Genomic DNA, 57,671 nt, shown 5'->3' on the forward strand with positions numbered 1-57,671 from the left:
GCTTCTAACTAACCCCGCTCGACTTGCATGTATTAGGCACGCCGCCAGCGTTCGTCCTGAGCCAGGATCAAACTCTCCATTAAAGACCAACCGAAGTTGGTTATAGAAAGAGCGATTAGCTCATTTTTAATGCTAGCGATTCTTCTTTATAAAAGAAGTAATCTTTATTTCATCATCCATTTGTTCAGTTTTCAAAGAACTTGTCTGACCTCGTTTGTTTAACAAGTCAGGAATTAGATCATATCATGTCAGTTGCTTTCTTGTCAAATCTTTTTTTTGATTATCTTTTCAGCAACTTTGCTTCAAGAAATGTTATTCTCAAAGCAACGTCTAGTAATATATCATGCCTGAAGTTATTTAGCAAGCACTTTTTTATACTCTTGTTCTTTACTATATAACAGATAATAAGGCAGCCACTCCGCTTTGGAACGGAATGACTGCCCTCATTGCAAAAACTATTATTCTTGTTCTAACAGTCTGATAAATTCATCCTCATCTTCTATGGTGTCAATTCCGAGCTGTTGTGCCTTAGCCAACTTGCTCCCAGCCTTTTCACCAGCTATGACTAGATCCGTTTTTTTCGATACAGATCCGGCAACTTTGGCTCCCAGCGCCTCCAGCCTCGATGCAGCTTCATCACGCGTAAGCTGATGCAAGGTACCTGTAAGCACAACCGTTTTGCCACTGAAAAAGCTGTCTGTCTTTTTCGCCTGTGGAGCTTCGGGGGCCTGAGCTTTTACCCCTAGAGACAGCATCTTTTCAATCCCTGCTTGAGTAAATGGATCGGCAAAGAATGCAACAATGCTTTCAGCTACAATCCCACCTACATCTGGGAGTTCTATCAGTTCATCCACCGTAGCGGACATCGTCTTGTGCAAGTCACGATAGTGTTCAGCCAACATGCGTGTCGTCGCTTTACCTGTATTCGGTATGCCCAAAGCATAAAGGAAAGAAGCCAAGTCTCTCTCCTTACTCTTTTCGAGTGCCGCCAAGAGGTTATTGGCCTTTTTCTCACCAAACCGCTCCAGCTTCACAAGATCATCATATTGCAGTGTATACAGATCCGCTGGTTCACGAACTCCCAATTCATCATGCAGTTGAATAGCTGTTTTATCACTGAACGTCTCAATGTCCATAGCATCACGTGAAGCAAAATGAGAAATGCGGGCCACAATTTGGGGTTTACAACCTAGCTTATTGTCACAAAATAAATGAGCGCCTCGCTGCTGCAGCGGAAACCCACAAGCTGGACAATGATCTGGAACCACAATTTCCCCTCCATCGTTCTCAGATGTTACTTTTCCCAAAATCTCAGGAATAACATCGTTTGAGCGACGAATAAACACACGTGCCCCCAAAGCAAACTTCAGTTTTTTACGCTCGATGTCACCAGCATTGTTCAGCGTACAATTTTGTACAGTGACTCCCGCCAGCTCTACCGGTTCTACCCTAGCCAGTGGAGTGATCTTCCCGGTTCTTCCTACATTCCACTCGACTGAGTTAAGGACCGTAGTCGTTTCCTCTGCTTCGAACTTATAGGCCACCGCCCAGCGTGGGAATTTATCAGTATATCCAAGAACCTCACGTGTGCGCATATCTGTAATTTTCAATACTGCCCCATCAATAAGATAGTCCAATCCTGCACGGGATTCCTCAATCTCAATCAGCTGCTCCATTACATCATCAAAATTATCAAAGTAAGTCAAGTATGGGTTTACCTTGAAATGATTTTCGCGCAGGAAGGTCATCATCTCCTGGTGGCTGTTAAACTGGATACCGTCTGCATATCCCACGTTGTAGAAAAATGCATTCAGTCGGCGTTCTGCTGTCACTTTGGGATTCAAGTTGCGCAAAGCACCAGCTGCAGCGTTGCGTGCATTTTTAAGAGGGTCCGCGGCAGTCTCATTATATTTGGACAGTACAGAAAGATTCATGATTCCTTCTCCCTGCACTTCAATTGTTCCATTTCGAAAAGGAATTGTAAGTGGCACGGATTTAATCGTCTTGACCTGTGCCAGTATCCCCTCACCTACCACACCATTACCACGTGTGGAAGCCTGCACCAGTTGTCCATCCGTGTATGTCAGGTTCAGCGTCAGTCCATCAAATTTTAGTTCTATCGCATAGCCGGGGGATGGCAAAGGTTGCTCCGGGTTCTTGGTATTGTAATCATTGATCAGCTTCACGACACGCGCATTCCATGCACGCAGCTGCTCCATATTCTGAGCTTTATCAAGGCTCCATAATGGAGCGAGATGGCGATGCGGTGTGAAGCCCTTGAGGATCTCCCCGCCCACACGCTGTGTTGGCGAATCCGGCAGTACAAGACCGCTTGTCTGTTCAAGCGCTACCAGTTCGTCATAAAGCACATCATATTCTTTGTCGCTGATCTGGGGATCATCCAATGTATAGTAGTGATAGTTATATGTGTTCAGTTCAGCAACAAGCTGCTCCATCCTGTGCATTAGGTTCATGCAGGCGTATCCCTCCGGGAACTTCATTAGGGCAAAGGCCTTAGCCAAGCTGCCCTATGAGGTTCGAGATTTAATAATATTTAGGATTATTCTACTTTTGTAATCGGTGCAAAGCCAGCTAACAGTCGTTTAACCCCTACTGGAGCCGGGAAAGCAATCTGAAGCTCCATATCATTGCCCGTTCCTTTTACAGCTACAATGGTTCCAATTCCCCACTTGCCATGCTGTACCTTGTCTCCGGCAGCAAAAATGGATGCCCCCCCTGTCGAAACAGACGGAGTTGGTTTTGCAGGTGAGGAAGTGGTCACTGTTACGCGGGGCGACGCGGAAGCAGACGAGCCACTACGGCTCATCGTATCAAACGAGCGCTCTCCACCAAAGTTGCTGCCACTGCTTTTGCCCAGTCCGCGACCACCATAAGATCCGCCTACATTGCCTGAACGACGGTAACGATCACGCTTGATGACCGTATCCTCTTTTAACTCATCCGGAATCTCTTCGAGAAAGCGGGAAGGCGGGTTAGCTGTGGTACGTCCAAACAGAGTGCGCATCTGAGCGCATGTGAGGAACAACTGCTCCTCAGCACGGGTAATCCCGACATACGCCAATCTACGCTCTTCCTCCAGCTCTTCATTATCCAAAAAGGCCCTGCTGTGAGGGAATACCCCTTCCTCCATACCAACGATAAATACGATAGGAAACTCCAGTCCTTTGGCGCTATGCATGGTCATTAATACAACCGCATCACTCTGCTCCTCTTCATCGTCATTCATGGAATCAATATCGGCAATGAGAGCAAGATCGGTCAGGAAGGAGACAAGCGACTTGTCTTCCGTCCCTTTTTCAAATTCCATAGTTACCGACAGAAACTCATCAATATTCTCCAAACGCGAGCGTGACTCGAGAGTATTCTCATTTTGTAGTTCCAATCGATATTGGGTGGTTTCCAGCATTTTTTCGGTCAACTCAGTAACTGACAGGTAATTCACCATCCGACTTAAACCTTCAATCATATCGTAAAACTCTACAAGCGCATTGCGCGTGCGTCCAGCAAAGCCCAAATCATCAACCACTTGAAGCACACGGAAAATCGAAACCCCACGTTCCGCCGCAGCTGCCTGTAATTTGCCAACCGTTGTGTCGCCGATGCTTCGTTTGGGTACATTAATGATTCGGATCAGGCTGATATCGTCGTCAGGATTGGACAGTAGGCGAAGATACGCCAGCAAATCCTTAATCTCTTTACGATCATAGAACTTGATTCCGCCCACGATTTGGTAAGGGATATCCGATTTGATCAAAATTTCCTCGACCACCCGAGACTGGGCATTCGTACGGTACAAAATGGCATGATGGCTATAGGTTTTGCCCGCCTTAATATTCTTATGAATTTCTGAGGCGATAAAATAGCCTTCGTCATGCTCGGAGTCAGCACGATAAACCTTAATCTTGGCGCCGCCTTCTTTGTCGGTCCATAGTTTTTTTGGCTTGCGGCCTGTGTTTTGGCCAATGACTTCGTTAGCTGCATTAAGAATATTTGAAGTTGAGCGATAATTCTGCTCCAGCAAAATCGTGCGTGCTTCCGGGTAATCCTCTTCAAAGTTCAAAATGTTGCTAATATCCGCACCCCGCCACCGATAGATGGATTGGTCGCTGTCACCTACAACACATAGCCGATGATGCTTGTCAGCCAGCATTTTGCACAGCATATACTGCGCACGGTTCGTATCCTGATATTCATCAACATGAATGTATTGAAATTTCTTCTGGTAGAAATCAAGTACCTCGGGCACTTCTTTAAAGAGCTGAATCGTTGCCATAATCAAATCATCAAAATCAAGAGAGTTGTTGTTTCTGAGCCGTTGTTGGTACTTGGTATATACCTTCGCCACAATTCCTTCAAAATAATCGCCAATCTTGCGCTCATACATTTCAGGAGTGACCAGTTCATTTTTAGCCGTACTCATCATAGACTGAACCGCTTTGGGTTCAAACTTTTTGGTATCTATATCCAGGTCCTTCATACAACTTCGGATGACAGACAATTGATCCGTAGAATCCAAGATGCTGAAATTGGAGGTAAATCCGATCCGCTCGATATCCCGGCGTAAAATACGCACACACATGGAGTGAAAGGTGGATACCCACACATCTTTCCCCTGCGGACCAATCAGCTTGGATACGCGATCCTGCATTTCACGCGCGGCCTTGTTCGTAAAGGTAATCGCCAAAATCCCCCATGGAGCCGTCTTGCGGGTCGCAATGAGGTAAGCTATTCGGTGCGTGAGCACCCGTGTCTTACCACTGCCTGCGCCAGCCATAATTAGCAGAGGACCATCTACCGCCTCGACGGCCTGACGCTGAGGCTGATTAAGGCGAGCTACCGCCTCGTGTATATCTATTGATTGCATGCGTGCATGCTCCTTTCCCTAAGCTTTCATATATTCACGCTCTATACTTCCAATTTCACAGCTACCGTCTCCAACGCTTTCGCCAAATCACGATAAATAATGTTTCCTACTACAATGGTGTCACAAACAGCTGCTGCTTGTAACGCGGTAGATTTATCCACGATCCCTCCTCCGTATAAGACACGAGATCGCTCCGTACCGCGATGTATTTGTTGTACCAGTTCCATATCTCCAAAGACACCGCTATATTCCACATATACAATCGGTAGATGCATAAGCTTGTCAGCAATCTGTGCATATGAAGCGGCAGCAGAAGCACTCAGCGAAGTTTCCGCACCAGTAAGCTTAGCGACGGTGGAATCACCGTTCAAAACAATATATCCTTCCGTCACAAGCAAATCCCAAGGGATCATATAACCAAATTGCTCAATCGCACGTTGGTGCTGCCCCATAATCCAATTACTGTCAGCGGTATTCAGCACCATGGGAATCATATATAGATCAAACCCCGGCACCACAGCTTCCAGATCGGATACCTCAAGCACACACGGCACCTCATAACGCCGAACCCGCGACAGCAAATCCACCGTATTTTCATAGGTTACGCCCGATGAACCTCCCACCATAATGGCGTCCGTACCAGACATACACACGGCATCAAGCGCCTCATCATTCAGTTCCTTGTCAGGATCAAGCTTAAATACATGCCTCCATGATTGAATTGAATCTGCCAACACACATTCCTCCAGCATCCATTGCTTTTGTCATCATCCAGACGAGCCGAATTCCAATATCCAAAAGCGTTCTATGCTAAGTCTATGACAGTGCTTAAAAGGTGTCAATGTTCGTATCAAATGGGAACACCGAGTTCAGACAGCTCATGGTCTCAGCGCATACAACCAACTGCGTCTACGAAGTTCTTTTTCCGTTAAAACGTCAGTATAAAAACCTCTTACACCCATCTGTTCGTACTCAGTGGCGTCCTGCAACTCGTTAATCGTATTTACGTAGCACACTGCCCCTGCCTGACGCAAACTTTCCACTAAGGCACCACTCACGCGATTTTCTGGTAAAGTTACTGCTGTTATATCATGCTGTTGGACAAATTGAATGATCTGGTCATTCGTGTCTTCTGTAGCATATAGCGTATAAATGATGGATGTATAAGGATAGATACTCCGCAACGTTTGCAACATTTCTTCATTATAAATTTGAGGGACAATACGAGACAGAAGTTCGGGATTTTTCTCCTGGGCCTGATGGGTCAGTTGTGCAAATAACTGTTTGATTTGGGCAGGGTCCTGCTCTTTCGTATCGGTCACAATATAGGCATCCGGGTAGTTTTCCAATAAATCCAATACATCCTTCCAATCAAGTGGAGTATAAGAACCGTGTATGGGGGTGTTTTTAAACTGATGATAGCTCCAAGGCTTTCCGCCCTGCTCTGTAGCAACTGCGTATTCCTGTTGCATTTGTTTGGTAAAGGATTCTGTCCATTCATGGCGCGCCACCAAATGTCCATCCGAAGTAAACATCAGGTCGACCTCGAATACACGGCTACCTTTTTTGTAATTTTCCACAAACGCTTCACGCGCATTGGTATAGGCCAAACCATCAACGGCTCCCATGGCATGCGAAATCACACGGTGTGTGGTAAAGCCAGTATGTTCTTCAGTAGATTGTCCTTTGTAAGCCAGTAAAAATGTACCGATTATCATTAAAAGAATAACTGCAGCAATCACTCGTTTCATAGGGTGTCACATCCTTTTCGTACAGGTCAATACCCTACATACACCTACTCAAAACAGCCCTATATCAGTTGAACTAAAAAATCAGCTATATAGACACAAAAACACCCTCCGGCTAAGCCGAAGGGTGACTCTGGATTAATATGCGTTTTTGAAACCATTGCGAATCGTGCGAAAAATAATTTTAATATCGAATAAGAGCGACCAGTTCTCAATATAGAAGATGTCATGCTTAATCCGTTCCTCAATAGATGTATCTCCGCGCAAACCGTTACTCTGTGCCCAGCCTGTAATTCCAGGACGAACATGATGCTTCACCATGTATTTTGGAATTTCCTCACGGAACTGATCCACATAATAGGGCCGTTCCGGACGTGGGCCAACGACGCTCATATCACCCAACAGTACGTTGAAAAACTGTGGCAGCTCGTCGAGGCTTGTTTTACGAATAAACGTACCAAAACGTGTGCGTCTTGGGTCATTAGCAGTCGTCCAGCCCGTATCTTCAGTTCCAGGCGGCAGTACCTTCATGGAGCGAAATTTGTACATTCGGAAGGTGCGACGGTTCAAGCCTACCCGCTCCTGCTTAAAAATAATGGGGCCTCTCGACGTGACCTTCACACCAATCGCCACGGCCAGCATAATCGGAGAGGTCAGAATAATCGCAAATAAAGAAAATAAAATATCGAACAGACGCTTAAACAATCGATTCCCTGCTACATCCAGTGGAATATCTCGTACATTAATCATCGGCATACCTGCAAAGTTGTCAAAGTAAGGTCGTGCCGGCAAATAATCAAAGAAATCGGGAATAATAAGCGTGCGCACTCCAGCCTTTTCACACATGTTGATAATCTTGGGATACTTATCATGAGCATCCAGCGGCAGCGCCAGAATGACCTCATCAATCATCAGGCGCGACAGCGTTGCCTCCAACTGATCTAATCCTCCAAGAATCGGGCGAAAATGGGCCTCTTCCTCTTCACTCCAATGCCGTTTATCATCCAGAAATCCCACTACTTCGTAGCCTAAATCAGGATACTGTCCAAGATTATGATAAAATCGTTGGCCCAAAGAACCCGCTCCAAGTATGAGCATGAATTGCTTATTGTATCCTTTTTGACGGAGGACTTTAAGAACTTGCTTCAAAAAATATCGATAAAACAAAATAATCAGTACATTACCAATCATATAGATCGCCAGGTAGGACCGCGAGATGTCGATTTGCTTTACGAAAAACATCACACTCAACAGCACAAACAGGCCAACAATGTGAATCTGGGTAACGCGAAATACATCATCTGCAAACCTCTTTTTGCGCTTTGGCGAATAGAGTGAGAATAACATCCCCAGCACAACGGCAATCAGACCGTATATTAAGCTCCACCCTCCATATACTTGAATAGGAAGTGGCTCTTTATAAGTGATCCATTCACTTTCAAATTTGAAAAACCAAGCGATCAGAAAGGATAACTGAATGACCGCGAAATCCGCCACAATATATAATTGGGTTAAAAAACGCTGATTTCTGCGTATCATGCTTTCACCTCAGTACGAGATTGTTCTCCGCCGTCCGGCTTAACCGGTGCAGACAACTTATTTTTAAGAAAAGCCATTCCAAACTTCACCGTAATTCCCGCATATACAGCCATGTTGGTGAACCAGCTGTACTGCTGCTTATAATGCTTACGATGAAATACCCACATAGCTCTATGAAACTCATAAATAATTTTCAAAGGGCGACGGCGAGCACTGCCTCCTTTGATATGAATAATATATGTGTGTGGGTAGTAGTAAATGCCCCAACCAGCTTGTTTAATCCGGTAACACCAGTCTATATCCTCACCATACATAAAAAAGGTTTCGTCCAATCCGCCAACCTGGTCAATCGTCTCCCGACGCACCAGCATAAAAGCCCCAACCAGTACATCCACAGGATACTCATCATCCGGGCTTAGATGCCCAAGCTGATATTGGTTGTACTTTGGGTTATCCGGGTAACGCTTCGACCAGCCGAAAGCATAGTAAAAAGACGCAGACGGCGTTGGAAACCCTCGCTTACAAGCCTTATCTAGCGAGCCATCCGGCAGGATGACCTTACAGCCCGATGCCCCCATCTCCGGATGCGTATCCATAAATCGAATCATTGTATCCAGCGTATCCGGCTGCACCAACGTATCGGAGTTCAACAGCAATACATAACGCCCGCTAGCTACTTCCATGCCCTGGTTATTCGCCTTGGCAAACCCTGTATTATCCTTATTGGCTATCAACATAATTTCCGGGTATGCAGCACGAATAGCCTCAACAGACCCGTCACTGGAGTGATTATCGATAACAATCACTTCATATCGATACTGCGTCTTTGACGCATACACCGACTGCAAACAATCCAGCGTCAATCGACATGTATTATAGTTGACGACCAGTATGCTTACATCCATATTTAAAACGCTCCTGACAAATTCAGTAATCTATTCTACTATCGCCTATTATAGCATACCGTGCAGACCACGGGGCGCAAAAAAGCACATAACTTGTAACCTTGCATAGTTAGTAGAAATTCGCAAAATTCGATTCCAACTGCTCCAAAGTGCAAATATAGACAAACGAAACCATTTGGAACTATATATTGTTCATTGGAAGTCGATTATTAGATTTTTGTAAAATCCTCGGTTGAGGTCTAAATTTCATCGTGGTAAGATATACATGGAAAAAGGGCTGGTGCCAGCCAGCCCCGCGCAACCAACGCTCCAAGAGCGGACGGTTTTGGAACAATCAGGCCGAAAATAGACCCTTCCTTGCGGGGGCGGTCTATTTTCGTTTGTTAAACTCTAACAGTGTGACGATTAACGCCCCGAACGTCAGCATTAAACTGAGCGCCTCAAACACTGTCACAGGCTTCACCCCCCTCCTCGGGAGAGTTAGCCGACCGCCCTTGTCAGCTCTATCGGTTGCACGTTTCAATTATACTATATATTTCCAAAAAGGAACACGCATTCGATGGGTTTTTTATCTAGCATTCATTTGCACCTTTGATTATTTGACGCTCCTATATGGAAAAAAGTTTCAATATTTTTCTTTCCATCTTCTATAATTTTCCCAATATAAAAACTAACTTATAAATCCAGTTGTCCAACCGGGACTGCCTATAAAACGGAGACTGCCCTATATATTTCATACGAGAAAACACACCCTTTTGGTAGCTGTCCAGGAATTGATCCACATCTCTGTACAATTGAGAAGGCATGTCTTGTCCATATAGTTGAACAAATTGCCGGGCTTGTTTACTTAAAATATAGCGATTTTTTCCTTTCACAAATCTACTTAGTCTCTTTCTCCACTTGCTAACCAAGCCATCCGTTGAACCTCCCAGCACATTGTTTTGATGTTGGCGATACCAAATGGACGGCTCGGGATCAAAAACAACCTCACCAAAAGAAGCGGTACATAAGTAAATCCACCAGTCATGCATAATAACATTGTTTAAGGTAGCCGGAATTTTCTTCCTCACGAGTTGGAGTGTTTGTTTATTGAACACCATGGTACAGCCTACACACACATTCTCGATGAGAGCATTATATAAGGATAAAGGTCTGGGAATATCAGCTGGCCATACCTTGAGGTGCTCCAAGTTTTGAGAGACCATTTGGGTAGCAGAACAATACATCAGCGGCTGGCTCTCATCCTTTTCCCTGAGCTGAGCTACAGCCCGAGCAAGCTTGTTCGGCATCCATACATCATCCTGATCGCAAAAGGCGTAATAGTCGAATGTCTCGGACGATCTTTGAATCAGATCAAAAAAACTCGCAATAACACCTACATTACTCTCTGGGCATAACCTAATCTGTTTGGGATAACGTTGCTCCAATGTAATCAACTTGGCTACCGTATCATCTGTTGAGCCATCATCACGGATTAGAATCTGTACTTCTACGTCTTTTTGATTGATGAGACTTTCTACCTGCTCATCTAAGTAAGCTGCTCCATTATATGTAGACAATAAAACTTGTACGTTAGGTCTGTTCAGAATAATGCCCTCCTTCTTTGAAAATATGGGCTACGGGGACATGTACATTCCACCTGCCTATACATTATAATGCTCATCACCCTTAATCAACATAGTCTTAAATATAACAAAATCTCCCAATCCTGAAATAATGGGAGATTTTTGATAGCTATGATAAAGTTTCAATTATTCAGATTTATCAAAATACTCCTGCAAAAAGTCACGCAATCCTTTGCGCCAATCCTGTAAATCGTGGAATCCGTTGGTCCGGATTGCAATATGCTCCATCACGGAATTACGTGGACGCGCTGCGGGTCTGGGAAACTGCTCTGTGCTGCATGGCTCTAATTTTGCAGTGATTTTCACAGCATATAGCTCTGCGGCATCCTGCAAAATAGCTTGTGTGAACTCGTACCAGGTGCAAGAACCGCTATTGGATGCATGATATACGCCATACTTCTCCGTTTGAATCAATTCCGCCAAAAAATGTGCCAAATCCACCGTATAGGTAGGTGAACCCTTCTGATCATTTACCACCTGAAGCTGCGGCTTCTCTTGTCCAAGCTTCAACATGGTTTTAACGAAATTGTTCCCGTACAGCCCATACACCCATGACGTACGAACAATAAAGTACCTAGAGCAAAGTGTCTCGGTTAGCACCTCTCCCGCCCGTTTGGACTTCCCATAGATACTCTGTGGATTCGTATTATCATATTCGTGATAGGGCTGCTCAGCGGTTCCATCAAATACATAATCTGTACTGATATACACCAGTTTAGCTCCTACTTTTTCCGCAGCCAATACCATATTACGTGTTCCAGCAGCATTTACTTGATAAGCTCTATCCATATCAGTCTCCGCCGCATCAACCGCTGTATACGCTGCACAGTGGATTACAGCTTCAGGCTGATATTGTCCCACTATTTTCATCGCCTGGTCCAAATCCGTAATATCCAGCTGTTCCCGATCATAGCCAACAACATCATGTCCTTGCTCTTGGAAGACCTTTACCACATCCTTGCCGAGTTGACCGGATGCTCCAGTAACCAATATTTTCATTTTACACATCCCCTAAGCGGGAACCATACTGCTTGGCATAATATTGCTGATATTCACCGGATTGAATGCGGGTCCACCATTCCTCGTTGTCCAAGTACCAGCGAATCGTTTCTTTAATGCCAGTCTCAAAAGAGTGCTTGGGCTTCCAGCCCAGCTCGTTCATGGTTTTGGTCGGATCAATACCGTAACGGCGGTCATGACCCGGACGATCCTGCACATACGAGATTAGAGATTCTGGCTTGCCCAGCTCCTCCAATACCGTTTTGACGATATGCACATTCGTCCGCTCGTTATTTCCCCCGATATTATACACTTCACCCAGCTTGCCCTGATGAATGACCAGGTCAATAGCGCTGCAGTGATCCTCTACATACAACCAATCGCGAATGTTCAAGCCATCCCCGTACACAGGTAACTGTTGATCGCTCAATGCACGTGAGATCATTAACGGAATCAGTTTTTCTGGGAATTGATATGGACCGTAATTATTAGAACAACGTGTGATATTCACTGGCAAACCGAAGGTTTCATGATATGCACGAACTAACAGATCACCGCCTGCCTTGGAAGCAGAATAGGGACTATTAGGCTGCAACGGAGTGTCCTCTGTGAACAATCCGGTTTCACCCAGTGAACCGTATACTTCATCTGTCGATACCTGCACAAATTTGGTCACATTATATTTCTTGGCGGCATCCAGTAACACCTGTGTACCCAATACGTTTGTTTTCACAAACACTTCCGGCTCCAAAATACTCCGATCCACATGCGACTCTGCTGCAAAATTCACCACCACATCAATTCCCTGCTGCATCAGCTGATCCATCACTTGTGCATCAGTAATATCTGCTTTCACAAAGGAATGTTTGGGATGATCTTCAATGGATTTCAAATTTTCTAAGTTGCCTGCATAGGTGAGTGCGTCCACATTCACGATTTCATAATCTGGATGCTGCTTTAACATATACAATAAAAAGTTACTGCCAATAAATCCGGCACCGCCGGTGACAAGAAGTTTCATAAATACCTCCTCAAACGTGCTTTAATACAATTAACATGTTATTTTAAAACAGAACGACAAAACAGCCGCCTATTATCACTCTAATCAAAGTTAATGTCTGCATCCCTAAATGTCGGATGCTTCTGATCCTTCTCTGAAAGAATAGCATGAGAAGTTGGCCAATCAATCCCCAGCGCAGGGTCATTCCACAGAATTCCCCGATCATTTTCGGGTGAATAATACTCGTCTACCTTGTACAGCACTTGAGTATTTGGAACAAGCGTACAGAACCCATGAGCAAATCCTTTAGGCACCAGTAACTGACGTCTATTATGCTCGCTTAAGATCACCCCGACCCATTGACCGAATGTTGGGGAACTTTTACGAATATCCACAATAACATCATAGATGGCTCCAGAAAGCACTCGGATAAGTTTGGTCTGGGCTTTAGGATGAAGCTGGTAATGCAGCCCTCGGATCACGCCAGCTTCTGCAGATAAGGACTGATTATCCTGAATAAAAGCATAGTTGATTCCATGCTGCTTCATGATTTGTTCATTGTAGCTTTCCATAAAAAAACCACGGTGATCACCATGGACCACGGGTTCAATAATTTTTGCACCTGCAAGTACTTCCTTTATTATCATTCACGAAACCTCCAACATCTTCTGTATATACTTTCATTTATGATTACTATAAAATTAATAAGCACACTATTTTGGGAGGGAATATGCTTTTGAATTTATCGAGAGTTAATAAAAATTTTGTTTGGTCCTATTTGATTTTGATGTGGCTACTTATCCCGATTCTCATATTGTTTAAAATTGATTCTTACTATATTTCCATATTATTCAGTCTAAATATTGCTCAGTCGTTTGTCATAGGTGCTACATACATTTTACACATCAGTGGTATCTTAACATATGCAAAGAAAGAAATAATGGTGCAATACCTAGCTTTTGGCGGCTATCTCGTTGGGATTATATTCATTTACGCTTTCCTCCAAAGGGAACATTTCATTTATTATTGGGACTTTTCGGCCTATTGGAATACTTCCATACAATTTAATAACCTCTTAAGTACAGATTTTATAGCAGCATCTAAACAAATCTATGCAAGTATTTTAAGAGACGATTATTCCGTGTTCCCAACAGTCTTTCTCGCCTTACCCTTAAAGTTCTTAGGTACAAGCTACATGAGCTATGTGTTAGCAATCTATACCTGCTTCTTGTATCCTTCTTGTTTGATACTATTCTTATTATGTATCAAGATTGCTGATCAAATCCAGCTAAACACAAAATTGAACGTTCTTATCATCTTTGTACTTACATTTACTTTCCCAATTATGATAGCTCCTATGTTGGGTGGATACCTGGATTCTATAGGACTTATTTTTATCGGCTTGTCCCTAGTTATCTTATTTAATAATGATTTTGAACGCTTAAATGTAAAAGCGATTTTACTTTTAGCTGCTTGCCTGGTATTACTAACATTCACAAGACGATGGTATGGATTCTGGATCGTATCTTTTTTTGGGTCGATCGGTATCGCCTTTATATTCAAATGGATTCTAGAAAAAGAGTTTCGCTTTAAGCAGCTCTTACAGGTTATCTTAAATTTTTTCATTATAGGAGCTTCAAGCGCATTGTTTCTTGTCATATTCTTCAATGAATTTATTCAAAGAGCTCTGACCAATAACTTTAAGAACGCCTACTCAGCTTATTATTTTGGTGACGTCTTAAGTAACTTGCAGAATTTATTTTATCATTACGGAGCCTTCATTTTCATCATAGCTCTTGTTGGTTGCATAGGCTTGTTATTCATTAGTAAAACAAGGTATATATCAATCTTTTTAGTTACGAACTTATTCATTACGTACTTTCTTTTTACAAGAATCCAAAGCTTAGCTTCTCAGCATTATTATCTGCTTACAGTGAATGTGTTAATTCTATTTATTAGTGGCGTTATTCTCATTCTAAACTATTTGTCCAAGATAAAATATGCAAAAAGTGTTGGCTTAGTTATTCTGGCTTATTTAGTGCTTTGTAATTTCTTAGTAACCTTTACGAATACAAATGCACGGCCTGTTACCTACTTCTCTTCTTTATTCAGTGACTTTAAACAAACACCTAGAGTAAGAACAGATATACCTGTTTTGAAGCAAATGACGGCTGATCTTAAGGAAATTTCATCAGAGCAGCATAAAGTATATGTCCTATCGAGCTCTGGAATTCTTAATGATGACATACTTAGACAGATCGAAATGCCTGACAATAGCAATGCTCTTCCGTTTATGAATCTGACTCACCATGTGGATTTAAGAGATGGCTTTCCAGTGTCGTTTTTTGAGTCTGATTATGTTGTGATCGCATTACCTACACAATACCATTTAGGTGAAAGTGGTCAAAAGGTTGTAGGTATACTCGCAGAAGAGGTCATGAACGGATCTCTTAAAAATAATTTTAAACCTTTAAAAAGCTATACTCTTGATAATAACGTAGAAGCCATCGTCTTGAAAAAGACGTCATCCATCACAAAAGAAAAAGTTGAGCTTATACGTTCACAATTCAGAAAAATATACCCTGATAATCCCGATCTTTTCTAATTCAATCCAGATGTCCGACGCATAAAAAAAGCCCTCGAATAAAAATCGGGGGCTTTTTTTTGTTAATCATTAAACATTTTTATTGGGAATTGTAGTTATTTTAGAATTGCCAAAACTAAATTTTTTGCCAATCAGGAATGGTAAGAATCTATTAAATATTTCAATGAAAAGGACACAACTTAAGAAGACAAGCAAGGTAGAGATAACAACAAATGAAATTCCATCTAAATACATATTTGTTTTAACAGAAAACATCTCGTAAAAATTCACATTCTCCCAGAAGCTAAGTATTAATCCATGCAGACCAAATATAATTAGAGAATTTTTACCAAAATAGGACAACAAGTTAGATGACTCAATTTTTTTAGATAAGTAAATATAGAATACTAGACTGCTCAGTACTGATAGGTAAAATAATATATAATTATGCCCATAGTAATTTCCTGACATGCCTGGCTTGTCATTTATTAAAAATAACACAAGACCCAGGAAGCCACCAGCATAAGCAATGTATGGTTTATTTAATTTGATTTTTTCAATAAAAAATTGTTCATTCATTTTAAATAAATAACCACAAATAATTAAGGAAGCTGCATTAATTGAAGTTCCCAATGACCAGGGAAGTGCATGTGTATCAAGCTTACTTAAAAATGCCCCTAGAATGGTGAGCAATATCCAAAATACATACATATAACTTTTCTTTGAGGAAATCTTCAAAACTAAGTACGAAATAATTTGGGCCAAGAAAAGACAAGGTAGGAACCATAGAGACATATTAAGAATACCCAAGTGATTCCCATCTGCATATAAAAAAGTTTCAATAACAACCATTGGATCAAGTGTTCCGACAATCCCCATCCAATGCATCCAACCAAAATACAATAAGGAACATATATAAAGAGTCGTATATGGTAAAAGGATTGTTTTGATTTTAGACCACAAAAAACTACTAAATTTATACTTCTGAAAATTAGAGGTAAACCCAGAAGCAAAAAAGAAAAGAGGCATATGGAAGGAATAAAAATACCCTATTATAAAGCTTTTATCCATCAACTCATTCCCTTTAAAACCATGAGGCACCAAATGTGAGAAGACTAAAAAAATAATTGCCAGTCCCTTTAAAACATCTACCCACTTTATTCTAGCTGGAGCATGCACAATTTGCATTTATAAAGTCTCACTTTCTTTATGTCATTGTTATCTGCGGATTCTTTAGTCCTGCGATCATCCTAGGAAAATAGTTCATAATCCATTTCACTCACTAATTTGTTAGCAAGCATCAATGAAGCATGTGTTCCCGCATCAGTCCACCAATTTTCTAAAATATCAAATGTAAGTTGGTTTCGTTGAATATAAGCGTTATTCACATCTGTGATTTCATATTCTCCTCTTGCTGAAGGGGTCAAAGTCTTGATAATATCAAACACTGAATGGTTAAACATATAAATGCCCGTAACTGCATAATCACTCTTAGGGTTCTTAGGCTTTTCTTCAATATTTACAATGTTATCGCCTTGTAATTCTGGTACTCCATAGCGATTAGCATCAGGAACTTTATGAAGTAGCAATTTCGCTCCCGATTCTTGAAGCTTGAATTTTTCAACGAATGAGGTTATATCATCTTTAAATACATTGTCCCCCAAAATTACAACCATCTTGTCATTACCAACAAAGTGCTCAGCTAAAAGCAAAGCCTGTGCAATTCCACCGGCTTCATCTTGTACTTTGTAAGTCAGTGTAACTCCAAGGTCGACTCCACTTCCTAAGAGATTAACTACATCTCCCATATGTTCCTTTCCAGTAACGATCAAAATATCGTTTATATTCGCCTTTTTTAGCTTGTCAATAGAGTAATAAATCATTGGATATTTACCAATCGGCAGCAAATGTTTGTTTGTAACTTTAGTAAGCGGGTATAATCTAGAGCCAGTCCCTCCAGCTAATATAATCCCTTTCATATCTAACTTCCTCCTATTAAAGCTCTTTTATAGTAGCTCCATAATGGTTTTTGCACGAGCTTCCCAATTGTTGTGGACTATGAAGTTTTCCAGTTGCTCCTGATTATTAAAAGGCCGTTGCAGGGTGTCTACACTCGCCAGATACTCCCTTATTTCTTCTAAACTACGATATAGATAGACCCCTTTCTGATCTAATAATTTAGTTTCTTCACTCTGCACAGCTAGAGTCACTTTATTCAGACTAAGATACTCATAAACTTTGACTGGATTAATCGTATCAATTCTATCTGAATTCCTTGAAAAGGGATATAAACAAACATCAAAAACATCAATAATCGCACCAATTTCTGATTTGGGAACTGGGTTATAGTATCTAATCCCACTATGCTGCTCAAAATTATAGTTCAGGTTATTTCTCCCAACCAAACATACAACAAACTTCTCATCAAATTCTGTAATTGCCTTAACCGCTTCCACGTCAAACCAGTGGTCAAGCGCTCCTACATAGCCAAAAATATGGTAGCCCTCATGCTTTAATCGTCTCAAGTCACTGGCAACCAAGCTATTTACATTTATGTTTAGTATAGCTGTATCCACAGCATTTTTCACTAAATAAGATTGTTTATTCAATGATAGAGAATGCTTATGCAAATCATTGCTCGTAGATATAACAAGATCCGCCTTGGCAAGTAATTCAAGTTCCCACTTTTTGAGTAACTTCTTCATCAATGCATTGTTAGTTAGAAATACATAGTCGTCCATACGATCAAATATAATCTTCTTCTTATTTTGTTTAATAAGAGGATAAAAAACCGGGCTCCCCAACCAAATGATATCTGAACTGGAAACAAAATCCTTTAATTGTTTCTTTTCAAACCATTGATTCATATGAAATATGTCTAAGCCTTCAAAGCTTCTAGGTAATCTCAGACTGCCTGACGGCCTGAATATTTGAAGACTATCATTAATGGTTTGTTTTCTTTGTTTATAATCTGAGTTCTGCCTTGCAATACTATTAAGTATGCTAATGGATGGTTCTACAAAGGTAATGTGAACCCCCGGGAGCTTAGCAAATTCTTCAGCCAAATGTTGCGGACGTTGTTTTAAATCATCCCAATAGATTGGAGAGAAATATAAAATTTTCAATTTAACAGCTCCATACTAATAAAGGCGCCCCTTATTTTTATAAAAGAGGCGCCTTTAAAGTTTTATTAATTATCTATACGCTCCTGCCAGCTGTCTTCGCGTATTTATATCATTTTCCTTCATTTGTATCAGCTCTTCATATGCTTCGATTGTGTACTGTTTATACAAGATATCAATTTCAACATCCTGATTTTTAGCCGGCATCTTCTGCAAATGGTCTAATTCAGCTTTAACAATTTCAAGGTGATTCTTATCTGCTTCAATATCCGATTCCATTGGCGCATACAGATCCTTTTGCAATTGGTAATTGGTTAAAATGCTATTTCGCATTGTCTTTCTAACATGCTCAACCGTATATCGGGAGGTGTCCACATCATGAATGACTTTCATCTTCGGATTAAGACCAACCTTATACCCGATTTCTCTCATAGCAAAAGATACAACAATTTCTTCTCCTCCAGCGTAATTGTTTCCTTTACGCCCATAAGCGCTTCTAAAGCCCCCAATTCGCATTAGTGCAGCATGTCTAACCGCAAAGTTGGCTCCATAAGGAAACTCCCACTGAAAATTAGAATCAATAATTTCTTCGCCTTCCACAATAAGCTGACTCCAGTAGGCTTCAGTACCTGGTTTAACCACCTCAGGCCGTTCCTCGTGTAAATTGAGTATAATATTCCCACCCATAACTCCGATATCCGGACGATCTGAGAAGCCTCTGACGGTCTCTTCAAGCAAGTTGGAGTTCGCGATAGCATCATCATCAATATAGAGTATGACTTCACCCTCTGCTCCAAATAAACCAACATTACGTGCAAAGGAAAGGCCTTTTAACGGTGCCTCCATATATCGCATGAAGGAATCATCAATATTATAGGTTGCTCTGAACTCACGAACCAGATGATGAATCTCATCATTCTGATAATCATTATTGACAACAATGATTTCATAGCTCGCTTTATCCAACGACTGTTCTATCACTGATTTAATTGCATTGGAAAGTTTCTCACTCCGCTGGTAAGTGCAAATAATAACAGATAGATCCTTTTTATAGACGGGTTCACTTTCAATTACCGCCTCAATGCGATATAAGTGATCGTTTTTAACCTTGGTATTTATAAGAGAGAACAGAACTTCGGTCTCCTGTGCAAAAAAGTCATAGTTGCTATCCGTCTCACCATTCATTTTATCCTTTATTTTCAGATCCCAAGGATAGTCAGCTATAAATGTATCTGTGGTATGCTCTGATTTATCTATAAGCAGTGCATACATAGACGATGAAGCATTAGAATCCATAAATTCAAAATTATGGACTTCGCCTGTTTTAATATATAAATAGCAAATAGGCGTTGCCAAATTAAGGCCAATAATCGTATTTAGTTCATCTCTTCCAACCACGGTATGGCCCTTAGCCAGAACATATTTCTTAAAATCACTAACTTCAGCTGCGTCTCCCTCAATGATCCAAACTAATGGGGTCAGATAAAAATCCCTTCTAAAATCATCAAGTACCATGAGTTTATATCTGTTAGATGTGATGCCGAGTTCTTGATCTGAAGCGGTCAATGATTTATCATGCCAGCGATAATCATATATAGGCTCATCGAACGTCACATGTTTGAGCTCAAATAAGGAGTTCACTCTCATCCAATAATCATAATCTTCAAGGGTATGCTTATAACTAGAGTAGTCACCTAATAAGTGAGTCACCTTGGCCCTATACATAAAGGCCGCACCAATCGTATTGTTAGGATATACATTTAGCTCCAATGCGGACTTAGGTAGCATAACATTGCCACTGAACTGTGGTTCTTCATACCAGCCATGGTTGGAAATTACTTGGCCGTCCGAGTCAATTAACCTCATGTTCGCATATACCATACCAATATTTTCATCACGTTTAAGATCAGCGACCATCTTCTCCAAGAAATGTTCAGGAAGAATGTTATCTGCACTGGTCCAAGTATGGTACTCACCCTTAGCTAGTTTAAAACCTCTGGATAATGTTCTTGGTATTTTACGATTTTCCTGATGGACTACCCTAATACGATGATCTGCTTTGGCATACGCATCAATAATTTCTGCCGTTTTATCTTTTGAACCATCGTTAATAATAATGAGTTCAAAATACTTATAAGATTGCTGCAGAATACTATCAATAGCTTTCGATACATAATCCTCACCGTTATATACAGGAAGAACGATCGATATAAGATCTTTCTCAAATGCAGTCTCGAACTTATCAAGTTCCAGGGAAAATGAATTGTCTTTGGCTACTTTATAATTATAAAATTTATACTCGTACCAAGTTAATAACTGATTGTAGTTTCCTTCATCTTTGCGCAGATCAACAGGATGATCCCCTGCGTTAGTCCGTTTAAGCTTATGCGACACTTTAGATTTAATCTTTTTTAGTAAGATCGTGGTGCCATAGTTTTTCCATACTCTATATCCCTTAAGAACATATATCATTTTGGACTTGTGTAAAATATGTTTAAGTTTATTCGCCATTTTCCACCTTTTAGAGTTATAAATATTATGAAGCTCCGTGGACAGTCTTCCATTATATTCTTGCAACTCACTGAACTGGGTGTTCAGTTCATTATATTGACCAAATAGCTGTCTATATTGATGGTTTAAAATATCCAAGTTGTTTTTTTCATCATTATAATCCTGTGTGAGTTGAGCGTACTGTTGTTCTAATTCATCTTTCTTTTCAGACAGAGATCTAATATCTGCTGACATGCTGTTTATTACATTTTCCTGATGATCACGCGTTTGAATCAATGTGTTAATCTGATCCGTATGCTCAGCTATGCGTTGTTTTTGCTGTTCTATTTCTTGGCTTTGATTTTGATTATGAGTTTGTAATTCATTAAATTCATTTTTTAGACGTGTATGCCCTGCTCTATAAGCCTGGTCTACGTCATCTTGTAAAAATCTATTAATTACATCCATACACTTATCTATCGTCTCTCTTCCTTTGACCGGAAACATCTCTAAAGTAAATTTCCTTCTTTGTTGTATTAGTTGTTCATCTAAGATTGCATTAAGTAAAGTTTGCTTAATATTGTCGTTATCGCTCACAAAAGGAACAATGTTTTGCTGAACTATTTGTTCTTCCAAAGGTAGAATCCCCTCGAACGATTCTGTTTGGGGATGCTGGAATATTACAATTGGAGTATCCGTAAACAGCGCATCAAATATAGCCCCAGAGCCGTCAGACAATATTACATCCGCTTCTTCTATTAAATGAACAAGAGAAGCCTTGTGATCAAGCACTTCAGGAACATGAGACTTAACTAGACTAACCCGATCATGCTCCAAAAAAGAAGTGCCATGGTGCAATTTTACCTTCATATTAAAGGTATCTGAAATTTCTTCAATATGGTTCATTACAAGCTCAATAGACGATTCATTCCCATACGTAGGCAAATAAAGCAAATTATATTTATCCGTTTCGCGCTTCATTCTTTGAAATTTAGCATATTTAATCATGCCTACGATTTCAGTCTGAGTGTAGGCTGCCAGAACCGAGGAATCATATAGCCCATTACAAAAAATGAAATCGAAATTCCGACTCCATGTATCTAAATTCCAGTTTGGTTTAGCCATTCCATACTGATATCTGAACTTATAATCGGACTTAACTTCCAAATAATAGGGGAGGTAAGGATAGAAGGCTATTTTATATGCTTTGTCGGGTACAGCGCTTGTTAGAGTCACGTTTATACCGTTATTCTTCAAATAATGATAGGTATCTAAGGACATGTCTCCCCAATCATCTTCTTCAATGTGAGGGACATAAATATCACAAACGATCTGCTTTTTTTCACATTCCTCAATTAAAGGCTTAATCGTTTCATATAAAACAAGATTGTGAATGACAAAAGCTATAGATCTGTTCATATTCACTGTAAAACCTCTTCCTTTCAGGCAAAAATCCACTTATTTTCTTAATTTCAGTAATGTCTCATTCAGTAAAGTTGATGATGTACTCTTCGTATAGGGAAAATATATAATTTTCACTCCAACTTCCTTAAACTGCAACTCGTACTGGTCCCAACGTTCATTTTGAAACCAATCATCACCAACGAACATTACGTCATACTTTAATTTTTGCCAAACCTCAAATTTATCCATGGAGTCCTGAGGAATTACAGTATCAACAAATTTGATATTTCTAACAATCTCAATTCTTTCCTCAAAAGGAATGACCGCTTTTTTGTACTTATATGAAACCAACTCATCTGTGGTCACACCCACAATGAGTTTGTCACAGAGTGACTTAGCATTTCTCAACAAATTCAAATGTCCAATATGAAATAAATCGAAGACTCCGGAAGTATAGCCGATAATCATAAGATTTCTCCTAACGTATTTAAATTGAAGTTAAACCATTTGTCGAATGTCGTCTTCCCTTCAATTTTTTCAGAAGATAGGACTCTTTCAAGTTGAACAGGAAAACCTACCTTTTTTCTGTTTACAATCTCTGCTGGGATAATGTCTTTAAAAATTCTCTTGAGCGGAGCCTTAACAACTCCATCCTTCATCTTATACTGAGCGTCTACCCCTGCAAGCCTTTCAATTAATCTGTAATCCAAGAAAGGAGATCTTGCTTCTACCGAATTTAACATCGAGGCACTATCCAGCCTTTTGAGTAACCCTCGCAAATGGGCTTGTTGAAAGAATGCCGCTACGATTTTTTGAGGGGACTTTAACTTCATAAAAGGTGCCAATGCATCTTCTACAATCTCTAAATCATCTTCCGATCCATAGGTGTAGAGATCACTAAAGGCTCGGATATCAAAGTCTGTGGTGCTACTAGCCCATCTGAAGATACGATCATATCCAAAGAAAAGCTCATCAGCGCCTTCTCCACTTAATATGACTGTGTTCTTAGCAGATGCTTGTTGTGTCATATGATACAGCAACACTTCGTTGGGCACAGACAGAGGCTCTTTTTTTACAATCACCAGTTCACGAGCTAATGATAAAAAGCGATCAGGATCAAATAATATCGGGTGATGAATAGTGTTATATCTTGTTGCTGCGATTTCAGACCACTCGAACTCATTATAATCTTCAAAGCCAACAGTCCAAGTATGCTCTACTCCAGCGAGTGCAGTAATAATCGTGCTATCCAAGCCTCCGCTAAGGTAACTTCCAATTTCAACATCTGCGATTTTGCGGTACTCTACTGCAGAACGAATTAAAAACTCAAGTTCCTCATCAGAAGGCGGCTCTTTCTCTGAATAATCAAGTTCCCAATATTTAATAAATTCGCCATTCTCATAGTAATATCCTGGGGGAAACTCTTTTATTTCATTATAGACAGTACGATTATTAAAAAAACATCTCATTTTTTTATATTGTCTTACAGCTGCTTGATCTAAAGAAACGTTGTGAACTAATGGGAGCAATGGAGCAATTTCAGAACTAAAAATGAACTCTTCACCATTTTTGTTGTAATAAAGCGGCTTTACTCCCATACGATCTCGTGCTGCAAAAAATGATTTGTGCTGGACGTCTAAAACAATAAAACTGAACATTCCATTAAGCCAATTCAACATTTGGGGACCATATTGAATGTAAAGCTTCAATAAAAGTTCAGTATCTGAGTTTGTTCTCATTTGAATTGAATAAGTAGAAGCTAATTCTTTATAATTATAGATTTCTCCATTAAATATAATCACATATCTTCCATCATCAGAAAAAAAAGGCTGATCACTTCTCTGATCCAGATCTAAAATGCTTAATCTGTTGTGACCAAGCATAAAATTTTCATGCTGGTATACACAAAGCGGGGCCGTAGGCCCCCGATGCTTCATTATATTTAATGAATTAAGAAATGCTTCTTTATTTATAGCTACATTAGAAAACAAAATCCCACACATTTTATCACCAGCCTTAATTAATAACTTGCAAATCTATTGTATTATCTACAAATATTAAACCTGGTACGTAATTATTCTCTGGCTTAGGAACCTCAAAAACAGCTGCTATACTTACGCTATCCAAATAAAGAGGCTCAAACGGCTTAGGCTTTAAGCCAATAGAAATGGTGTATTTACCACTTTCAGACAAAAGATTGCGGAAATTAAAGTTAACCTCAAGAATGCCCCCTGCTTGCATTTTCGGGACTAATTTGGCCTTATTGTAGATATTCATGCCAAACACATCTACACCAGTATGGTTTCTAACCATGTAGCCAATGGTTCCCTCGGAATCAATATCTTTATAATATTGTGCCAGCAAACGCAAAGTAACCATTTCGCCAAAAGGGACCTGGTTTACCACTTCTCCATTGACTAACAAGTCTGCCCTTATAAAACGTGCATCTCCCGTTCCTGAACGAAACTCATTGGCACGTTTTGCAAAAGCAGGATCCTCTTCTAACAACAACAGCGTACTCTTTTTATCCGTTTCGGAATTCACAAATGTATCCAAAGATTGGACACGCTTCATATCTGCAATTTCCTGGTTAATAATATTTTCATAAATTTGTGCTACGCGCTTCACTGGACCAATTTCGACCATGTGTCCCTTATCAATAAGCAATGCTGTATCACAAAAACTCTTAATGGTATCCATGGAATGAGAGACAAATAAAACTGTGCTCTTTTTAGAGAGCTCCTTCATTTTGGTGATACATTTGGCCTGAAAATAAATATCTCCAACAGACAAGGCCTCATCCACAATCAAAATGTCTGGATCAACATTGATGGCTACTGCAAAGGCTAATCGGGCAAACATACCGCTGGAGTACATTTTGACTGGTTGATTAATGAAGTCCCCAATATCCGCAAAGGATGTAATATCTTCTACCTTCTCATCCATTTCTGCTTTGCTATAGCCCATAAGCGTACCATTTAAATAAATATTTTCCATTCCAGTTAAATCCGGATTAAACCCAGCACCGAGTTCCAACAGAGCCGCAACTTTCCCATTCACCTTTATGCTTCCATGGGTAGGCGTAATTACGCCTGTAATCATTTTTAAAAGAGTCGATTTGCCCGAACCATTTTTACCGATAATGCCAATCGCTTGCCCTTTTTTAATAGAAAAGGAAAGGTCACTTATGGCTTTGAAATCAGAATGATATTTCTTTTTAAAAGGATGAATAGCCTCTTTTAAACGTTCATTGGGATTATCATATATTTTATATATTTTAGTGACATTATTAACTTCTACAGCAACTGATTCTGTTTGAGTCATACTCTTCTCCTCACAATACATCAGCAAAATGAGATTTCATTTTTTTGAAAATTTTGATTCCTATCGTACCTGCGATGATCACAATAGCCCAAAAGTAGATCGTCATGGATGGATGCTCCCAGAACCATTTGTGATTAATAAAGGTATCACGATATCCTTCAACAATATAGAAAACAGGATTAAGTTTAAAGAAAAACTGATACTTATCCTCGACAATATTCAAATTCCAAAAGATTGGCGTAAGCCAGAAAAACAATTGAATAAACACTCCTACAATTTGACCAACATCTTTTACAAAAACAACCAATGTCGCTGTTATGTAAGAAATGGACAAAGAAAGAAGAATGGTGGCCAATAAATAATAAAGGATTTGAATGTTATACATCGTAAATTCAACATTGTATATTTTGAACATAATGAAAAGAACGATGATAAAAAACACATGGACAAAAAGAGCAGCCAAAATTTTTACCATTGGTAGCAAGCCTACTCGGAAAACAATTTTCTTTACCAGATAATTGTTTTCAATAATACTATTGGTTGCAGTTGACAAGCTTTCCGAAAAGAATAACCACGGCACCATGCCTGTTAGTAACCAAAGTATAAAGGGTGTATCACCAATAGGTACATTTTTAAAACCAACCTGAAATACGACCCAATAAACAAGTATAGACACCATAGGATGTATAAAAGCCCAGAGTACCCCCATAAATGAACCAAGGTACCTAGATTGTATATCCTTTTTAGACAATTCCCAAAGTAACTTTAAATTTTTCGAAAAGTTTTGAGTTAAATTCATACGAGTGTGTCACGACCTTAAACATGGTTTGGTAAGTCTCTTACAATACAACAATGTAAATATGTGGGAAGTTTATTCTTGCGATATGGCTCTGACAGCTACTATATGCTAAAATGTTGACGTATCTACAAGAAAAGGAGATTGTAAACCTTGTCGAATCCAGTATACGGGAAACAGGCCAAAACGTCGACCCGTGACGATAAAAGGCCGGCTATGTTTTGGGTGTTAATTGTTGGCATGATTTTGTTTTTAGCTTGGGCCCCCTTCCAGGCGGCGCTTTTTAATGGTCAAATGCTCGACTTTGAGAAGCCTCTGTATTGGGCTTTGATCATCAGCACGATTCTGCTGATATTGGGAATCGTAACCTATTATAAGAATTTCAAATTGGAAGATCAAAGAGACTGGTTGGCTGTGCTTGTTATCTTACTTCCGCTGACGTTCGTGCTTTCATTGATTTCTGCTGCTTCTCATTATCTCGCGATGAACATGGTAGTGGTGCAGTGCATCTATGCCTCGTTCTTCATCATTACATTGTACGCCTTGCGAGATCGGTTGAGCAACCAGATCATCCAAACCGCGATTATGACCGTAGCTTATATTATTATAGGCTTCGGCCTCATCAACTGGTTTGGACAGTGGGTATTGGCCGGACGACTCGTGGATTGGTTCTCAACAATGGTAAGCGGTAATCGCTACGTTGATGCCATAAAGATAGATACTAATGGTCCGCGTCTCACTTCCGTCTTCCAGTACGCGAATACATATGCGGCATTTTTGATGGCATTTTTGTTCGCAGCTATCTTTTGTCTGATGAAGTCGAAGACGTGGTATGGAAAAGCGACTCATGCCTTTATGCTGGTGCCTATATTGGTATCACTGTTCCTGACACTTTCACGTGGTGGTCTCATAATGCTGCCAGTCGTATTTGTTCTTTTACTTCTGTTCTTTAAGCCAGCACGGCAAATCTTATGGCTTTTACATTGCGCAATTGCGGGTGTCGTTTCACTTGCTATTTTGAGTCCTATTACAAATTGGGGATTACAGCTGAATCAGACCTACAACGGTGCTGTGGCTGCTAAAGGCTGGGGACTGCTTCTTGGGACTTCCTTGGTGACTGCAGTTGTTCTATGGCTTATACAAACCTCTCTGGGATCTCGTTTGGAAAAAAGGATGCACGGTCTAGCCTCACGTAAACTCTCTAATCTGTGGCTGCCTGTTGGCTCTGTGGTCGTGATTGGTGTAGTTGCGTTCCTGCTCATTGGTACAGGACTACGAACTTTTCTACCAGCCAATGTAGAGACACGTCTGGAAAATATCAACTTCCAACAGCATAGTGTGCTGGAACGTATAACCTTTTATCGCGATGCTTCCAAGCTAATTGCTGATTATCCGTTGATTGGCGCAGGTGGCGGCGGTTGGGCTACGCTGTATGGAAAATATCAAGACTATGGCTACACAAGCGCACAGGCACATAACTTTTTCATGCAGTATCTGGTAGAGGCCGGTATTCTTGGATTCATTATTTTTATGGCGTTTATCCTTTATATCTTCTATAAATACATTAAAGGTTACATCAAGAGCGATGAGGAAAAGCGGGATAGCCACTTCCTTTACCTGATCTTGGCAATGTCCATTTTGCTCCATAGTCTATTGGACTTTAATATGAGTTATGTGTTCATGGGTATACTGGTGTTTATTGGACTCGGGGGTATGGCTGCAGCAATGGATGCACAACCTGTAAAACGCTTGGCGATGAAGCCTGAAGGTTTCCGTCCGATTTATAGTATCGTCATTTGTGTTCTCAGTATTGTGCTTCTGTTTGTAGGGCTGCGCTTTGCACAAGCCAGCAATGCTGCCTGGGAAGCAAAAGCGCTGGAAAGCAGCAATTCGTTCGAACAACGACAAGCTGCTTATAATAAGGATTTGAATCTGCGCCCAACTCATATTGATTCAATTGTTGGTTTGTCTAGTATGTATTATCAGGTCTACAAGCAAACCAAACGCGAAGAGTTCTATACAGGCGGTATGACCATTGTTGATTTGGGGCTGCAGGCAGAACCGTATAATAGAAATATGCTGTTTATCAAAATGCGACTTGAGCAAGCTAAAGGAAACAATGACAAGGCATTTGCCATTTTGGAAAATAACCGTGCTAACTTCACCTGGGATCTGGATTGGTACAATTTGCTGATTACCCAAGCGTTTGAATTTGGCAATAAAGCTCGATTGGCTAAGGACTCAGCCAAGGAACAGAAGTATTTCCAAGCAGGTCTTGCTGCTTATCAGCAGGTTCTAGATGGGGTAGCTCATCTTAAGACGATTCCACCTGAAATTCAATTGATACGTACTTTTGAAGTAACTCCAAGCATTGCGCTCAGTGCTGGAAAAATTGAGTTCATGTCAGGTAAACCCGCCGAGGCTGCCGTCATCCTGAAAAACGGCTTGAAGGACGATCTGAGTGACGCTACGAATCGTGAGGTAACCCGATACTATATTGCCGCTTTGCAAAAGCAGGGACAAGATGACAAAGCATTGTACGATAAGCTGATTCAAGCTGATCCCAAGGAAAAAGAACTGATAAACGAACTGAAAAGAGAATAGTCCCTGGAGTTTAGTTGTTCTCTGTTTTGTTTATTTGAGGCTGTCCCATAAATCGATGGGATGTCCTAAAAAACAGAAAAGCCTATCCTTGCTAAAATGGATGTGGGACTACCCCACAACGTGAGACAATTAAAACACCTTCAAGAGAATGTAATCCTGTCGTAAGATAGGGGGATAACCTTGAAGGTGTTTTTGCGTTGGCAACTAGAGTGAGTTACCCGTTAGAAATAAAAAGTGAGAGCCCCCGAAATGAGATTGGCAGGAGTACCTGTAAAAGAGGTTATAGAGCAGTTGGAGATACGGAATATGACACAGAGCTCAAAACGTGGATGAAAAAACGGAGTATACCGTCTGGAGCAGCCTGTGGGCAAGCAATACAGCTACGGACAAGGTCCGTGAACACTCTTTGGAGCTTGAAGAAGTAAGAGTAGAAAAAATGCACAAGGAGCTGGAAAGAAGGTGGAACCTAAAGTCGTCATTGCTTGGGTCGAGTCCATTCGAGAAGTCCTCAGGATCAACTCGCTCACGTTGTAAGTGAGGCTCTGAATTGGCTCGATGACACCACCTTAGACGCAACCTACCCTGAAAGGGACGAAACAACAATCATCGCAATAAGCTCATCAAATTCATTTTCTACGCCTATATACAGCGCATCTACTCATCCCGTCAAATCGTCAAAGCCGTTTAAGAGCTATTCCATTCATTTGGCTGGCCGCTCGTCACGTCGAGGTACAGCAAGCTTCTGCTCGTCATACTCGCTAACGACGTTCTTTCTTGCTATTGCTGTTACGGCTGTTTGGCGTCATTTTACCCTTGATCTCTTGCTTCTCCTAGCCCAGGAGCGCGTCCATTTCTACTTCCAACACCTCCTGTGCAGTCACCTGGTTTTTCTCCTTAATGAAAGCTCGCAGTTGCTCTTTTGACCAAAGCCCCATGTATTCTTCCCCCTTTCTATGACTTCCATTTTACTAAACAAACTATCTTACAGACTCTAGTGAATCAAAAAGCGCAGATTTCGGACTAATTCAGCCTTGTAACCTACGCTTTTTCTCATGAAGTTAATTATAATTCGTCTCATAGGCTGTTTCACTATAAAAAACTGCCTTTGAGATACCCCTTTTTATTGTTCATCTTTTGAGTGGAATTGTAACCCTGTTATCGATTAAGAACGCTAACCAGTTCCTCTCTGTGGTTTGAGTAATTCATCCGTTACTTTACTTATTACCTTAGCAAATCAATAAGCTCGCCCCCCAATCCTTTTCATCAGGATAAAGAGAATCTAGTAATGTCATGGCTATTCCCGAAACACCGTCAAGTAAACCTACATAATTTAAATTCTTAGTAGAATTAGAATCCCTATATAAATCATAAAAACCAAATGCCGATTCTTCATCAAACATTTTAACGACCGTTCGGAGCAAGCTTTGATAGTTTTCTTGCAATTCAGGATCGTGCGTGTCCCGATACATATGATAGGTAATTTTCAATAATCCTGAATATCCGTGGCATACCGTTGGTGAATAAATATTCCACTCTTCGATAGATTTTTTGTATATCGATTTAAATGCGTTTACAGCTAAAACCTCCAAGCTTCTATCCCCGATGGATCTACCTGCTAAAAATAGACTCCTCGCAACACCTGCCGAACCATAACACCAAGCATCCCGATGTTTTTTAGCGTATAATTGATCGTTTGTAAATTCTTCGTAGCTTATAATTAAGGGCCATTGTATTCTATCTGTTTGTTCCAATTTCCATTTTGTTATCCAGTCACAGTATCGTTGAATTGCCTCTATTTGACCAGGTACCTTTATATTTTGAAGTAACGCTATAGATAATAATGCCAAGGGGCCAGGAACTCCATGAGCTAAACCCATATTAAAATATCCAAATGGATATTCATCCTTTTCATGTGAAAGTAAATATTCATTTGAAATATACCAATTCGGAACCTCTTGTTTATCGTTGATAATCCTATCTTTACTTAGAAGAACAAGATACTCAAGAACACCAATAAGGAGCTCCCTAATTTCAGGTATATCAGAGAACAGTAACAGATACCTTCCTATGCCACTCCATCCGGAAATTACATCATAATCATTAATTGACGTACCTGATTCCAGCCCACTTTTTGCATTCAGTAGATCAGCACTACCATGACGCAATATTAAAGTGTTAATTTGGTTGATAAATCTCCTGTATTTTATACCATTGTCAGATAATAGATATGCGGCAAATCCAACACCAGATAATCCTTCCCATAGTGATAATGACGCTCCTGATTTCTTTAATGATTCACGAGTACTTAAAAGGTAGGAGTGTGCATACTCTTTTAATCTCTCATCCTTTAATACAGTACTTAGTCTCCCATACAAAATACTGATTGCTGGAAATCCAGTTGCCAGGCTTATATCATTCCAATTAAACTCCTCTTGTTTATCTACATGATTCTGCTCAGAAGAACATATAGTCTGTACATACTGGGGGTCAGTCAACCTGGCACTTATAACACTTACAATTTTTATAATATCGTTATGCAGGCTCTTATTGTTTTGTACTACTGTCATCAACGTTCAACTCCTTTGAAATACATTTTTTCTTGTGCTTTATTGATTCATTAAAATGATATAAAGAATGACTTAACAACGACATTATCTTTCTTTCCATTTTTCTATTCGTACCTATAAGACGGTTTAAATGCATATGAATGAGGCTACCTAGAATATTGGAAAATGTATTCGTTAAATCCTTTTCATGTTCAAGTGCCTCTTTATATTCATTTATTATTTTTTTTCGCTCTTGAAACTTAGATAATAAGTAGTCCCCGTATTCCAAATTTCTAAGTGAGGACCAATTGTCCGAAACATCGCACAAAATTATATAAAAAGTGCGATCCTTCATAAAATCTTTTACATGCTCCTTATGCCATTCTTCTTCATGAAACCAAGTAACTTGCCGTTCTACCGCTGGTATAAACTGATTTAAAATATCAATTACACTAATGAAACCAATAATCTCTATAGGAACATTCAGCTTATTGTTATATTTTAAAGAGACCAGTTCTACTGTAATCTTCGAATCAACAGCAAAAAAACGCTCCGCTATACTAATTAAACGTTTACCACCGTATCGCTCAATTTCCGGCTCATATGAATCAAATATTATTTTACTTAGTAGACCTCCAACCTTTAGGCGTCTAGCCCACATATGAATAGCAGGGATTAGTTGTTTACAAACAACGGATTCCTCACCATGAAGTCGTAACCGTATATGATGATCCGGATCTTTATACCTAACAATAAAATAACGATTTATTATTCCTTGATTCTCTACCTGCTCACAAAATGTTCTAATGTAATTGCCAATAAACTCTTCCTCTCGTTCAGACATACCATAAAGCTTTATATAAAGCCATTCACTTCCCGGTAAATATATAATGTTTGAATGCTCTCTGATTGGTCTTTGAATAAGATTCATATCTTCACACTGCTTCGGGGTCAAAGGTTCCTCTACATTTGTCCTTACTAAGGGAATAACGTACTCTGCGATAAAGCGCCCTTCTTTCCCTCTAGCCCATACGTCACTTGGTTCAAATCCACTCTCGGTTAACCATAATGATTGTGAATCACTTAATTTATGATATTTCTCAAATAACTCTAATATAAAAAACTCATTTTTAAGATCAATTAGTACTCTGTTATCTGAAACAGAAGTGGTAATATAAACATATCTTGGAACGCGCCACTCCCCTCTCCACTTTTCAAAACCCTCAATCCAATCCTCCTCGTTTTTACATTTTTTTAATTCATCGTTATTTTTATTAAGCGACCATTTCGCTAAAGATAAAATTATGTTTTTATATTTCACACGAGGCAGCATAGGGAATTCCGATAGGCCTCCCCACTGAAAAGGCAAAATGCTTCTGTGTCTTTCTTGTGAAATTTCCATTAAAAAACGGTATACATTGGGAGCATTATTGTAATTTAGCATGTTGGTGGAAACTGGGATTATCTCTTTATTCAACGACTGTGACTTTAAATAAAAGTAATTGTGGGTACATCCTACATATAAATCAGAAATTGAAATTTGTTTTGAAGTATCTACATTGGAATAATTAGTTCCCAACACAATTTGGTGACTACATGATTTGTTGGTAATCACTACGTTAGAATGTCTACTATTGACCGTTAAATATACAAGTTCAGCAAATATAGCATCTTTTCTGTATTCCTCTTGAATTTTATACGTGTTCGTGATCTTCTCTCTTGCAGTCTTATCTAGGATTGGTCCAAACCTTCCAAATGTTTTACCTGCACCTGCACTTCCCGAATTGGGGTTGATAATGATCTTATATTCGTTATTTTTCAAAGCTTCTTCGCTATTTGCTGCTATGGTAACATACATTTCTATAGAGGTAGGGGGCAAAAGCTCATCAGATAAAGTCTCGATCCTCTTTAATTTTTCATCCGTCAGTTCTATTTCTATTTTTCCTTCTTTAATAACATTTGTAATCCAGTTTGCCAGAACCTTCTCTCTCTCTGCATTTAGTATTGGGTGTTCTAAACTATATCTACTCTCAGGATATTTATAATCAGGCGGAGCCCCTAACCCTAAATCTTCGTCCAAAAGCTCTAAGATCGGAACTTGACAATCAATACCATATTTCTCTATAAAATCATTTCGGTACTGTGTCCAATGAGGATTACTCAAATCCGGCGACAGCCTCCATAAGATTTCTGCTGATCTAGCAATATCTTTAGAGACATTTTGGCTTAAAAAGGCTTCTTCTACTTTTGTCTCCATATCAATCTGCAAAGTTTCCTTCGTTGGAACTAATTTTCTCATTCTTATACATAGCTGATTGTACAAGGATTCCCCCTTACCTATTGGAGAATCATCGTATTGTTTTATTTCTTCACTAATTTCATCGAGACCTTTTTTGATATATTCAATATTGTTTATAGGTGCTATCTGTTTTCGTAGATATTCAAAAGGCAAATCCATATTATCTATGCATAATGGTGGTCTCAAATTGCTAATTAAAAACTCCTGATTCAATAGCTTCATCAGAAATTCAGTTATTAAAGTTTCATTGTTTTCGGGATACTCTTCTTGTATTTTCTTAACTAGATTAGCAAAAGGAATCGGAGTTTGTGCATAATCCATCACAAGCTGAACCGGCTTGGACGCTTTTATCGAACTACTTTTCATTCGTTTTACATCAGGATCGTGGTGTTGTTCAATATAGTTTAAAAATGGCAATTTTATTCTTGTACCAGATAAATACAAGGTTGGATTAGTCCGCACCGCCAACTGTTTTACCACATTTCCCTCTTTCTCTAAATATTTAACCAATCCCATGATCCATTCCATATCTGGACGGGATATTTTCCTGTTCTGCCTAGTATCACCCACTTCCAAGCAGCTAAGTTCCGAAAAGAGACCTATAGAAACCCCAGAAAAAATCCCATAAGGTGTAGCTCTTGAAGAAAGCCTGATTAGATAATTCACAACTGCCCGTAGCACCGTGTTCATTTTTTTAGTATTTTTATTGGTTAGGACATTATTGATAGAATTCATAAGTGAAGGGCTGGCTATGGTGATCGCTTCCCGTATAACAGGGTCTGTTAACAAAGATAAAGCCTTGTTCCTTGTCACATCATATGTAGTACTTTCACTGAATAAGTTATAGTAAAAATCAATAGGCAGTAGTGGTACTCTCACCATAAAAAAATCTAATGACTGAAACATATTTATATTTGTAACTTTATCCACTATAGGATAACCTCCTCCTGAAGTAAAAGACCCTGGATGTATGAAATAATATCCAGGGTCAGATTTCTTTTAAAGTTAGCACCAACACTCACAAGTCACATGTGTACCAAGGCATCTAGAAACACTACAAGTTACAGTGCTTGTGCAAGGATTTTTCGCTTGCTTTAATGTTAGATCATTAATTTGTAAGTCCAAATCAAGGGTGTCCTCTTGTTCGAAAAAGACTAATTCTGGAGAATTCATCTTAATCCCTCCCTTCGATAAAGTTGAGAGAACCTCAATGGGCAACCTCTCAATATATAAGACGCATCAAGAGAAAAAAAGTTTCTTTTTATTACATCTATTTAAAATTTTTACCTTTTTTACACAATGAAAGCATCTCCTGATACTGGCTAGTATCTCGGCCTGACAAGTCATGGAGCAATTGGGCATATGAAATAAGAACAAGTAAAAATCATGTTAAGGTCGTATCTTAACGGCGAATTGAAACGGATAAAGCTGCCTCTCGGTAAACAATACAGCTATAAAAAAGAACCTGAGCATACATTCAGAGTTTGAGCAACCAAAAAACGGAAAATTGGTTTTTAAAGCAACAATTAGACGCTCTAAAAAGTACAAGGGAGTTGAAGGGGGATGTCACCAGAGACTACTTAGTACAATGGGGAAATCTATTTCGGGAAAAGTGAATTTGAAGTCAAGCTTGTGATGGATAGGTCTTCCTCAAGCCATATACTTCCACTAGAAAGCAGCTACGAGGCCGTGGAGAAGAACTTCTCGTAGGAATGTTCGCGAACTCTACATACAGCATAAAACTCGGTATGGATACAGGAAAGCCACGGACTTGTTTCTTATGAGCATAAGGTCAATCATAAACTTGTACAATAAATCATGTAGGGTGAGCAGTTACAATGTCATCTCAAACTCAAGAAACGAAAACGCACAGAATCAGCCAACTTATATAGTAGTGCATCTCTATTAAAGCACCAATTCGGGATCGAAGCCCTATGCAAAAAATCGTTATGGAAATTACGTATTTACCGTTTGGCGAGAAAATGTTGTATCTGTCGAGTATCTTTGAATTTAAATGGAGAAATTGTGGCATAAAGTGTAGCTGACAAGCAAAATACCGCGTTTGTCTTGGATACGCTTCACCAATTACCGTTTCTACCAGGTACAATACTCCATAGCAATCAAGGCAGCGTTTATAATCCAAAGCGTATCAGAAAGTTGGAAAGGTAAAAAGCATTACCATAAGCTCCCCCGCAAGGGGGGGGACTGCTGATAATGCTCCATCAAGTCGTTCCATTCCACGTTAAAGTCTGAAACGTGCTATCTCAAGGTTTGAGCTATACAACAACGGACATCGTCGAACGGACGGTTCAGGACTACTTTACCTACTAACCTTAATTTGCATTCAACAGAACTAAATAACCAATCGCCAGTTCGTTTCTAGCAACTGGTCCTTAAACTGAAAAGTATTTGCTCTCTGTCTTACAAATAGGGATCAGTCCTACTTCTTACAGTAAGGTTTATTTTTGTTGGTCAATCTCTTTAATAACCTGTCTCATATAAGCCAGCACTTCATCCTTAATCTCGTTATGCTGTAGAGCATAATGAATGGTTGTTTCAATGAATCCCAGCTTCTCGCCAACGTCATGGCGGTTGCCATCAAATTCATAAGCTAGGATCGGACTCTTTTCTCCCAGTTTGGACAATGCATCCGTTAACTGAATCTCCCCACCTACTCCTGCGGATTGCTGACCTAGGATATCAAAAATATCAGGTGTCAAGATATAACGTCCCATGATCGCTAAGTTGGAGTTGGCTTCTTCCTTCTTAGGCTTTTCCACCAATCGTTCCGCCTCAGAGATTTTGGAAGTAAGTGCATGGCCTTCAACAATCCCGTAACGATGTACCTCGTTCCAATCGACTTGTTTTACACCTACAATAGAACGCTGATACTCATCGAACACGTCAATCATCTGCTTGAGACATGGATTCTCAGACTCTACGATGTCATCACCCAAAAGGACGGCAAAAGGTTCATCACCAATAAACTTACGTGCACACCAGATGGCATGCCCCAAGCCTTTAGGTTCCTTTTGACGAATATAGTGGATATCTGCCATCTCTGATGGCTTGCGTACTTCATTGAGCAGGTTCCATTTTTCCTTCGAAGTCAAGTTATGCTCCAGCTCGAAGGAGTAGTCAAAATGATCCTCAATTGCCCTTTTGCCTTTACCAGTAACGATAATGATATCTTCTATACCAGATGCAACAGCTTCTTCAATAATATATTGAATGGTTGGTTTGTCTACAATGGGAAGCATCTCTTTAGGCATCGCTTTGGTCGCAGGAAGGAACCGGGTTCCTAATCCCGCAGCAGGAATAATTGCTTTACGGATTTTCATAGGTAAAACTCCTTTTCGACAAATCTTACTAAATTATTCAATAGTTTGAGTAACGTTTGGAAATTGCTAATAGTTTATTATAGCACTTAGTCATTGCATTGTTATATAATTTAAGTAAACCATATTATAGACTAAAAAAGATAGAAATTTGAGTACCAGATAAGCCAAAATTTGAGGAGAGAGTTCTTTGGATTCAATAATCAGTAACCCTGTTTTAACGTTAGTTATTCCCTGTTATAACGAAGAAGAAGTACTGCCTGAAACCATAAGCAGACTTACGGTGATTCTGGAAGAGTTGGCTGAGAGCGAACTCATTTCTAAACATAGTAAAATGTTGTTTGTTGATGATGGTAGCCGTGATCAAACATGGGACATCATCGCATCATATAATCTAAAAAATCCTTTTGTCAGTGGTCTCAAATTGGCGAAAAATGCGGGCCATCAAAACGCTCTATTATCTGGGTTAATGGAAGCTAAAGAAACCTCAGATTGTGTGATATCCGTTGACGCTGACCTACAGGATGATCTCAATGCCATCAGAGAATTCATAATAAAATTCAAAGAAGGTAATGACATCGTGTATGGGGTGCGAAAAAGTAGAACTACCGATACATTTTTCAAACGTTCAACAGCCCAAGGCTTCTACCGTCTGATGAGTAAAATGGGCGTCAATATCGTATACAATCATGCAGATTACCGTTTAATGAGCAAAAGGGTTCTCCAGGAATTAGCCAATTTTAAAGAGGTAAATCTCTTTTTACGTGGTCTAGTTCCGTTAATAGGTTATAAGTCTACTGAAGTGTATTACGATCGACACGAACGCTTTGCAGGTGAATCCAAATATCCTTTAAAGAAAATGCTCGCTTTTGCTTTCGATGGAATCACCTCGTTTAGCGTAACCCCGATACGGCTTATTTCGGCTGTGGGTTTTGGAATGTTTGGCATAAGCTTATTAATAGCTGCCTATACCCTTATTAGCAAGTTCCTTGGTACCACCGTTTGGGGCTGGTCTTCTCTAATGTTGTCCATCTGGTTTATAGGTGGTCTACAACTCGTCGCACTCGGACTCATTGGCGAGTATATCGGTAAAATATATAAAGAAGTAAAACAAAGACCTAAATATATTATTGAGACTATTTTAGATTCCCAGAGCACCTTTGATACTGAAAACACAAAGAAAGTGAATAATAGTGAAAGGGAAGCTGTAGCGGTCCAATAACAGATGCGAACAGGTGACTAATTTGACTTTATTTCAGAATAGTTTTTTCCGTTTTCTTGTCGTAGGTGTTCTAAATACAATATGCGGCATGTCCGTCATGTTCTTGCTATTTAATATTTTAGAGACTAACTACTGGTTATCGACCTTTATCGGTAATTCTGTAGGCGCCACTGTAAGCTATTTCTTAAACAAAAGATTTACCTTCAAAAATGATGCAAACCATGGACAGACCATTTGGAAGTTCATCTCTATTATATTGATATGCTATATACTGTCGTATTGTCTCAGCTATCTAATCAGTCACTACCTGATCTCAAGTTTGAGCATTAAAAATAATGAGATTCTAGGCAACGTGTCTATTCTAATCGGGAATGTTTTCTATACTTTAATTAATTATGTTGGACAAAAATTTATTGTTTTTTCTAAGAAAACAAGCGCCCAAAAAGTATAGCAATAAGAGGCTCAATGGTAATTTTTTATATAAACTAGCAAATAGAAAAGGGTATGTGCTGTCAAAGCACATACCCTTTTCGCTTTTTCTATAGCAGCCTTGTTACTTCACCAGTTGCCCACGTGTAACCCCTAGCTGATTCGTCGCTTTCAGCGTCTTCCATACTTGTGTTCCGCTAATTTCTCCGCGCAAGGCACGGTTATAGAGATCAATAACCTCATGAACTTGCTCTGGTGTCTCCTCCAAAAATTCCACGCGGTAACGGGACACGCCTAGTTCTAGGAAGTTAGTCAGGTATTCCGCGCCTGATTGCTCAATCGCGTTGTACACCGTATTACGGCATCCTTCGTCCACACGAACCGGGTGAGACATTCCAATACGATCACGCAGGGATGCACGATGGTCCTCACATGGACGACCGCAGTTGGTGTAGTCTGTGCCTTCACTCATAAAAGTACAATACACGCAGTGTTCGGTATGGAACATCGGCAAATGCTGCTGGATGACGATCTCCAGCTTGTCGGTACGTGTACGTCCCAGCATATCGACCATCTGTTGGATGTTCAAATCATATGACGGTGTCACCAGGTCGCAGCCGGAATCCAGGAACAGGTCAGCCGCTTTATGGTTGGCGATATTCAGCGAGAAGTCGCCAATCAATTGCGGATGATGTGCATCCGGGTTCTCCAAGCGGTGACGCATGTAAAAATACAATGCTCCCGGATTGCGTACCAGCACAGCATCCGGTTGCAGGCGCAGGATATTGTTGTGATATCCGTTTTCGCCTGGCATGTGAATACGCGGAGTCACCAGCGCAATTCGGCGCCCAGCGCCGTGCACAGCCTCTACGGCTGCCGGGAATTGCTTGATGAACTCGAAGTCGGCGTAGATGAACTCCACGCCGGCCTCAAGCGCAGCCTCCACCTGAGGGAGGCTGCGGCACAGCGCGGTCAGCTCTGCCTGACCACGTGCCACAGACGATGCCGGAGTCGCTGCATCGCCATACACCTCTACCGCCCGCTTCGTGTATACGGGTGGTTTGGGGCGCTCGCCCGCGAGCAGTTCCACCGCCTGACGGCGGATGCTGTTCAGCTCGCGCATGGGTACGATGACGTCCCCATGCAGATGGACGTCCAACTCCTCCAGCTGGAACACGGTTCCGCCCAGTCGGCCGAACTGCTCTTCGAGCAGTTCGTGCGTCATCGGACGCTTCTGGGCGATTTCAAGTTCCAGCTCAGAGTCCACGCGGACCGTTGTGCCTTTCTGCACGTCGGTCCACCATGTCGACAGCGGCTGTCCTGGGGAGCCGCTGACCCGCACATGTACCGGGAAGACACGGTACGGTTTTTCGGTTTCGTACGACTGGCGCAGACGCTTGTCCAGCGCCGGGTCGTTGGTCTTCCAAATACGGTCGCCCACGTGCACTCGGCGCAGATCCACATCATTGCGTCCCGCTACGATGTCAACGATCCAGCCTTCTCCAGCTTCGCCTTCAATCTTCACGCCCTTGCGGCGGATATCATATACGCGTCCGCCTTCTTCTTTTTGCGTAGGATCTCCTGCATCAAATACAATACCATCGCCACGCTTGAGCGGGGCGTCGATACGGCATACTACACCATCACGTAGGATTTGCTCCACTCGGCCGAGATACACGCCCCGGCTTTTCGGGAACGTACCGTCCACCAGCTTTTTGTTATTCGTTCCTTCCAGAAACCCGTGTGTAAAGCCGCGTGAAAAACTCTGCTGCAGCTCGCGGATATCTTCTTTGCTCGTCTTGGACGTATCGCCGTCAAAATACTTGTCAATGGCCTTGCGATATTTGCTAACCACATTCGCTACATATTCAGGCGTTTTCAGTCGCCCTTCAATTTTAAAGGAAACCACACCTGCATCGATCAGTTCTGGCATCAAATCAATGGCTGCCAGATCCTTGGGGGATAGCAGATATGTCACATCGGCCATCGGCTTTTGCTCTCCATCCACCATCAAATCGTAAGGCAAACGGCATGCCTGTGCACATTCACCACGGTTTGCAGAGCGTCCGCCCCACATTTCTGAAGTCAGGCATTGGCCTGAATAAGATACGCACAACGCTCCATGCACGAATACTTCCATCGGAAGTCTCGCTTGATCGCCAATTTTTTGAATCTGTTTTAGATTATTTTCACGCCCCAGCACAACCCGTTCCATGTTGTACGGCTTCGTGAATTCTACAGCCTCCGGCGAGGTAATCGTCATTTGAGTAGAACCATGGATCGGGAAATCCGGCGAAATGTCGCGAATCATTTTCACCAAGCCCATGTCCTGAACAATTAGGGCATCGACACCGGCATCAATACAGGCATCAACCAGCTCTTTAGCGTCCTCCAGCTCATTTTCAAATACCAGTATATTGAATGTCAAAAAGCCCTTAACCCCGTAGCTATGCAAAAAGGCCATAATTTCGGGCAATTCATCCATGCGAAAATTATTCGCCCGTGCCCGTGCATTGAACTTTTCCACCCCAAAAAAGATTGCATCGGCTCCGTTCGCTACCGCCGCACGCATACAATCCCAGTCACCTGCTGGTGCCAGAAGCTCGACATCTTCTCTTCGTACTGCTGATTTCATTATTGCCCTCCCTATATGCTGAAAACGAATGGTCCCTCATTGGAGCATCGTTGTTTTCAGGGCAGCTATGCTGCTTACTTGGTAATCTCATTAATGTTCCATCCACTCATTCCAAAGCTGGTTATGTTCAGTCAGGGATATGGAAACCTACTAAGAATCTTATTTCTTAAGCCTATCTGTCTCTATCATCTTGTCCGATCATTCACACGCTGAACCATCGGTCACTTACCTGAAACGCATCCAACTCAAAAAATCCGCATCACAAACATCTGCGGCAGAAATTATTCTTATCTTGTAACTAATCTAGTGTACCAGACTGCGCCCCAAGCTTCTACACTTTCCAAGCGATTCCTTTAAAAATATAATACTGAAATACAAAAACACCTCCAATCCCGGTCAGCGGTGCATTGGAGGTGCGTCATCATACCATTAACTAGGCAAAGCTATACTTCGCAAGCATTTCTCCCCAAGGTGATATTCCTTCCTCCCTGAAACCAGATTTTCTGTATAGCTTTCTAGCAAGTTCATTGTCTGGTTTATATCCAATCATGATCATATCAGTCCGATTACTGGCTTTCCTTATTTCGTCAATAACCAGCAACATTGCATGGTAACCATGGCCTTGGCCTTGAAATCTTTCGTCAATCATAAATCGGTAAATCCAGTAATTCCCGTCATCCGGGTCTAAACCAAACATCGTAAAACCAATCAATACGTCATTATTATAAATCGCTCTAGATAAAAACCCATCCAAAAACTGACATTCCGCAATTGAGTAAAGGTTAGATACCATAAACCTTTGTTGCTCAGGGCTCGGTTGAAGTTCAGCACATTCTTCCCAATTACTTTTGTCGACTGCCTTTAGCGTAATTATTTTCGGATTCCTCCTATATATCGCCTTCCATTTTTTATATTACCAAAGCTTACTGACCTTGCCGTAAGAAAAAGCTCAATGTTGAAGCTTGGTGGTCGTGTTATAGCAAAAAGGCGAAATAAGGCCTCGTAAAAGTATGCAGCCTTCGCACTTCCCTGCTTACTTCACTCTCTAAAAGATTAGGAATATTTGGCGGTGGCCAGCGAAGCGGGCCATTTGAATCCGAAGAAGCGCCAGCGATCGTAGGATCAAATGGCATGCGTAGCCTCTACCCACTACAGCTCACTAATCTTTTATCCTCACCCTTTACTTCACAAAACTAAACGAATTCAGCGTCGAATCCAGTGCGTTGGACTGTACACCCGTGTTGTTCGCATCGTTTAATGTCGTTGTTACGGTATATGTTTTACCGTTATGCTCCAGAACGATTTGGCGACCTGTATAACCGATGCCTTCCTCCACACGGTGGAATGTAAAGGACACTGCCGACACACCAGCAAATGTTACATCCTTAACTTCCTCCACTTTAATGTTTTTATAGTTCTTGGCTTGCTTATCATAGAAGTCCTTAAGCTGGGATACCGTTAATTCAAAGGATTGGTCGTTGTCGATTTTGATAGAAAAACGCCCTCCGGTAAATTGATACTCTATATCGCCCAATTCAAATTGATCGCTAACCGCAGTCCAATACCGCGGGATATTCACTGTATATTCATATGCTTTAGACGTTTTTTTGATCGTTTTCGTTTTGTCCGCCAGATAGTCATCCTCTTCCAATTGTCCAAAGTTATTCGCTACTGTTTGGAAATCGATTTGAAGCGAAGAAATGAGCGCGTTGAACTGGTCATTTCCCTTGCTTACCTTTTCAGGCACTGCGTATTCAGCCAGGTAGCGATATCCATTTTGCTGAATCAGCACATTGTACTCCTTGACCCATCCATCCCCAAAATTATAGCGGTACTCCTGTACTAATCCCTGAACACCTGCAACCTCCAACGGGTACGTCTTTTGTGCCTCGTATGCTGTGGACACAAATGAATCGCTCAGCCATTTTTGCAGTTGCTGACCCCAGTTTTCCAATTTTCCATCTGCTGGAGCAGAGGTGATTTTCATGTGGAAGCTTGATCCGTCATTGCTTTCATACTGCATTCGTTGGTCGTCCATTTTCCAGCCTGCGGGTATTTTGAGTGACACACCGTAATCTGGATTCCCGGCCTCACGTGTGCCTCCTACTACAGTGGACAAGTCTTTAATACTTTTATCCTGTGCATTAAAAGAGGTTTTAAATGAGTTCAACAGTCCAGCATACTGGGCCAGATCTTTATAGTTCGTTGCTTTAGCATCGGAAAAATAAACGACATACAGTCGTCCGTTGTCATAGTACTGACGATTTTCCCACAGTACGCCGTCCCCATCCTTCGTAATAACACGAGCATAAGGCACTTTCGCTTTCGGGAAGGATTTTCGGTCCACTACAGTTTCTCCCGTTTCCTTGGCTGCCTGCACCAATTGTTGCAACAAATCGTCTGCATTCAGTGGAACCGGCTGTAATGCTGTGTGTACTTCCATATAGTATGCACTGTTCTCGTCCATAAATGTGGAAATACTCTCATCTCCACCTCCCTGACCGATAACGAGTCCTGTTGGATAGTTCATGGACCAATCGTAGTAACTATTCCCGATCTGCGTCTTGCCCTCATCATTATCAATGTTCGGTGATTCTTCTGCTACCGTGCCCGCCTCTTCTTGGGCTTCCATCCGAATGATGATTCCTGCGCCGTTCTTCTCCATCTTACCGCCCAGTCCTTCTGCTACTTGACGCAAAGGCACCATGAGGATTCCTGACGACATTTCCGGTGGAGCCGGAAGTGTCACCTTGTGTCCTCTCACCCAGGCTGTACGACTACCAATTGTCAGCGATACAACGTGAGTGCCGCTGGTGATCTTAACCACATTATCTTCAGCTAGGCGAATTTTGCTGTTAAATGCCTTTTTAAACACACCAGCCGGAACCATCAGTGCTCCACTTTTGGAATAGGGTTTCGTAATATTCGCATTTTGGCCGTTCACGATGGCTGTATTGCTGCCGCTTTGTAGACGCAATTCCAATATGTTTTTATCTTGATCTGCTGCAACTGCTGGTAAAGCGGTAAGCAGAAGGGACAATGCGACAGCGCCGACCCCCAGCTTACGCATCATTTTTCTTTGCATATGCTTCACAGTAAATCTCCCTTTAGCTTTATTTTATAAATTGATGAGCCGTTATCTTCACTTTCCCGTAGCTGAATCTGACGCTTCCTTCGAAGGCGCTATACCGTCATCTACAGCAGCTCCTGATTCATTCGAGTCTTCAAGATCTTCTCCAGACTGAATGGAATCATAAATTTCACCAGTATCCTGTGTCAGTACCAGCTTGCGCTTCACAATATCACCGTCCGACTGCATAAGTACACTCACCGTTTGGCCCGGTTGATAGTTTTTAAGCAGCTCATTGACATCAATGGCGGAAGCTACACGCTTGCCGTTAATACTATACAACTCATCGCCTTCCTTGATTTTAACCTGTACGGCACTGGCTGAGGTGACTTTAGTGACTTTCAAAGGGTCCTCGGTAGGTAATCCAACGATAGCTGACCAGCTCTCTTCAAGCCCTAGGCCAAGACTAGCACGCCGAACCTCACCATATTTGAAAAATTGATTGATGACATATTTCACTGTATCCGCCGGAATCGAAAAGCCCATATTTTCAATTCCGACCGCTGAGAACTTCATTGTATTGATCCCGATAACCTCGCCCTTGAGATTGACCAGCGGACCACCGCTGTTACCAGGGTTGATCGCGGTATCACTTTGAATGAGACGATACGCAGCGTTGACACCACGGTTCAGCCCGCTAACAACACCTGAGGTTGCCGAGTTACGAAGTGAAAAGGAGATCGGCGTACCGATAGCTACTACCTGCTCGCCTACCTGTAAACTATTCGTAGAAGCTGCAAAGGTAGCAGGTTTAAGACCGCTTGCCTTAATTTTAATCAACGCCAAGTCACTGATCGGATCGCTGTAGCTGTCGATGATTCCGTAAGATTTTCCGTCCGAGGTTACAACTACGGCATCACCTAATCCTTCGATTACATGCGCGTTCGTAACAATCCATCCATCTGCCCGAATGATGACACCCGTGCCGTGAGCCAGGTTGTATCGGTCTCCCCCTGCTACGGTCTCTCCTGTCGCAGAACGGCCAATGATGCCGACTACCGAAGGAGATACATTTTTAACGACCTGCGGCACACGATCGGCCGATAACGTATATGTACCATTTGCGCTGTTATACGCGCCGCTGGTTCCTAATGCTTTATTCATATCACTTACGTTAACATAGACCCCGCCATTAATGACCTTGGCCTTCAACGCAGCTCCACTGCTGGCTGCACCTGCCGTTCCAGAAACACATAGAGCGCTGCCCAAAGCCAGCACAGCTACCCTTTTCCCCATCTTACGCATATACTCACCATTTCCTCTCTAACATGACCCTGTTCTATCAGTTAGTCCAAATCTACCATAGAGGGGACACGCATACAATCGCTTTAAGCCCTATCTTTTTCTAAAAAAGCGCCGTTTGCCACATCCCTATCCTCTCATACTATTTATATTATAAATTTTCCAAATCCTTATATCAAAAAAATAAGCAAAAACAATAAAAAATCGTTATACCCTTTGGACCATTCCTTCGTTTACGGGCATAACCAACTATGATACCATCACATTATATCTTAGTTATATTGTCGGAAATAAAAAATCGTGAGTTCTATATCTAAAATCTCAAGTATAAATAAGACACATGAAGGAGGTTAAAAAGATGGCCTATGAACCCATCTGGAATGCTCATCCCGATAAGCTTAACAAGTTTGAGTTAGTCAAGCTGGAAAAGGATGGTCTCGACGTTATACGTACCATCATCGAAAGCTATGCACACAAAGGGTATGACTCGATCTCTGCGGACGATATGGACCGATTCAAATGGGCTGGGGTTTACCAGCAAAAACCCAAGGATGGTCATTTCATGATGCGCGTCCGCATCAATACAGGGATCATGACTTCAGCCCAGGCACGTGCCTTAGCGGACATCTCCGCACTGTACGGGCGCGATCTTGTGGATGTCACCACCCGTCAGGCGATTCAATTTCACTGGCTGACCGTTGAAAGCTTGCCGGATATTTTCGAACGTCTGGAAAAGGTTGGTTTGTATTCCTTTGAAGCCTGTGGGGACTGCCCTCGTACCATTGTCGGCAATCCTCTGGCTGGCATTGATCCTAATGAGCTGGTGGATACTCAGGAGATTGTAGATGAAGTAAACCGCTTTTTCTTATTGAATCGCGACTTTTCCAATCTTCCGCGCAAATATAAAATGTCCATCTCCAGTAATACTTACAATAATGCACAGGCTGAAATTAACGACCTGTCCTTCACACCGGCAACCAAGATCCTTAACGGAAAAGAAGTGGTTGGCTTCCATGTGATGGTTGGCGGTGGACTATCCGCCAAGCCGCATTTGGCACATCCGCTGGATTTGTTTGTCCGTCCTGAGGAAGTACTGAAGGTTGCTATTGCTGTCACCACCATCTTCCGTGATTACGGCTATCGGGAAAAACGGCACCATGCCCGTCTGAAATTCCTTGTTGCCGATTGGGGCCCAGACAAATTCCTGGCCAAGCTGACTGAGTACACTGGCGAAATGCCGGGACGAGGTGAAGATAAAACCATTGGCTGGCAAGCCGCCTATTTTGACGGTATACATCCCCAAGCCCAAGAAGGTCTGAACTATGTCGGTCTGAACGTACCTGTTGGTCGCCTCAGTGCTGACGAGTTGCATGAACTGGCCGACCTGGCTGACCGCTACGGTGATGGGCAGATTCGTACCACGATGTCGCAAAATATTTTGCTGAGCGGTGTGCCGGATGATCAAGTAGATGAGCTACTAAAAGCTCCCGTGCTGCAACGCCTGACACCACAGCCCAAGCATTTTATGAGCCGTACAGTATCTTGCACAGGAAATGAGTTTTGCAATCTGGCGATTGTGGAAACGAAAAAGCGAGCGATTGACGTTGCCGAGTATTTGGATCAGCACGTACAATTGGATGAAAAGGTGCGCATCCATTTTATTGGTTGCCCGAATTCCTGCGGTCAAAAGCATATTGCCGACATTGGACTGCAAGGCTCGCTCCTTAAGACACCTGAAGGCATGGTTGACGCGTTCGACATCGCTGTCGGCGGGGCACTTGGAGCAGATGCCCAGTTCAACAAGGCACTCAAAGGCCGCGTGCGTGGCGATCAGGTTGGTCCTGTATTGGCAGAGCTTATTCTGTTTTACAAAGAAAATAGGATTGCTGGCGAAAGCTTTTATGCGTATGTACAGCGTGTAGGCATTCCGTCTTTCCAAGAGAAGTTGTCTGCCATTTTACAGTCCAGCCACGTTGCATCCTAGACATAAAGCCCATTAACAGCCTGCTTGTATTTTATATACAAGCAGGCTGTTTCTTATGCCACACCACAGTGCCATACCTACTTGCTACTTCTTCGATTTCATAAAAAAGACACCGGATTACTCCGGTATCAATATTTTCGCAAAATCGAGTACTATTGGCTTTTGGACGCCTGTTGTAGATGTCACCACCGCGTAGCCTGAAGGAATCTTATATATCAATCCCGTATCATATCGGATGCCGAAGGAGTTATCTTCCTTATAATGAGTCTTCGTTTCCCACACCTTCGTGCCGTTTCCTTTTAAGCCTGTGATAGTAATGCCATGCATCTTCGTGGTTTTACCCAGTGGATCATATTGATCACTGAACTGGACGTACAACTGCTCCTCAGGCAGATACACCCGGTCAGCGGCATAGTCCTCTGTATTACTAAACAATTGCAGACCATTACTTAACACCTGGGTACGCTTGCTGTTTCCTTTAAGCCCTGTTACAGCAATATGACCGCTGGACAACTCACGTACCGCGGCAATTTCCTTACCTGATCCTAAGTCTAGATGGACATCACGGATATTACGACCATACACATCGGCTTGTACCCCCACGGGACCATCTGAGCTGTTCAAAAGCGCATAATATCCATTGTGACTGCCAACCAGCCAACCTGAGGTCACCCCGGCCGTCGTTCGATTCCATTGTATATCGCCATCTTCTGTGTATTTGAGTACAGTGAAAGACTGCTCCGCAAGGTTCAGTGAGGAGACTAGAAAACTGCCATCCTCAAGTGGCTCCAGTCCTACCTGAGAACCCTGCCCTTGAGATATCAAGCCATCAGTCGGTAATGTTTTGGACCACAAGGGGTTTCCATCCGCGTCCAATCGTGAAGCCTGCAAATCCCGCATTCCGTTCGCTTGGGTATAATCAATCAGAAACAACAACCCACCATCTGACGTCTCCCGCTGGACTCCCCTGCTACTTGTTCCCGGTTGTACGTTCAGGTCCTGCTGGTGTTTCCATACAGTCTCTAGAGAACTGTCCAGCTTGCCGTACGTGACGTGTACCACACTTGCTTCTGTAATGTCCTCGACGTTCAGCATTAAAAACCCACCCTTTGCTGCGGGCTGAATATAATTGTGAGCGTTTTCTGAATCTTTAATAGTTCCAATCGCTGCACTGGTTTCGATCTCGGCTTGTATGGGCGCATACGCCTCGGACACCTCGGAGGCATAGGACGGTGCAGCACTATAACCCAATAACCATGCCGCTATAGTGACTCCTGCTGCCCATGAGTATACACGTGTACGTAGAACTCTACTTTGCTTAATCTTCAAACGTTCCAGCTCCCTTCATGACTTCCTCAGAGATGTGGTATAAATCTTAGATGTGATATAACTATAGACGGTTTCGCTTCAACTAGTAATGGTTGTCACGGGGCACGGAACTTCGTATGATGCTAGATAATCATAAGTTATATATTAACCTCTTCAAGCCCGAGCCTAAACATCCAAAACTCCAAAAATTTAGAGATTACTCAGAGACTTTCTGTCGATGAATATACATATAGATTTATTATTCCAGCGCTTGGTAAACTATGTGTCACATGCTTTAACGCAGGAATTTGATAAAAGTTTTCTTTTTTTACAAAAAAAATAAACCCTGCCAACGGGAAAGCATAAATACGCTAATTCGTATTCTGCCTTCCTGCCTGTGCAGGGTTTCTAAAACATACACTAAACAGTATCTATAGATCGACGGTCTGAAGCGCTTGGCTGCGCTGTGTATCCCGTTCAAGGATCGGCTTTAAGTATCGGCCTGTATAGGATTCTTCGACTTTTACGAGTTGTTCTGGTGTCCCGGTAGCCAAGATCGTTCCACCGCCGCTTCCGCCTTCAGGCCCCAGATCAATCAGGAAATCGGCTGTTTTAATTACATCTAGATTATGCTCAATAACCAGCACCGTTTCTCCCGAATCAACCAAACGATGCAGCACCGTCAACAATCGGTCAATATCGTGAACATGTAGACCCGTTGTCGGCTCATCCAAAATATAAATGGTTTTACCAGTGCTGCGACGATACAGTTCGGAAGCCAGCTTCACACGCTGTGCCTCACCACCGGACAAAGTAGTCGCTGGTTGACCCAACTTGATATACCCCAAACCTACATCCATCAGCGTCTGAATCTTGCGATGAATCTTCGGGATATTTTCAAAAAATGCTGTTGCATCTTCTACCGTCATCTCCAGCACATCAGCAATACTCTTCCCTTTATACTTAACCTCAAGGGTCTCCCGATTATAGCGTTTGCCTTTGCACACTTCGCAGGGTACGTACACATCGGGCAGAAAGTGCATCTCAATCTTGATGATGCCGTCGCCTCTGCAAGATTCACATCGGCCTCCCTTAACGTTAAAGCTAAACCGGCCTTTCTTGTAGCCTCGAACCTTAGCCTCGTTCGTCTGCGAGAATAAATCACGGATATCATCGAACACACCGGTATAAGTCGCAGGATTGGAACGCGGTGTACGGCCGATTGGCGATTGATCGATCTCAACCACCTTTTCGATATGCTCTAGCCCGCGAATTTCTTTATGTTGACCTGGGCGTACTCTCGCACGGTTCAGATCACGCGCCAACGTTTTGTACAAAATTTCGTTGACCAGCGTCGATTTCCCAGACCCGGATACGCCAGTGACAGCCGTGAAAACACCCAATGGAATTTTGACATTCACATTTTTGAGATTGTTCTCCTTGGCTCCGCGAATCTCCAGCCACTTATCTGCCGGCTTACGCCGCTCGGTATTGACCGGAATAAACTTACGCCCGCTCAAATATTGACCGGTCAGGGAATTCGGATCTTCCATAACTTCCTGTGGGGTCCCCTGTGACATGATCATCCCGCCATGGATTCCGGCTCCTGGCCCAATGTCAATGATATAGTCGGCCGCCATCATCGTATCTTCGTCATGCTCCACCACGATCAACGTATTGCCTAGATTCCGCATATGTTCCAATGCACTAATCAGGCGGTCATTATCTCGCTGATGCAACCCGATACTTGGCTCGTCCAAAATATAAAGCACACCCATCAGACTGGAACCGATCTGTGTCGCCAATCGGATACGCTGTGCCTCCCCGCCGGACAACGTACCTGCTGCACGGCTTAAAGTCAGGTATTCCAGACCAACGTTAACGAGGAATCCCAGTCGGCTGTTAATTTCCTTTAAAATGAGGTTGGCGATCGACTGCTCTTTCTCACTCAGCTTCAGTGTATGGAAAAATTGAGAAGCCTCCCCGACAGACAAAGCTGTCACATAAGCGATATTACGCTCTTGAATCGTTACTGACAGGCTTTCTTTTTTCAGTCGGTGCCCCTTACAGGTGTTACATGGCTTTGCACTCATAAAGCCTTCAATAAATTCACGTATTCCCTCAGAAGCAGTATCACGGTAGCGACGCTCCAGGTTCGGGATAATGCCCTCAAAGGTCACATAGGCTTCCTTACGTTGACCAAAATCATTTTCATAGCGGAAACGGATCTTCTGGTCACCTGTTCCGTGCAAAATAAGATTCATTTGTTCTGACGTCAATTGGCTTACAGGAACGTCCTGCGGAATACCGTAGTGTTCGCATACGGACTGTAAAAATTGAGGATAATAAGTGGAAGTTCCTCCACTCCATGCCTGGAATGCCCCATCTTCTACACTTTTTTCTGGATCGGGTATGAGCAGATCAGGGTCAACCACCATTTTAACTCCTAGCCCATCACAATCTGGACAAGCACCAAACGGACTATTAAAGGAGAACATCCGGGGAGACAGCTCATCTATGCTAAAACCGCAAATCGGGCACGCAAAGTTGGAGCTAAATCGCAACTCCTCTTGCCCTATAATATCTACAAGCAACTGTCCGCCTGAAAGATTTAGTGCCGTCTCGATAGAGTCGGACAGACGCGCACGTACATCTTCCTTGACTACGATCCGGTCTACGACCACTTCAATCGAGTGCTTCTTGTTCTTCTCCAATTCAATCTTCTCGGACAATTCACGCAGTTCGCCATTCACACGTACCCGTACAAAGCCCTGCTTGGCTATATCAGTGAACAGTGTCTTATGCTCACCTTTGCGGCCGGATACCAATGGAGCCAGGATTTGTAGCCGTGTCTTTTCAGGATATTGCAAAATGCGGTCTACCATCTGTTCGACGGTCTGTGAAGTGATTTCAATGCCATGTTCAGGACAATGAGGATGACCTACTCGGGCAAATAACAACCGCAAGTAATCATAGATTTCTGTAACTGTTCCGACCGTAGAACGAGGATTCCGACTTGTCGTTTTTTGGTCAATGGAAATGGCAGGTGACAGGCCGTCAATCGAATCGACGTCCGGTTTCTCCATTTGCCCGAGGAATTGACGGGCATACGCAGATAATGATTCCACATACCGCCGCTGTCCTTCCGCATAGATCGTATCGAAAGCCAGTGATGATTTACCTGAGCCGCTAAGCCCTGTCAGGACGACGAACTTGTCCCGCGGAATCGTCACGTCAATATTTTTGAGATTATGCGCGCGTGCGCCTTTGATGATGATGCTTTCATTCGCCAAATGTTTCATCTCCTTAGCCGTAATTCACGTCATCCTATATCGCGTTGGATTATCCGATGGAAGTGATATATCGCAAAGAGAACGACCACATCGGCCGTCCTCACTATTTCTTAAAAGCAATCAAACATTCTATTATCAATATGTTGTGCTTCTAGCTTATTCCCAATGTTTAATCAGCCCGCAATTCCAGCAAAGCATCACGCAACTCGGCGGCCCGTTCGAACTGTAGATTCTTGGCCGCATCCTTCATTTCTGCTTCTAGGCGCTGAATGAGGGATTGACGCTCCTTCTTGGAAAGTTTACCCGTCTCATTAGGAAGGTAATCATTCTTGGACTCTGCCGTCTTGGTTGCTTCAATGACATCACGTATCTTTTTACGGATGGTTTGCGGGGTAATCCCATGCTCTTCATTGTATTGAATTTGAATCGCACGGCGACGTTCCGTTTCCTTAATCGCTTTATCCATAGAATCGGTAATCTTATCGCCATACATAATAACACGTCCGTCACTATTCCGCGCTGCCCGTCCGATCGTCTGAATCAAAGAGCGCTCAGAACGCAGGAAGCCTTCTTTGTCCGCATCCAAAATCGCAACCAGCGATACTTCCGGCAAATCGAGACCTTCCCGCAACAAGTTGATCCCGATCAGCACATCGAAGGTTCCCAGACGAAGATCCCGCAAAATGGCCATCCGTTCCAAAGTCTTAATCTCGGAGTGCATATACCGAACCTTGATGCCCACTTCTTTTAAGTAGTCTGTCAAATCTTCAGCCATTTTCTTCGTGAGTGTGGTGACCAGTACCCGTTCTTCACGTTCTATGCGCTGCCGTATTTCATTAATGAGATCGTCAATCTGACCTTTGCTTGGACGCACCTCAATTATAGGATCAAGGAGACCGGTAGGACGGATAATCTGCTGCACCATCGTATCGCATTTTTCCATCTCATACGGGCCTGGAGTAGCCGATACATAGATAATTTGATTCACTTTGTCCTCGAACTCTTCGAACTTCAGCGGACGGTTATCCAAGGCAGATGGCAAACGAAAACCATGTTCAACGAGAACATTTTTACGCGCCTGGTCCCCGTTATACATCGCACGAATTTGCGGCAATGTAACATGAGATTCGTCGATGACGATCAGCATATCATCTGGAAAATAATCCAACAGTGTATATGGTGTTGCTCCGCGCTCGCGGAATGTCAGTGGACCCGAGTAATTTTCGACACCGGAACAAAAGCCAACCTCTCTCATCATCTCGATATCATAGCGGGTACGTTGCTCCAAACGTTGCGCCTCTAACAGCTTCCCTTGCTCCTTCAGCTCTGCTAACCGCTCTTCTAGCTCACGTTCGATATTGACCAGTGCTACCCTCATCGTATCCTCATGAGTAACGAAGTGAGATGCCGGGAAAATGGCGATATGTTCACGTTCACCGATCAATTCACCTGTAAGCACATTAATTTCGGTAATCCGTTCAATTTCATCTCCGAACAGTTCTACCCGGATCGCGTTTTCTCCATGGGAAGCTGGGAATATCTCAACAACATCCCCCCGTACACGGAAAGTACCCCGCACGAAGTTGATATCGTTCCGCTGATATTGAATATCGACCAAGCGGGACAAAATCTGATTGCGGGGTTTCTCCATGCCGACTCTAAGCGAGAGCAACAAGCTTGAATATTCTTTCGGGGAACCCAAACCATAAATGCAAGAGACACTCGCTACAATAATAACGTCACGACGCTCAAACAGAGAGCTTGTGGCTGAGTGGCGAAGTTTATCAATCTCCTCATTAATGCTGGAATCCTTCTCAATATACGTATCGGAAGAAGGGATGTACGCTTCCGGTTGGTAGTAATCATAGTAGCTGACAAAATAATCGACTGAGTTGTTGGGAAAGAATTCTTTAAACTCACTTGCCAGTTGAGCAGCCAAAGTCTTGTTATGCGCAATAACCAGCGTAGGCCGATTCAGCTTGGCAATAGTCTGAGCGATGGTATACGTCTTACCTGTTCCCGTAGCACCCAATAGAGTTTGATGCTTCTTTCCTTCTGCAATTCCCTCTACCAATTCAAAAATGGCCTGGGGCTGATCGCCTTGAGGTTGGAATTCCGACTGAATTTCAAAAGTCTTATCGCTAACAACGATATCACTCATTGCCCTGCATCACCCTTATCGTCTAAAATGGAAACATCATGTTTTTACACCAATCGAGCTTTAACGTCTTTGCCTGTAATTCTATGTCGATATTTCCCGCGCAATGATACTTGGGAAATATGGTTGAATAAGAATGTTTGTTCCCGTATTATACCTCTTTCTTACCGTGGATGCAAACGATAAGTCTTGAATAGGAGTGAATTAAATTTTGGATATCACCATCGTATTGGGCATCATCGCCGGAATCATAGCATTAATCGGTGGCTTTTTATGGGAAGGCGGCGAATTCACAGGGCTGCTACAAGGCACATCAGCTCTGATTGTATTTGGCGGAACTTTCGCCGCAGTTGTAATCAGTTACCCTGCCTCCAAGCTGAAGACGATACCCACCGCTCTGCGGATGGCTTTTAGTCGTGAGGACAATCCTACGGAGCAATATATAGAAGATTTGGTTTCCATGGCCGCCACCTCCCGCCGATCCGGTGTGCTTGCGTTAGAACGTATATCATCGGAGCATCCGAATGCATTTTTGCGGGAAGGTCTTCAACTCGTTATTGACGGCACTGAACAGGAACAGATCAAACAAATTTTAGAACTAGAGTTAGATGCTATTGGGCACAAACATGAGGGGTACGCAAAAATATTTGAATCGGCAGGCGGCTATGCCCCTACGATGGGGATTATCGGTACGGTCATGGGTCTGATCCATGTACTAGGCAGCTTAACCGAACCTACTGCGCTCGGGCCGTCGATTGCTGTGGCTTTTATCGCAACACTATACGGCGTTGCTAGCGCCAATCTGATCTTTCTGCCCATCGCGTCCAAAATAAGAGCAGCCAGTGAAAGTGAAATTATCACAATGGATTTGCTGCTGCAAGGTATTCTGGCTATTCAAAACGGAGAGAACCCTAAGCTTGTACGCAAGAAGTTGGAGTTCTTTATCCGCTCAGAGCAAAATATAGATCGCAAACCGCCTCGTCGCTCACGTACAGAGAGCGCTACTCCAAAGGAGGACTTCCATGAGAGTGCGCGCTAAGCGTCGTGGGCGTCAAGGTGGCGGTGGAGACCAACGAGATCGATGGATGATTACCTATGCCGATCTGATCACCCTGCTGCTCATTTTCTTCGTCGTGATGTATGCCATGAGCAGTCTGGATGCTAAGAAATACGACGTCGTTGTTCAATCCCTTCAGGATACGTTCCACAAGGGAGATTCTATTTTGGAGCAAGGCTCGGGCATTACGGGGACTGCCGATCGTTACACCAGCAAGAATCCACCCGCGACCAAGCAACCGGCCTCTGATAAAAAAGAAGCGGGATCAACCAAGCTCACCGAGCGTGAACAAGCTTTTCGCAAGCAGGAAAAAGAACTGCAAAACCTAATGGGAGTCATCCAGGAATATATTACAGACAACAAGCTACAAAACCAGATTTTCGTATCCGATCAACCGCGTGGCATTGTCATTACGCTGAATGACCGCTTTCTATTCGACCAAGGCAGAGCGGCACTCAAGCAGGGCTCTGCAAACACGCTATCCAAATTAGCCAGTCTATTTCGAGATTTGAAAACACCGATTAGTATTGAGGGGCATACGGACAACATTCCATTCACCCGCTCCTCCAACTCATCGACCTACAAGGACAACTGGGAGCTTTCCGGCGCTCGGGCACTGTCTGTACTCCGGTTCTTTATCGACCGAGAGCAGCTATCCCCATCAGGATTCCAGTATGCGGGTTACGCGGATACCCGTCCGGTTGGTGACAATAGCACCGAAGCAGGGCGACAAAAAAACCGCCGTGTCGAAATCACTGTGCTGCGTCAGCTCCAGCAGTAAAACCCAAAAACCTCCCGAGTCACGCCATAACGTGAATGGGGAGGTTTTTTTGAGATGTATCCTCATGTTACATGGCTTCCGCTCTGATGTAGACGCAGAACAATAAACTGTACGAACAACGTGGATAAGGGCGGCGTACGAGATGTAATAGAGATTATTTTGTTTATGCTATATCTCACTATGTATAGAAGCCAAGGTGAAGTTAGGTTTTATCTTGTTATGATGCTTGATGTTAATAAGATAGGACGAGCTCGTGTTGCTTCTCTTGTATCTGTGAACTTTGGGGTACGCTCTGTTGTCTACGATAGCTATATTTCCAATCACTGTACTTATTAAGGAGCCGATCCAACTCCATAGACTTGGTCAACACCCGTCGATCCTTCAATCCCACCTCTTTCGCCAATTCATTTAATTCTTTTCGCTTTTCTTCGATGCACTCCTCCAATTGTTGCCATTTCACATCAATAAACCTCCTGTTCGGTGTGGTATTTACATTAGTTTACAGGCTGATACCTTCCCCACAGGTTAAAAATATAATAAAACCCATTTCATCCCTTTAACGGAATACATCAAAACAGCCAATTCAAAGGAATTGGCTTAGAAAGTACTAGCTCTGCTTTAAAAATCATATATAATCAACCCATACCATGATTAAACACTATAATCATATCAGAAGCTTCTACATTAATTGGATTGTAAAAAGGGAATATACTAAAGAATAGAATACCTAAGGCTAACACCATCAAATAACCTTTTTTCATAGATATTCACCTCCTTTATTATATTTTCATACCTTCTCTTTTGTTCACTAGTAGCAAACTCTCTGTAAACTTCAAACAACGCGACACATTGTTTAAAGTCACTATCGTTCCGACTAATTAATGAAAGAGCAAGACAATCCAGAACATAGTTTGTTCCTTTCTCAAAGCTACTATTTTTATACTCATAAATTGCCCGTTGGTATAAAAAACAACAATAATAATTTCTATTCTTTACATCGTCGAGAAACTTAAATTGGTCAATTTCTGCTGAAAAACTTTCAAGTACATAATCTACCGAGAAGTTATATTTGTTCGCTGATTCCAAGATAGTTAAAAGACCAGATAATTTTTCTTCCGGATGTTGATTGAGAAAAGTAATATATTCCACTAAAACGTCCCTTTTTCCTAGAAGCATATCAAGTGTATAAGAGTTTGCCTTTGCCCAGAGACTGAACATCTTTAC

The 57,671-nt window shown here is 42.1% G+C and carries 39 protein-coding genes, 1 rRNA gene and 1 pseudogene (1 of these 41 running past the window's edge); 7 read left to right on the forward strand and 34 right to left on the reverse strand.

From position 1 onward, the window contains the following. The 12 genes from MMB75_RS11900 to rfbC all read right to left on the reverse strand — a co-directional run. A 16S ribosomal RNA gene (locus MMB75_RS11900) occupies positions 1 to 83 on the reverse strand; the annotation flags it as partial. Between the two features lie 375 nt (positions 84 to 458). Then, positions 459 to 2,474 (reverse strand): NAD-dependent DNA ligase LigA, encoded by a 2,016-nt coding sequence (gene ligA / locus MMB75_RS11905; RefSeq protein ID WP_045244615.1) that lies wholly within the window; start codon positions 2,472 to 2,474, stop codon positions 459 to 461. Between the two features lie 86 nt (positions 2,475 to 2,560). Continuing rightward, on the reverse strand, positions 2,561 to 4,885 hold the full coding sequence (gene pcrA / locus MMB75_RS11910) for a DNA helicase PcrA (protein ID WP_045244616.1): 2,325 nt from the start codon (positions 4,883 to 4,885) through the stop codon (positions 2,561 to 2,563). A gap of 41 nt (positions 4,886 to 4,926) precedes the next feature. After that, on the reverse strand, positions 4,927 to 5,619 hold the full coding sequence (pcrB, locus tag MMB75_RS11915; protein ID WP_029514478.1) for a heptaprenylglyceryl phosphate synthase: 693 nt from the start codon (positions 5,617 to 5,619) through the stop codon (positions 4,927 to 4,929). Between the two features lie 144 nt (positions 5,620 to 5,763). Continuing rightward, entirely contained in the window at positions 5,764 to 6,636 is an 873-nt protein-coding gene (locus tag MMB75_RS11920) for a phosphatidylinositol-specific phospholipase C/glycerophosphodiester phosphodiesterase family protein (RefSeq protein ID WP_016822992.1), read from the reverse strand. Between the two features lie 135 nt (positions 6,637 to 6,771). Continuing rightward, complete coding sequence (locus MMB75_RS11925; RefSeq protein WP_016822991.1) at positions 6,772 to 8,172, reverse strand: undecaprenyl-phosphate glucose phosphotransferase; 1,401 nt, start codon at positions 8,170 to 8,172, stop codon at positions 6,772 to 6,774. Beyond that, entirely contained in the window at positions 8,169 to 9,077 is a 909-nt protein-coding gene (locus MMB75_RS11930; protein ID WP_016822990.1) for a glycosyltransferase family 2 protein, read from the reverse strand. Before MMB75_RS11930 ends, MMB75_RS11925 begins: the two co-directional genes overlap by 4 nt. Positions 9,078 to 9,447: 370 nt before the next feature. Next, positions 9,448 to 9,540, reverse strand: a complete 93-nt coding sequence (locus MMB75_RS26235; protein WP_219727884.1) for a putative holin-like toxin — start codon at positions 9,538 to 9,540, stop codon at positions 9,448 to 9,450. Between the two features lie 184 nt (positions 9,541 to 9,724). Next, on the reverse strand, positions 9,725 to 10,636 hold the full coding sequence (locus tag MMB75_RS11935; protein WP_016822989.1) for a glycosyltransferase family 2 protein: 912 nt from the start codon (positions 10,634 to 10,636) through the stop codon (positions 9,725 to 9,727). A 192-nt stretch (positions 10,637 to 10,828) separates the two neighbouring features. Beyond that, positions 10,829 to 11,701: a dTDP-4-dehydrorhamnose reductase gene (gene rfbD / locus MMB75_RS11940; RefSeq protein ID WP_016822988.1), complete on the reverse strand. Its 873-nt coding sequence runs from the start codon at positions 11,699 to 11,701 to the stop codon at positions 10,829 to 10,831. A gap of 1 nt (position 11,702) precedes the next feature. Beyond that, entirely contained in the window at positions 11,703 to 12,722 is a 1,020-nt protein-coding gene (rfbB, locus tag MMB75_RS11945) for a dTDP-glucose 4,6-dehydratase (protein WP_016822987.1), read from the reverse strand. 80 nt (positions 12,723 to 12,802) lie between these two features. Continuing rightward, a complete protein-coding gene (gene rfbC, locus MMB75_RS11950) occupies positions 12,803 to 13,348 on the reverse strand; it encodes a dTDP-4-dehydrorhamnose 3,5-epimerase (RefSeq protein ID WP_016822986.1) in 546 nt (181 codons plus the stop codon). An 83-nt stretch (positions 13,349 to 13,431) separates the two neighbouring features. Between rfbC and MMB75_RS11955 the strand changes: the two genes are divergently transcribed. After that, on the forward strand, positions 13,432 to 15,306 hold the full coding sequence (locus MMB75_RS11955; protein ID WP_016822985.1) for a hypothetical protein: 1,875 nt from the start codon (positions 13,432 to 13,434) through the stop codon (positions 15,304 to 15,306). A gap of 69 nt (positions 15,307 to 15,375) precedes the next feature. On the opposite strand, the gene MMB75_RS11960 is transcribed toward MMB75_RS11955, so the two are convergent. From MMB75_RS11960 to MMB75_RS11995, 8 genes are all read right to left on the reverse strand, one after another. After that, entirely contained in the window at positions 15,376 to 16,473 is a 1,098-nt protein-coding gene (locus MMB75_RS11960) for an acyltransferase family protein (protein WP_019688735.1), read from the reverse strand. Between the two features lie 62 nt (positions 16,474 to 16,535). Then, positions 16,536 to 17,264, reverse strand: a complete 729-nt coding sequence (locus MMB75_RS11965) for a sugar phosphate nucleotidyltransferase (protein WP_019688736.1) — start codon at positions 17,262 to 17,264, stop codon at positions 16,536 to 16,538. Positions 17,265 to 17,291: 27 nt separating this feature from the next. Then, positions 17,292 to 18,410: a glycosyltransferase family protein gene (locus MMB75_RS11970; RefSeq protein ID WP_019688737.1), complete on the reverse strand. Its 1,119-nt coding sequence runs from the start codon at positions 18,408 to 18,410 to the stop codon at positions 17,292 to 17,294. Positions 18,411 to 18,479: 69 nt separating this feature from the next. Beyond that, positions 18,480 to 22,316: a glycosyltransferase gene (locus MMB75_RS11975; protein ID WP_206703937.1), complete on the reverse strand. Its 3,837-nt coding sequence runs from the start codon at positions 22,314 to 22,316 to the stop codon at positions 18,480 to 18,482. Positions 22,317 to 22,355: 39 nt separating this feature from the next. Continuing rightward, on the reverse strand, positions 22,356 to 22,769 hold the full coding sequence (locus MMB75_RS11980) for an FAD synthase family protein (protein WP_016822980.1): 414 nt from the start codon (positions 22,767 to 22,769) through the stop codon (positions 22,356 to 22,358). Further along, positions 22,766 to 24,304: an asparagine synthase (glutamine-hydrolyzing) gene (gene asnB, locus MMB75_RS11985; protein ID WP_038978184.1), complete on the reverse strand. Its 1,539-nt coding sequence runs from the start codon at positions 24,302 to 24,304 to the stop codon at positions 22,766 to 22,768. Before asnB ends, MMB75_RS11980 begins: the two co-directional genes overlap by 4 nt. Before the next feature lie 13 nt (positions 24,305 to 24,317). Beyond that, positions 24,318 to 25,625, reverse strand: a complete 1,308-nt coding sequence (locus MMB75_RS11990) for an ABC transporter ATP-binding protein (protein WP_017427437.1) — start codon at positions 25,623 to 25,625, stop codon at positions 24,318 to 24,320. Between the two features lie 10 nt (positions 25,626 to 25,635). Continuing rightward, positions 25,636 to 26,424 (reverse strand): ABC transporter permease, encoded by a 789-nt coding sequence (locus MMB75_RS11995; protein WP_026065453.1) that lies wholly within the window; start codon positions 26,422 to 26,424, stop codon positions 25,636 to 25,638. Between the two features lie 150 nt (positions 26,425 to 26,574). On the opposite strand from MMB75_RS11995, the gene MMB75_RS12000 reads away from it, so the two are divergent. Beyond that, positions 26,575 to 29,025, forward strand: coding sequence for an O-antigen ligase family protein (locus MMB75_RS12000; RefSeq protein WP_016822976.1), 2,451 nt, complete (start codon positions 26,575 to 26,577; stop codon positions 29,023 to 29,025). 724 nt (positions 29,026 to 29,749) lie between these two features. On the opposite strand, the pseudogene MMB75_RS26240 reads toward MMB75_RS12000, so the two are convergent. The 5 genes and pseudogenes from MMB75_RS26240 to galU form a co-directional block, all read right to left on the reverse strand. Next, positions 29,750 to 29,960, reverse strand: a pseudogene (locus MMB75_RS26240) (transposase); the annotation flags it as partial. 291 nt (positions 29,961 to 30,251) lie between these two features. Then, complete coding sequence (locus MMB75_RS12010; RefSeq protein WP_016822974.1) at positions 30,252 to 31,592, reverse strand: lanthionine synthetase C family protein; 1,341 nt, start codon at positions 31,590 to 31,592, stop codon at positions 30,252 to 30,254. Beyond that, positions 31,570 to 34,800, reverse strand: a complete 3,231-nt coding sequence (locus MMB75_RS12015) for a lantibiotic dehydratase (RefSeq protein WP_016822973.1) — start codon at positions 34,798 to 34,800, stop codon at positions 31,570 to 31,572. The genes MMB75_RS12010 and MMB75_RS12015 overlap by 23 nt, the downstream gene beginning before the upstream one ends. Positions 34,801 to 34,875: 75 nt before the next feature. After that, a complete protein-coding gene (locus tag MMB75_RS26245; protein WP_192811795.1) occupies positions 34,876 to 35,043 on the reverse strand; it encodes an FDLD family class I lanthipeptide in 168 nt (55 codons plus the stop codon). Positions 35,044 to 36,329: 1,286 nt separating this feature from the next. Continuing rightward, entirely contained in the window at positions 36,330 to 37,211 is an 882-nt protein-coding gene (gene galU / locus MMB75_RS12020; protein ID WP_016822972.1) for a UTP--glucose-1-phosphate uridylyltransferase GalU, read from the reverse strand. Between the two features lie 187 nt (positions 37,212 to 37,398). Between galU and MMB75_RS12025 the strand changes: the two genes are divergently transcribed. Then, positions 37,399 to 38,430: a glycosyltransferase family 2 protein gene (locus MMB75_RS12025; protein WP_016822971.1), complete on the forward strand. Its 1,032-nt coding sequence runs from the start codon at positions 37,399 to 37,401 to the stop codon at positions 38,428 to 38,430. A 13-nt stretch (positions 38,431 to 38,443) separates the two neighbouring features. Then, on the forward strand, positions 38,444 to 38,881 hold the full coding sequence (locus tag MMB75_RS12030) for a GtrA family protein (protein ID WP_225164815.1): 438 nt from the start codon (positions 38,444 to 38,446) through the stop codon (positions 38,879 to 38,881). Positions 38,882 to 38,983: 102 nt separating this feature from the next. Here MMB75_RS12030 and MMB75_RS12035 read toward each other — a convergent pair whose 3' ends face one another. From MMB75_RS12035 to MMB75_RS12050, 4 genes are all read right to left on the reverse strand, one after another. After that, positions 38,984 to 41,494, reverse strand: a complete 2,511-nt coding sequence (locus MMB75_RS12035) for a U32 family peptidase (RefSeq protein WP_016822969.1) — start codon at positions 41,492 to 41,494, stop codon at positions 38,984 to 38,986. A 433-nt stretch (positions 41,495 to 41,927) separates the two neighbouring features. After that, on the reverse strand, positions 41,928 to 42,368 hold the full coding sequence (locus MMB75_RS12040) for a GNAT family N-acetyltransferase (RefSeq protein ID WP_045244617.1): 441 nt from the start codon (positions 42,366 to 42,368) through the stop codon (positions 41,928 to 41,930). Positions 42,369 to 42,674: 306 nt separating this feature from the next. Then, positions 42,675 to 44,588, reverse strand: a complete 1,914-nt coding sequence (locus MMB75_RS12045) for a stalk domain-containing protein (RefSeq protein WP_016822967.1) — start codon at positions 44,586 to 44,588, stop codon at positions 42,675 to 42,677. Positions 44,589 to 44,636: 48 nt separating this feature from the next. Then, positions 44,637 to 45,869, reverse strand: a complete 1,233-nt coding sequence (locus MMB75_RS12050) for a S1C family serine protease (protein WP_019688752.1) — start codon at positions 45,867 to 45,869, stop codon at positions 44,637 to 44,639. A 355-nt stretch (positions 45,870 to 46,224) separates the two neighbouring features. Between MMB75_RS12050 and MMB75_RS12055 the strand changes: the two genes are divergently transcribed. Beyond that, positions 46,225 to 47,850, forward strand: a complete 1,626-nt coding sequence (locus MMB75_RS12055) for a nitrite/sulfite reductase (protein WP_016822965.1) — start codon at positions 46,225 to 46,227, stop codon at positions 47,848 to 47,850. A 117-nt stretch (positions 47,851 to 47,967) separates the two neighbouring features. Here MMB75_RS12055 and MMB75_RS12060 read toward each other — a convergent pair whose 3' ends face one another. The 3 genes from MMB75_RS12060 to uvrB form a co-directional block, all read right to left on the reverse strand. Beyond that, the gene (locus MMB75_RS12060; protein WP_045244618.1) at positions 47,968 to 49,179 is read right to left on the reverse strand and encodes a hypothetical protein; all 1,212 of its coding nucleotides are present in this window, start codon (positions 49,177 to 49,179) and stop codon (positions 47,968 to 47,970) included. Positions 49,180 to 49,589: 410 nt separating this feature from the next. Next, a complete protein-coding gene (gene uvrA / locus MMB75_RS12065; protein ID WP_016822963.1) occupies positions 49,590 to 52,451 on the reverse strand; it encodes an excinuclease ABC subunit UvrA in 2,862 nt (953 codons plus the stop codon). A gap of 169 nt (positions 52,452 to 52,620) precedes the next feature. Next, on the reverse strand, positions 52,621 to 54,612 hold the full coding sequence (gene uvrB / locus MMB75_RS12070; protein ID WP_013373322.1) for an excinuclease ABC subunit UvrB: 1,992 nt from the start codon (positions 54,610 to 54,612) through the stop codon (positions 52,621 to 52,623). Positions 54,613 to 54,820: 208 nt separating this feature from the next. Here uvrB and MMB75_RS12075 point away from each other — a divergent pair, with 208 nt between their 5' ends. Together MMB75_RS12075 and MMB75_RS12080 are read left to right on the forward strand one after the other, a co-directional pair. Next, a complete protein-coding gene (locus MMB75_RS12075; protein WP_016324776.1) occupies positions 54,821 to 55,648 on the forward strand; it encodes a flagellar motor protein in 828 nt (275 codons plus the stop codon). Continuing rightward, positions 55,632 to 56,447 (forward strand): flagellar motor protein MotB, encoded by an 816-nt coding sequence (locus MMB75_RS12080; protein ID WP_045244619.1) that lies wholly within the window; start codon positions 55,632 to 55,634, stop codon positions 56,445 to 56,447. Before MMB75_RS12075 ends, MMB75_RS12080 begins: the two co-directional genes overlap by 17 nt. A gap of 232 nt (positions 56,448 to 56,679) precedes the next feature. On the opposite strand, the gene MMB75_RS12085 is transcribed toward MMB75_RS12080, so the two are convergent. Further along, positions 56,680 to 56,907 carry an aspartyl-phosphate phosphatase Spo0E family protein gene (locus MMB75_RS12085; protein WP_045244620.1) on the reverse strand — a complete coding sequence of 76 codons (228 nt, stop codon included), beginning with the start codon at positions 56,905 to 56,907 and terminating at the stop codon, positions 56,680 to 56,682. 251 nt (positions 56,908 to 57,158) lie between these two features. Next, on the reverse strand, positions 57,159 to 57,671 hold the final stretch of the coding sequence (locus MMB75_RS12090) for a hypothetical protein (RefSeq protein WP_045244814.1). Its footprint extends 891 nt past the window's final position; only the last 513 of its 1,404 coding nucleotides appear in the window; its start codon lies beyond the right edge, outside the window — the gene reads right to left on this strand; its stop codon occupies positions 57,159 to 57,161.

Origin of the sequence: Paenibacillus sp. P2(2022) (genome assembly GCF_029522175.1) — a bacterium.
Taxonomy (GTDB): Bacteria; Bacillota; Bacilli; order Paenibacillales; family Paenibacillaceae; genus Paenibacillus; species Paenibacillus polymyxa.

Bases quoted from the DNA above. Each gene is read 5' to 3' on its own strand.
- ligA (WP_045244615.1), bottom strand. From the start codon at position 2,474: ATGAACCTAATGCACAGGATGGAGCAGCTTGTTGCTGAACTGAACACA.
- pcrA (WP_045244616.1), bottom strand. From the start codon at position 4,885: ATGCAATCAATAGATATACACGAGGCGGTAGCTCGCCTTAATCAGCCT.
- MMB75_RS11920 (WP_016822992.1), bottom strand. From the start codon at position 6,636: ATGAAACGAGTGATTGCTGCAGTTATTCTTTTAATGATAATCGGTACA.
- MMB75_RS11925 (WP_016822991.1), bottom strand. From the start codon at position 8,172: ATGATACGCAGAAATCAGCGTTTTTTAACCCAATTATATATTGTGGCG.
- MMB75_RS11930 (WP_016822990.1), bottom strand. From the start codon at position 9,077: ATGGATGTAAGCATACTGGTCGTCAACTATAATACATGTCGATTGACG.
- rfbD (WP_016822988.1), bottom strand. From the start codon at position 11,701: ATGAAAATATTGGTTACTGGAGCATCCGGTCAACTCGGCAAGGATGTG.
- rfbB (WP_016822987.1), bottom strand. From the start codon at position 12,722: ATGAAACTTCTTGTCACCGGCGGTGCCGGATTTATTGGCAGTAACTTT.
- rfbC (WP_016822986.1), bottom strand. From the start codon at position 13,348: ATGATAATAAAGGAAGTACTTGCAGGTGCAAAAATTATTGAACCCGTG.
- MMB75_RS11955 (WP_016822985.1), top strand. From the start codon at position 13,432: ATGCTTTTGAATTTATCGAGAGTTAATAAAAATTTTGTTTGGTCCTAT.
- MMB75_RS11960 (WP_019688735.1), bottom strand. From the start codon at position 16,473: ATGCAAATTGTGCATGCTCCAGCTAGAATAAAGTGGGTAGATGTTTTA.
- MMB75_RS11965 (WP_019688736.1), bottom strand. From the start codon at position 17,264: ATGAAAGGGATTATATTAGCTGGAGGGACTGGCTCTAGATTATACCCG.
- MMB75_RS11975 (WP_206703937.1), bottom strand. From the start codon at position 22,316: ATGAACAGATCTATAGCTTTTGTCATTCACAATCTTGTTTTATATGAA.
- MMB75_RS11980 (WP_016822980.1), bottom strand. From the start codon at position 22,769: ATGATTATCGGCTATACTTCCGGAGTCTTCGATTTATTTCATATTGGA.
- asnB (WP_038978184.1), bottom strand. From the start codon at position 24,304: ATGTGTGGGATTTTGTTTTCTAATGTAGCTATAAATAAAGAAGCATTT.
- MMB75_RS11990 (WP_017427437.1), bottom strand. From the start codon at position 25,625: ATGACTCAAACAGAATCAGTTGCTGTAGAAGTTAATAATGTCACTAAA.
- MMB75_RS11995 (WP_026065453.1), bottom strand. From the start codon at position 26,424: ATGAATTTAACTCAAAACTTTTCGAAAAATTTAAAGTTACTTTGGGAA.
- MMB75_RS12010 (WP_016822974.1), bottom strand. From the start codon at position 31,592: ATGACAGTAGTACAAAACAATAAGAGCCTGCATAACGATATTATAAAA.
- MMB75_RS26245 (WP_192811795.1), bottom strand. From the start codon at position 35,043: ATGAATTCTCCAGAATTAGTCTTTTTCGAACAAGAGGACACCCTTGAT.
- galU (WP_016822972.1), bottom strand. From the start codon at position 37,211: ATGAAAATCCGTAAAGCAATTATTCCTGCTGCGGGATTAGGAACCCGG.
- MMB75_RS12035 (WP_016822969.1), bottom strand. From the start codon at position 41,494: ATGAAATCAGCAGTACGAAGAGAAGATGTCGAGCTTCTGGCACCAGCA.
- MMB75_RS12050 (WP_019688752.1), bottom strand. From the start codon at position 45,869: ATGCGTAAGATGGGGAAAAGGGTAGCTGTGCTGGCTTTGGGCAGCGCT.
- MMB75_RS12055 (WP_016822965.1), top strand. From the start codon at position 46,225: ATGGCCTATGAACCCATCTGGAATGCTCATCCCGATAAGCTTAACAAG.
- uvrB (WP_013373322.1), bottom strand. From the start codon at position 54,612: ATGAGTGATATCGTTGTTAGCGATAAGACTTTTGAAATTCAGTCGGAA.
- MMB75_RS12080 (WP_045244619.1), top strand. From the start codon at position 55,632: ATGAGAGTGCGCGCTAAGCGTCGTGGGCGTCAAGGTGGCGGTGGAGAC.